Origin of the sequence: Pseudomonas reidholzensis, assembly GCF_900536025.1 — a bacterium.
Classification (GTDB): domain Bacteria; phylum Pseudomonadota; class Gammaproteobacteria; order Pseudomonadales; family Pseudomonadaceae; genus Aquipseudomonas; species Aquipseudomonas reidholzensis.
This window is the reverse complement of the sequence record NZ_UNOZ01000002.1, coordinates 223119-279475: the sequence shown is the minus strand read 5'-3', so window position 1 is coordinate 279475 and position 56357 is coordinate 223119. Positions and strand designations below refer to the sequence as shown.

At 64.7% G+C, this 56357-nt stretch carries 50 protein-coding genes and 2 pseudogenes (2 of these 52 cut by a window edge); 25 read left to right on the top strand and 27 right to left on the bottom strand.

Going from position 1 to position 56357, the window contains the following annotated elements; all coding sequences use genetic code 11:
• Positions 1–561, bottom strand: partial view of an isochorismate family cysteine hydrolase YcaC gene (gene ycaC / locus CCOS865_RS01420; protein WP_119137207.1) — the 5' portion only. It extends 69 nt beyond the left edge of the window; the window shows 561 of its 630 coding nt (coding positions 1–561); the start codon lies at positions 559–561; its stop codon lies off the left edge, out of view.
• 170 nt (positions 562–731) lie between these two features.
• Between ycaC (CCOS865_RS01420) and CCOS865_RS01415 the strand changes: the two genes are divergently transcribed.
• The 3 genes from CCOS865_RS01415 to CCOS865_RS01405 all read left to right on the top strand — a co-directional run bounded on the left by CCOS865_RS01415 (position 732) and on the right by CCOS865_RS01405 (position 4673).
• Positions 732–1643, top strand: coding sequence for a LysR substrate-binding domain-containing protein (locus CCOS865_RS01415; protein ID WP_119137206.1), 912 nt, complete (start codon positions 732–734; stop codon positions 1641–1643).
• Between the two features lie 188 nt (positions 1644–1831).
• A complete protein-coding gene (locus tag CCOS865_RS01410; RefSeq protein ID WP_119137205.1) occupies positions 1832–3088 on the top strand; it encodes an OprD family porin in 1257 nt (418 codons plus the stop codon).
• A 1-nt stretch (position 3089) separates the two neighbouring features.
• Complete coding sequence (locus CCOS865_RS01405; protein WP_119137204.1) at positions 3090–4673, top strand: MFS transporter; 1584 nt, start codon at positions 3090–3092, stop codon at positions 4671–4673.
• Positions 4674–4809: 136 nt separating this feature from the next.
• Here CCOS865_RS01405 and CCOS865_RS01400 read toward each other — a convergent pair whose 3' ends face one another.
• From CCOS865_RS01400 to ycaC (CCOS865_RS01385), 4 genes are all read right to left on the bottom strand, one after another.
• On the bottom strand, positions 4810–6651 hold the full coding sequence (locus CCOS865_RS01400) for an amidohydrolase (protein ID WP_167469000.1): 1842 nt from the start codon (positions 6649–6651) through the stop codon (positions 4810–4812).
• A 293-nt stretch (positions 6652–6944) separates the two neighbouring features.
• Complete coding sequence (locus CCOS865_RS01395) at positions 6945–7763, bottom strand: alpha/beta fold hydrolase (RefSeq protein ID WP_119137202.1); 819 nt, start codon at positions 7761–7763, stop codon at positions 6945–6947.
• 53 nt (positions 7764–7816) lie between these two features.
• Complete coding sequence (locus CCOS865_RS01390; RefSeq protein WP_119137201.1) at positions 7817–8383, bottom strand: antibiotic biosynthesis monooxygenase; 567 nt, start codon at positions 8381–8383, stop codon at positions 7817–7819.
• Between the two features lie 90 nt (positions 8384–8473).
• A complete protein-coding gene (gene ycaC, locus CCOS865_RS01385; RefSeq protein WP_119137200.1) occupies positions 8474–9103 on the bottom strand; it encodes an isochorismate family cysteine hydrolase YcaC in 630 nt (209 codons plus the stop codon).
• Positions 9104–9413: 310 nt separating this feature from the next.
• On the opposite strand from ycaC (CCOS865_RS01385), the gene CCOS865_RS28360 reads away from it, so the two are divergent.
• Both CCOS865_RS28360 and CCOS865_RS01380 read left to right on the top strand, forming a co-directional pair.
• The gene (locus CCOS865_RS28360) at positions 9414–9923 is read left to right on the top strand and encodes a PAAR domain-containing protein (protein WP_341868348.1); all 510 of its coding nucleotides are present in this window, start codon (positions 9414–9416) and stop codon (positions 9921–9923) included.
• Positions 9815–10801, top strand: a complete 987-nt coding sequence (locus CCOS865_RS01380; RefSeq protein ID WP_244216053.1) for a hypothetical protein — start codon at positions 9815–9817, stop codon at positions 10799–10801. Before CCOS865_RS28360 ends, CCOS865_RS01380 begins: the two co-directional genes overlap by 109 nt.
• A gap of 477 nt (positions 10802–11278) precedes the next feature.
• On the opposite strand, the gene ycaC (CCOS865_RS01375) is transcribed toward CCOS865_RS01380, so the two are convergent.
• Together ycaC (CCOS865_RS01375) and CCOS865_RS01370 are read right to left on the bottom strand one after the other, a co-directional pair.
• Entirely contained in the window at positions 11279–11908 is a 630-nt protein-coding gene (ycaC, locus tag CCOS865_RS01375) for an isochorismate family cysteine hydrolase YcaC (protein ID WP_119137199.1), read from the bottom strand.
• Positions 11909–12183: 275 nt separating this feature from the next.
• Positions 12184–13758 (bottom strand): methyl-accepting chemotaxis protein, encoded by a 1575-nt coding sequence (locus CCOS865_RS01370; protein WP_119137198.1) that lies wholly within the window; start codon positions 13756–13758, stop codon positions 12184–12186.
• Positions 13759–14039: 281 nt separating this feature from the next.
• Here CCOS865_RS01370 and CCOS865_RS01365 point away from each other — a divergent pair, with 281 nt between their 5' ends.
• On the top strand, positions 14040–15467 hold the full coding sequence (locus CCOS865_RS01365; RefSeq protein ID WP_119137197.1) for a mechanosensitive ion channel family protein: 1428 nt from the start codon (positions 14040–14042) through the stop codon (positions 15465–15467).
• A 113-nt stretch (positions 15468–15580) separates the two neighbouring features.
• Here CCOS865_RS01365 and amaA read toward each other — a convergent pair whose 3' ends face one another.
• Both amaA and amaB read right to left on the bottom strand, forming a co-directional pair.
• Complete coding sequence (amaA, locus tag CCOS865_RS01360) at positions 15581–16867, bottom strand: L-pipecolate oxidase (RefSeq protein ID WP_119137196.1); 1287 nt, start codon at positions 16865–16867, stop codon at positions 15581–15583.
• A 69-nt stretch (positions 16868–16936) separates the two neighbouring features.
• Complete coding sequence (amaB, locus tag CCOS865_RS01355) at positions 16937–18427, bottom strand: L-piperidine-6-carboxylate dehydrogenase (RefSeq protein WP_119137195.1); 1491 nt, start codon at positions 18425–18427, stop codon at positions 16937–16939.
• Between the two features lie 137 nt (positions 18428–18564).
• Here amaB and CCOS865_RS01350 point away from each other — a divergent pair, with 137 nt between their 5' ends.
• Both CCOS865_RS01350 and hglS read left to right on the top strand, forming a co-directional pair.
• On the top strand, positions 18565–19455 hold the full coding sequence (locus tag CCOS865_RS01350; RefSeq protein WP_119137194.1) for a LysR family transcriptional regulator: 891 nt from the start codon (positions 18565–18567) through the stop codon (positions 19453–19455).
• A gap of 242 nt (positions 19456–19697) precedes the next feature.
• Entirely contained in the window at positions 19698–21092 is a 1395-nt protein-coding gene (hglS, locus tag CCOS865_RS01345) for a 2-oxoadipate dioxygenase/decarboxylase HglS (protein ID WP_119137193.1), read from the top strand.
• Positions 21093–21182: 90 nt separating this feature from the next.
• Here the strand turns inward: hglS and CCOS865_RS28630 are convergent, their stop codons facing one another.
• The 3 genes and pseudogenes from CCOS865_RS28630 to CCOS865_RS01335 all read right to left on the bottom strand — a co-directional run bounded on the left by CCOS865_RS28630 (position 21183) and on the right by CCOS865_RS01335 (position 24258).
• Entirely contained in the window at positions 21183–21914 is a 732-nt protein-coding gene (locus CCOS865_RS28630) for a methyl-accepting chemotaxis protein (RefSeq protein WP_425272946.1), read from the bottom strand.
• 132 nt (positions 21915–22046) lie between these two features.
• Positions 22047–23168: pseudogene (locus CCOS865_RS28625) on the bottom strand (Cache 3/Cache 2 fusion domain-containing protein); the annotation flags it as partial.
• A gap of 157 nt (positions 23169–23325) precedes the next feature.
• A complete protein-coding gene (locus CCOS865_RS01335) occupies positions 23326–24258 on the bottom strand; it encodes a LysR substrate-binding domain-containing protein (RefSeq protein WP_119137191.1) in 933 nt (310 codons plus the stop codon).
• Positions 24259–24414: 156 nt separating this feature from the next.
• On the opposite strand from CCOS865_RS01335, the gene CCOS865_RS01330 reads away from it, so the two are divergent.
• On the top strand, positions 24415–25803 hold the full coding sequence (locus CCOS865_RS01330) for a NorM family multidrug efflux MATE transporter (RefSeq protein WP_119137190.1): 1389 nt from the start codon (positions 24415–24417) through the stop codon (positions 25801–25803).
• Positions 25804–25911: 108 nt separating this feature from the next.
• Here CCOS865_RS01330 and CCOS865_RS01325 read toward each other — a convergent pair whose 3' ends face one another.
• Positions 25912–27498 carry a putative bifunctional diguanylate cyclase/phosphodiesterase gene (locus tag CCOS865_RS01325; RefSeq protein WP_415842580.1) on the bottom strand — a complete coding sequence of 529 codons (1587 nt, stop codon included), beginning with the start codon at positions 27496–27498 and terminating at the stop codon, positions 25912–25914.
• Between the two features lie 416 nt (positions 27499–27914).
• On the opposite strand from CCOS865_RS01325, the gene rep reads away from it, so the two are divergent.
• A complete protein-coding gene (gene rep, locus CCOS865_RS01320; protein WP_119137807.1) occupies positions 27915–29924 on the top strand; it encodes a DNA helicase Rep in 2010 nt (669 codons plus the stop codon).
• Between the two features lie 64 nt (positions 29925–29988).
• A complete protein-coding gene (locus CCOS865_RS01315) occupies positions 29989–30561 on the top strand; it encodes a xanthine phosphoribosyltransferase (RefSeq protein ID WP_119137188.1) in 573 nt (190 codons plus the stop codon).
• Positions 30562–30595: 34 nt separating this feature from the next.
• On the opposite strand, the gene CCOS865_RS01310 is transcribed toward CCOS865_RS01315, so the two are convergent.
• The 6 genes from CCOS865_RS01310 to dadA form a co-directional block, all read right to left on the bottom strand.
• The gene (locus CCOS865_RS01310) at positions 30596–32458 is read right to left on the bottom strand and encodes an acetyl-CoA hydrolase/transferase C-terminal domain-containing protein (RefSeq protein ID WP_119137187.1); all 1863 of its coding nucleotides are present in this window, start codon (positions 32456–32458) and stop codon (positions 30596–30598) included.
• Positions 32459–32676: 218 nt separating this feature from the next.
• A complete protein-coding gene (locus CCOS865_RS01305) occupies positions 32677–33099 on the bottom strand; it encodes a c-type cytochrome (RefSeq protein ID WP_208644487.1) in 423 nt (140 codons plus the stop codon).
• Between the two features lie 135 nt (positions 33100–33234).
• A complete protein-coding gene (locus CCOS865_RS01300) occupies positions 33235–33783 on the bottom strand; it encodes a cupin domain-containing protein (RefSeq protein ID WP_119137186.1) in 549 nt (182 codons plus the stop codon).
• A 109-nt stretch (positions 33784–33892) separates the two neighbouring features.
• Complete coding sequence (alr, locus tag CCOS865_RS01295) at positions 33893–34966, bottom strand: alanine racemase (protein WP_119137185.1); 1074 nt, start codon at positions 34964–34966, stop codon at positions 33893–33895.
• An 87-nt stretch (positions 34967–35053) separates the two neighbouring features.
• Positions 35054–35407 carry a RidA family protein gene (locus CCOS865_RS01290; RefSeq protein ID WP_119137184.1) on the bottom strand — a complete coding sequence of 118 codons (354 nt, stop codon included), beginning with the start codon at positions 35405–35407 and terminating at the stop codon, positions 35054–35056.
• A complete protein-coding gene (dadA, locus tag CCOS865_RS01285) occupies positions 35379–36680 on the bottom strand; it encodes a D-amino acid dehydrogenase (RefSeq protein ID WP_119137183.1) in 1302 nt (433 codons plus the stop codon). The genes CCOS865_RS01290 and dadA overlap by 29 nt, the downstream gene beginning before the upstream one ends.
• A gap of 155 nt (positions 36681–36835) precedes the next feature.
• Between dadA and dadR the strand changes: the two genes are divergently transcribed.
• Positions 36836–37324 (top strand): transcriptional regulator DadR, encoded by a 489-nt coding sequence (gene dadR / locus CCOS865_RS01280; RefSeq protein ID WP_003258963.1) that lies wholly within the window; start codon positions 36836–36838, stop codon positions 37322–37324.
• A 3-nt stretch (positions 37325–37327) separates the two neighbouring features.
• On the opposite strand, the gene CCOS865_RS01275 is transcribed toward dadR, so the two are convergent.
• A complete protein-coding gene (locus CCOS865_RS01275) occupies positions 37328–37681 on the bottom strand; it encodes a YkgJ family cysteine cluster protein (protein ID WP_119137182.1) in 354 nt (117 codons plus the stop codon).
• A 206-nt stretch (positions 37682–37887) separates the two neighbouring features.
• On the opposite strand from CCOS865_RS01275, the gene CCOS865_RS01270 reads away from it, so the two are divergent.
• Positions 37888–39180, top strand: a complete 1293-nt coding sequence (locus CCOS865_RS01270; protein WP_119137803.1) for an NAD(P)/FAD-dependent oxidoreductase — start codon at positions 37888–37890, stop codon at positions 39178–39180.
• On the opposite strand, the gene CCOS865_RS01265 is transcribed toward CCOS865_RS01270, so the two are convergent.
• Positions 39181–39411: a DUF1127 domain-containing protein gene (locus CCOS865_RS01265; RefSeq protein ID WP_119137181.1), complete on the bottom strand. Its 231-nt coding sequence runs from the start codon at positions 39409–39411 to the stop codon at positions 39181–39183.
• Positions 39412–39589: 178 nt separating this feature from the next.
• Here CCOS865_RS01265 and CCOS865_RS01260 point away from each other — a divergent pair, with 178 nt between their 5' ends.
• Together CCOS865_RS01260 and CCOS865_RS01255 are read left to right on the top strand one after the other, a co-directional pair.
• The gene (locus CCOS865_RS01260; protein WP_167468995.1) at positions 39590–41020 is read left to right on the top strand and encodes an aminotransferase-like domain-containing protein; all 1431 of its coding nucleotides are present in this window, start codon (positions 39590–39592) and stop codon (positions 41018–41020) included.
• A gap of 60 nt (positions 41021–41080) precedes the next feature.
• A complete protein-coding gene (locus CCOS865_RS01255; RefSeq protein WP_119137179.1) occupies positions 41081–42637 on the top strand; it encodes a phospholipase D family protein in 1557 nt (518 codons plus the stop codon).
• Between the two features lie 145 nt (positions 42638–42782).
• Here CCOS865_RS01255 and CCOS865_RS01250 read toward each other — a convergent pair whose 3' ends face one another.
• Together CCOS865_RS01250 and CCOS865_RS01245 are read right to left on the bottom strand one after the other, a co-directional pair.
• Entirely contained in the window at positions 42783–43922 is a 1140-nt protein-coding gene (locus tag CCOS865_RS01250; protein ID WP_119137178.1) for an MFS transporter, read from the bottom strand.
• Positions 43923–44039: 117 nt separating this feature from the next.
• The gene (locus tag CCOS865_RS01245; RefSeq protein WP_119137177.1) at positions 44040–45533 is read right to left on the bottom strand and encodes an aldehyde dehydrogenase; all 1494 of its coding nucleotides are present in this window, start codon (positions 45531–45533) and stop codon (positions 44040–44042) included.
• Positions 45534–45728: 195 nt separating this feature from the next.
• On the opposite strand from CCOS865_RS01245, the gene CCOS865_RS01240 reads away from it, so the two are divergent.
• Positions 45729–46088 (top strand): cupin domain-containing protein, encoded by a 360-nt coding sequence (locus CCOS865_RS01240; RefSeq protein WP_119137176.1) that lies wholly within the window; start codon positions 45729–45731, stop codon positions 46086–46088.
• A gap of 86 nt (positions 46089–46174) precedes the next feature.
• On the opposite strand, the gene rpmG is transcribed toward CCOS865_RS01240, so the two are convergent.
• Positions 46175–46330 (bottom strand): 50S ribosomal protein L33, encoded by a 156-nt coding sequence (rpmG, locus tag CCOS865_RS01235; protein WP_021702025.1) that lies wholly within the window; start codon positions 46328–46330, stop codon positions 46175–46177.
• 11 nt (positions 46331–46341) lie between these two features.
• Positions 46342–46578, bottom strand: a complete 237-nt coding sequence (rpmB, locus tag CCOS865_RS01230; protein ID WP_023629974.1) for a 50S ribosomal protein L28 — start codon at positions 46576–46578, stop codon at positions 46342–46344.
• 361 nt (positions 46579–46939) lie between these two features.
• Here rpmB and CCOS865_RS01225 point away from each other — a divergent pair, with 361 nt between their 5' ends.
• Entirely contained in the window at positions 46940–48532 is a 1593-nt protein-coding gene (locus CCOS865_RS01225; RefSeq protein ID WP_119137175.1) for an ABC transporter substrate-binding protein, read from the top strand.
• Between the two features lie 125 nt (positions 48533–48657).
• Here the strand turns inward: CCOS865_RS01225 and radC are convergent, their stop codons facing one another.
• Entirely contained in the window at positions 48658–49338 is a 681-nt protein-coding gene (gene radC, locus CCOS865_RS01220; protein WP_119137174.1) for a RadC family protein, read from the bottom strand.
• Positions 49339–49458: 120 nt separating this feature from the next.
• On the opposite strand from radC, the gene coaBC reads away from it, so the two are divergent.
• The 7 genes and pseudogenes from coaBC to CCOS865_RS01185 all read left to right on the top strand — a co-directional run bounded on the left by coaBC (position 49459) and on the right by CCOS865_RS01185 (position 55472).
• On the top strand, positions 49459–50670 hold the full coding sequence (coaBC, locus tag CCOS865_RS01215; RefSeq protein WP_119137173.1) for a bifunctional phosphopantothenoylcysteine decarboxylase/phosphopantothenate--cysteine ligase CoaBC: 1212 nt from the start codon (positions 49459–49461) through the stop codon (positions 50668–50670).
• Positions 50671–50675: 5 nt separating this feature from the next.
• The gene (gene dut, locus CCOS865_RS01210; protein ID WP_119137172.1) at positions 50676–51131 is read left to right on the top strand and encodes a dUTP diphosphatase; all 456 of its coding nucleotides are present in this window, start codon (positions 50676–50678) and stop codon (positions 51129–51131) included.
• Positions 51132–51261: 130 nt separating this feature from the next.
• A pseudogene (locus CCOS865_RS01205) lies at positions 51262–52638 on the top strand (phosphomannomutase/phosphoglucomutase); the annotation flags it as partial.
• Between the two features lie 30 nt (positions 52639–52668).
• Positions 52669–53577 (top strand): acetylglutamate kinase, encoded by a 909-nt coding sequence (argB, locus tag CCOS865_RS01200; protein ID WP_119137170.1) that lies wholly within the window; start codon positions 52669–52671, stop codon positions 53575–53577.
• A 156-nt stretch (positions 53578–53733) separates the two neighbouring features.
• On the top strand, positions 53734–54417 hold the full coding sequence (locus CCOS865_RS01195) for a CsgG/HfaB family protein (protein ID WP_244216052.1): 684 nt from the start codon (positions 53734–53736) through the stop codon (positions 54415–54417).
• A 30-nt stretch (positions 54418–54447) separates the two neighbouring features.
• Positions 54448–54816, top strand: a complete 369-nt coding sequence (locus CCOS865_RS01190) for a DUF4810 domain-containing protein (protein ID WP_119137168.1) — start codon at positions 54448–54450, stop codon at positions 54814–54816.
• A gap of 17 nt (positions 54817–54833) precedes the next feature.
• Positions 54834–55472 (top strand): DUF799 domain-containing protein, encoded by a 639-nt coding sequence (locus CCOS865_RS01185; RefSeq protein ID WP_244216058.1) that lies wholly within the window; start codon positions 54834–54836, stop codon positions 55470–55472.
• Positions 55473–55632: 160 nt separating this feature from the next.
• Here the strand turns inward: CCOS865_RS01185 and pyrE are convergent, their stop codons facing one another.
• Positions 55633–56274, bottom strand: a complete 642-nt coding sequence (pyrE, locus tag CCOS865_RS01180) for an orotate phosphoribosyltransferase (RefSeq protein ID WP_119137166.1) — start codon at positions 56272–56274, stop codon at positions 55633–55635.
• Between the two features lie 80 nt (positions 56275–56354).
• On the opposite strand from pyrE, the gene CCOS865_RS01175 reads away from it, so the two are divergent.
• Positions 56355–56357, top strand: partial view of an exodeoxyribonuclease III gene (locus tag CCOS865_RS01175; protein WP_119137165.1) — the start only. 777 nt of this gene lie beyond the right edge of the window; only the first 3 of its 780 coding nucleotides appear in the window; it begins with the start codon at positions 56355–56357; its stop codon lies off the right edge, out of view.

Here is a 56357-nt window from a genome sequence, read left to right as displayed (position 1 = left end):
CAGCGCCGCCAGGCCTTCGATGTCGTTCCTCCAGTCGCGGTGCAGCTCGCAGGCCACGCCGAACCAGGTCATCAGCTGTGCACCCGCACGGCTCATGCGGTCGTGAGCGGCGTCGCGGGTCATCTCGTTGAAGGTGCCCGACGCATCGGTAACCACGAACACATCGAACTCTTCTTCCAGAGCTGCCAGCGCTGGGAAGGCCACGCACACTTCAGTCACCACACCCGCGATGATCAGCTGTTTCTTGCCGGTTGCCTTCACTGCCTTGACGAAGTCTTCGTTGTCCCAGGCGTTGATCTGGCCTGGGCGGGCGATGTACGGGGCGTCCGGGAACAGCGCTTTCAGCTCAGGTACCAGTGGGCCGTTGGGGCCTTGCTCGAAGCTGGTGGTGAGGATGGTCGGCAGGTTGAAGAACTTGGCCAGGTCAGCCAGGGCCATCACGTTGTTCTTGAAGCGGTCCGGCTCGATGTCACGGACCAGGGACAGCAGACCCGCCTGGTGATCAACCAGCAGCACGGCAGCGTCGTCTTTGTTCAGGCGGTTGTATTGGAAGTTGGCCATGGTAGAGCTCCTAAAGGTGGTTTTGATTTCGAGTAAGTTGGGTGTTTCGCGTTGATGGGCAAAGATTAAAACCAACACCTTTGGAGCGGTAGATAGCGAAATTCGCCTTTAGCGTTCTATTATGCGAACGATCAATTGGCACGCAGAACAAGATCCCTGGAGAACAACGCGTGGAAGACCTCAACTCCCTCTACTTCTTCACCCAGGTGGTAGAGCACGGCGGCTTCGCCCCCGCCGGGCGAGCGCTGGACATGCCCAAGTCCAAGCTCAGCCGGCGCATCGCCGACCTCGAGGACCGCCTCGGCGTGCGCCTGTTGCACCGCACCAGCCGGCACTGCTCGCTGACCGAGATCGGCCAGGAGTACTACCGCCGCTGCCTGGCCATGCGGGTGGAGGCCGAAAGCGCCGCCGAGGTCATTGAACGCAACCGCTGCGAGCCACGCGGCCTGGTACGCCTCAGTTGCCCGACCACCCTGCTCAACTCGCTGGTGGCGCCGATGCTCACCCGCTACATGGTCAAGTACCCGCTGGTGGAGCTGTTCATCGAAAGCACCAACCGCCGCGTCGACCTGCTCCACGAGGGCTTCGACATGGCCCTGCGGGTGCGCTTCCCGCCGCTGGAAAACACCGACATGGTGATGAAGGTGCTGAGCAACAGCACCCAGTGCCTGGTCGGCCGGCCTTCGTTCCTCGAGCAACTGCCACCCGGTTTCGAGCCGCAGGCGCTCAGCGCACTGCCAAGCCTGCACTGGGGCGGCGCGCAGCGTGAGTACCAGTGGGCGCTGTTCCAGGGCGAGGACATGAGCCGCAGCATCGTCATCCCGCACACGCCGCGGATGGTCACCGATGACCTGTTCGCCTTGCGCCATTTCGTCCTGGCGGGCGTGGGCATCGCCCACCTGCCGCGGGTCGCGGTGCGCGACGACCTGGCCAGCGGCCGCCTGGTGGAACTGCTGCCGGAGTGGCACCCACGCTGCGGCATCGTTCATGCGATCTTCCCCTCGCGGCGCGGGCTGCTGCCATCGGTGCGCTCGCTGATCGATCACCTGGCCGAAGAGTTCGCCGCCAGCGACATGGCGTAAGCGCCAGCACACCCATACAAGAAGTACGCAGGCGCATGCGGCACAGTTCAGTCTGAAGAGGGGCCGCTCCCACCAGTACCGCGCAAGGCACCCGGCCGACGCTGACCCTGTAGGAGCGGCCTGGTGTCGCGAAAGGGCTGCGCAGCAGCCCCGGCTCTCTGAAGCCTACAACCAGAACCGGACTCACCATGCCCCGTGCCTCCAGCAGGATCGCCCTCACCCTGCTCACCGCCCTCGCCGTTTCTCAGGCGCAGGCCGACGACCCCGGCTGGTCGCTGCTCAGCCGCAACTACCTGCTGCACAACGACTACCGCTCGCCCACCGGCAGCGGCCAGAGCTACCGCCAGGAATGGGCCCAGGGCTTCATTGGCGAACTGCGCTCGGGCTTCACCGCAGGCACCGTCGGCGTCGGCATCGACGCTCACGCCTTTCTCGGCCTCAAGCTCGACGGTGGCCGTGGCCACGCCGGCACCGGCCTGCTGCCGCGCGACAGCGATGGCCGCGCCGAGTCGGACTATTCCAGTGCCGGCGCCGCGCTCAAGCTGCGCCTGGGCAACACCCTGCTGCGCTACGGCGAGATGACCGTCGAAACGCCGGTGTTCGACACCGGCGACAAACGCCTGCACCCCGAATACGCCACCGGCTGGCTGCTGGAAAACACCGACCTGGCCGACTGGCGCCTGCAGGCCGGGCGCTTCACCGCGTTCAACAACCAGGACAACAGCTCGAGCCACGATGACTTCAGCGGTGTTGGCGCGACCACCCACGGCCATGCCATCAGCCTGGCCGGCGCCACCTACGCGCCCGACGGCCCGTTCGGCGGTGCGCTGTACGCCTCGCAGCTGGAGGACACCTGGCGCCAGGGCTACCTCAACCTCAACCTGGCCGAGGGCAACTGGCGCCTGGACGGCAACCTCTATCACACCCGCGACAGCGGCCAGGCCAGCGCCGGGGCGATCGACACCCGCGCCTACAGCCTCGCCGCCAAGTACCGCCGTGGCGCCCAGGCACTGACACTGGCCTACCAGAAAATCGACGGTGACACGCCGTTCGACTTCGTCGGTGGCGACTCGATCTACCTCGCCAACTCGATCAAGTACGCCGACTTCAATGGCCCCAACGAGCGCTCCTGGCAACTGCGCTACGACCTCGATATGGCCACCCTCGGCGTGCCCGGCTTGAGCCTGATGGGCCGCTACGTCACCGGCCGCGGCATCGACGGCACGCATGCGCCTGCAGGCGGCGCCTACGTCGCCCAGCAAGGCCACGGCGGGCGCCACTGGGAACGCGACCTCGACCTCAAGTACGTGGTGCAGAGCGGCACCGCCAAGGACCTCAGCCTGTCGCTGTCGCACGTCAGCCACCGGGCCAACAGCGCCCAGGCCGGCGACGACATCGACCGCCTGTACCTGATCATCGAATACCCTCTCAAAGGCAGCTTCTGACATGAGCACTCCCTCCTCCAGCGCCTGGAGCCCCCTGCGCAACAGCACCTTTCGCATGCTGTGGATCGCCACCATCGCCTCCAACATCGGCACCTGGATGCACGAAGTGGGCGCCGGCTGGCTGATGACCACGCTGTCGGCCAGCCCCTTGCACGTGGCGCTGATCCAGGTCGCCGGCTCGCTGCCGATGTTCTTCCTGGCCCTGCCGGCGGGCGCGGCGGCGGACATCGTCGACAAGCGCCGCTACCTGTTGCTGGTGCAGCTGTGGATGTCGGCCGTGGCCCTGAGCCTGGCGGTGCTGACCCTGCTCGGCTTGATGAACGTCACGCTGCTGCTGGCCCTGACGTTGGCCCTGGGCATCGGCACTGCGCTGATGATGCCGGCCTGGAGCGCCTTGACCCCCGAGCTGGTGGGCAAGGACGAATTGTCGGCCGCCGTGGCGATTTCCAGCGTCGGTATCAACGTCTCGCGCGCCGTTGGCCCGGCGTTGGCGGGGGTGCTGGTGAGCCTGGTCGGGCCGTGGCTGACCTTTGCCCTGAATGCCGTGTCGTTTGCCGGGGTGATCCTGGTGTTGCTGCTGTGGAAGCGCCAGGTGCAGACGCCGCTGCTGCCGGCCGAGCGCTTCATCGGCGCGATGCGCACCGGGCTGCGCTTTGCCCGCAGCTCCAAGCCCTTGCAGGCGGTGCTGGTGCGCGCACTGGCGTTCTTCTTCTGCGCCAGTGCTGGCATGTCGTTGCTGCCACTGATCGTGCGCGGCGAGATGCACGGCAGCGCGGCGGACTTCGGCATGCTGCTGGCCGCCATCGGCATCGGTGCGGTAGCCGGCGCGACCCTGCTGCCAACGCTGCGCGAGCGCATCAGCCGCGACCGCCTGGTGGCGATTGCCGCGCTGCTGTATGCGGTGTTCTTGCTGACCTTGGCGCTGGTGCGCAACTTCTACGTGCTGCTGCCGGCGATGCTGCTCAGCGGCGCGGCGTGGATCGCGGTGCTGTCCAACCTGCAGGTGGCGGCGCAAACCTCGGTGCCGGCCTGGGTACGGGCGCGGGCGCTGTCGGTGTACATCCTGATCTTCTTTGGCGCGATGGCGGCGGGCAGCCTGCTGTGGGGCAGCCTGGCCAGCCATGTGTCGATCACCCAGAGCCTGCTGCTGGCGGCCGCGGGTTTGGCGTTGGGCACCTTGCTGACGCTCAAGGTGGCCTTGCCCACGACTGAAATCGAAGCGCTGACGCCGTCGCTGCACTGGCCAGTGCCGGTGCTCGATGACGAGGTGGATAAAGAAAGCGGGCCGGTGATGGTGACGGTCGAGTACCACATCGACGCGGCCAAGGCCGAGGCGTTTCAGGTCGCCGCGCGGGAGCTGGAGGCCATGCGCAAGCGCAACGGCGCGCTGTCGTGGGGGCTGATGCGAGACAGTGCGGATCCGTTGGTGTGGATGGAGTTCTTCTTCGAGGAGTCGTGGCTGGAGCACTTGCGCCATCACCACCGCGTGACGCGTGGCGAACTGAAGATCGAGGCGCGGGTGCGGCAGTTGCAGAGCGAGGGCGTGCCGGTGCGGATTCGGCATCTGTTGGCGGGTAAAGCCTAGAGGGTCATCGCTGGCCTCTTCGCGGGTAAACCCGCTCCCACAGGGTCAGCGGTGAACCCTGTGGGAGCGGGTTTACCCGCGAAGGGGCCAGTGCAGACGACACAAAAAAGGGGGCCTTCAAGGCCCCCGATTTACATCAGAAGGCGAAGCAGGAACAACCCAACGCACCCCAGAAGCCCTGGAAGTCGTTGACCGGCACGCTCGAATGACGCGCCTTCTCATGGCTGTGCGCATGCACGCCACACGGCCCGACACACTGGTGCACCGCGGCGGCCAGCGAAGGCGTACCGACGCGCCAGTGCCCCGGCACCTTGGCCACCGGCGACCACTCAGGCAGCACCGGCACTTGCGGTGGGCCGAGCTTGTCGAACTCGCCGGCGCCATACACGACCTTGCCATCGACGATCGTCAGCACCGACTCGATGCCCTTGATCGCCTCTTCCTCGACACTGAAGAAGTCCAGCGACAGCGCCGCCAGGTCCGCCAGCTGGCCGACCTTGATCTGGCCCTTCTTGCCCTGCTCGCTGGAGAACCATGCGCTGCCCTGGGTGAACAACTGCAGGGCGGTGTCGCGGCTCAGTCCCTCGGGGTACAGCTCCATGCCGCCGACGGTCTTGCCGCTGACCAGCCAGTACAGCGAAGTCCACGGGTTGTAGCTGGACACGCGGGTGGCGTCGGTACCGGCCCCGACCGGCACGCCCATGTCGAGCATGCGCTTGATCGGCGGGGTCTGCTCGGCCGCCTTGGCGCCGTAGCGATCGACGAAGTATTCACCCTGGAAGGCCATCCGGTCCTGGATCGCGATACCACCGCCGAGGGCACGCACGCGCTCGATGTTTTCCGGGGTGATGGTCTCGGCATGGTCGAAGAACCACGGCAGGCCATTGAACGGAATGTCACGGTTGACCTTCTCGAACACATTCAGCATGCGCGTGATGGATTCGTTGTAGGTGGCGTGCAGGCGGAACGGCCAGCGCTGCTCGACCAGGTGGCGCACCACCGGCTCGAGTTCTTCTTCCATGGTTTGCGGCAGGTCCGGGCGCGGCTCGAGGAAGTCCTCGAAGTCGGCGGCCGAGAACACCAGCATCTCGCCCGCGCCGTTGTGGCGGAGGAAGTCGGTGCCGCTGTGCAGCTTCACGCTGGAGGTCCACTTCCTGAAGTCGTCCAGCTCTTCCTTGGGCTTCTGGGTGAACAGGTTGTAGGCGATGCGCACGGTCAACTGGCCGTTGTCGGCCAGCTCCTGGATCACCGAATAGTCGTCCGGGAAGTTCTGGTAGCCGCCGCCGGCATCGATGGCGCTGGTCAGGCCCAGGCGGTTGAGTTCACGCATGAACTGGCGGGTCGAGTTGACCTGGTACTCCAGCGGCAGCTTCGGCCCCTTGGCCAGGGTCGCGTAGAGGATCATCGCGTTGGGGCGGGCAATGAGCATGCCGGTCGGCTCGCCGAACTTGTTGCGCTGGATCTCGCCACCCGGCGGGTTGGGCGTGTCCTTGGTGTAGCCCACGGCCTTGAGTGCGGCGCGGTTGAGCAGCGCACGGTCGTACAGGTGGAGCAGGAACACCGGCGTGTCGGGCGCGGCCTGGTTGATTTCTTCCAGGGTCGGCATGCGTTTTTCAGCGAACTGGAATTCGTTCCAGCCACCGACCACGCGGACCCACTGCGGGGTAGGCGTGCGCTCGGCCTGGTCCTTGAGCATGCGCAGGGCGTCAGCCACCGAGGGGACGCCTTCCCAGCGCAGCTCGAGGTTGTAGTTGAGGCCACCGCGGATCAGGTGCAGGTGGGAGTCGTTCAAGCCCGGGATGACGGTGCGCTGCTTGAGGTCGATGATCTGCGTGGCAGCGCTTTTGTGCGCCATGGCTTCGGCGTCACTGCCAACGGCAACGAAACGGCCGTCCTTGATGGCAACGGCGGTGGCGGTGGGCTTTTCGCGGTCGACGGTGTGCAGTTTACCGTTGAACAGAATGAGGTCGGCGGTCATGGGGCCTCCTTGAGTGGATGCATGGGCGGAACCGGCTGAACCGGTAAAGGGCAGCGCAGACCAGAGCGCACCGGCGGCACCGAGCACGGTGCTGGTGGCGAGGAACTGGCGACGGCTCTTGTCGTTGGGGTCCTGGGTCATGAGGGTCTCCGTCTGGATGCGGCATGGGCAGGCGCAACTGCGGAGCATGCCGGTTCATGCGTGGCGACGATTGGATGGATGTGCTGCCTGGCGCGGTTGAGGCTAGCAACGAAGTGCCTGGGGCGCCGCGATGGCGGTCGCCCCCGCACTGCTTACCTGGACAGGAACGCCAACAGGTCTTCGTTCAACTGCTGCGCATGCGTTACCGCAAAGCCATGCGGCGCACCGCTGTAGACCTTGAGCTCAGCCCCACGAATCAACTCGGCAGCGCGCTTGCCGGTGGTCTCGAACGGCACGATCTGGTCGCCATCGCCATGGATCACCAAGGTCGGCACATTGATCTTGGCCATGTCCGGGCGGAAGTCGGTCTCGGAGAACGCGGTCACGCAATCCAGGGTCGCTTTCAACGAGGCCAGCAGCGCGATATTGAGGGTTTGCGTCTGCACACCCTGAGAGACCGTCTGCCCCTGGTTCAGCCCATAGAACGGCGTGGCGAAATCGGCGATGAACTGCGCCCGATCAGCGCGCAAGCCTGCCGCGATGCCTTCGAACACCGACAGATCAACCCCCTCCGGGTTGCTCTCGGACTTGCCGAACACCGGCGTCACCGCGCCCAGCAGCACCAGCCCGGCGACCCGCTCGCTGCCGTGGCGAGCGATGTAGCGGCTGACGTCGCCGCCGCCCATCGAGAAGCCGACCAGGGTCACGTCGCGCAGGTCGAGGTGTTCGATCAGCTGGGCGATGTCGTCGGCGAAGGTGTCATAGTCGTACCCGGTCCACGGCTGGTCCGACCGGCCGAAGCCACGGCGGTCGAAGGCGATGGCGCGGTAGCCGCGGCTGGCCAGGTATTCCATCTGCGTGTCCCACATGTCGGCATCCAGCGGCCAGCCGTGGCTGAACAGCACGGGCTTGCCGCTGCCCCAGTCCTTGTAATAGATCGCAGTGCCATCGCGGGTAACGAGTGTGCTCATGTCGGTATCTCCTGAAAAATGGGAAGTTGCTTGAACAAGGCAGGTACGAAGTTTCAGCCGCGCAGCCAGTTGGCACAGCGCCGGGTTACCCACGGCATGATGTAGAACACCACGGGCAGGATGACGAACAGGTTGACGATCAGGTTGCCGATGACAGGCCCGCCCAGCTGCGGGAAGCGCGCGAACAGCGGCGCCAGCAGTTGCGGGATGACCATGGTCATCGGGCAGATCACCAGGTAGGTCAGCAGCGCCTGCTTCCAGCGCGGCGGTTGCGCCGTGGTGGTGCTTGGCGGGGTGAACCAGAATTCCGGGTCGTCATGCACCTGGGTGTGGTCGCCGTCCTCCAGCAAGGGCAGCACCTCGTTGACCAGCGCCAGGCGCTCGGCCGAGTTGACCCAACCCTGCAACAAATCCGCATCGGCAAAGCGCACCACGGTGGTGAAGTGGCAGCCGCCGCCGTCCGGGCGGATCACGTTGACGTCCAGGTGGCCTGGCTGCTGGCGAGCGGTAGACACCGCGCGCTTGAGCCATGCCTCATAGAGCGCGAGCGATTCGGCGCGGGCTTTGTGCTGGATGACCAGGGTCACCACGTTGCGGTTGTCTTGGGTTGCAGTGTTCATCGGCGTTCCCTGGGGATGAGCGGCGGGCCAGGCCCACTGTGCGGCAGTGGGCGGGCGCTGGATTGGATGGGTGTGCTGTGACGGGGCGGCTTACTTAGCGGCGGTCAGGGCGTTGTAGCTGGTCATCAGGTTGCGGTAGTCCGGGATGTGGTTGGAGCACAGCGCGGCCAGGCCTTCGATGTCGTTCCTCCAGTCGCGGTGCAGCTCACAGGCCACGCCGAACCAGGTCATCAGCTGGGCGCCGGCTTGGCTCATGCGGTCATGAGCGGCGTCGCGGGTCAATTCGTTGAAGGTGCCGGAGGCGTCGGTGACCACGAACACGTCGAACTCTTCTTCCAGCGCTGCGAGGGCTGGGAAGGCCACGCACACTTCAGTCACTACACCCGCGATGATCAGTTGCTTCTTGCCAGTTGCCTTGACCGCTTTGACGAAGTCTTCGTTGTCCCAAGCGTTGATCTGGCCTGGGCGGGCGATGTACGGGGCATCCGGGAACAGCGCTTTCAGTTCCGGTACCAGCGGGCCGTTGGGGCCTTGCTCGAAGCTGGTGGTGAGGATGGTCGGCAGGTTGAAGAACTTAGCCAGGTCAGCCAGGGCCAGCACGTTGTTCTTGAAGCGGTCCGGCTCGATGTCACGGACCAGGGACAGCAGGCCCGCCTGGTGGTCGACCAGCAGCACGGCAGCGTCGTCTTTGTTCAGGCGGTTGTATTTGAAGTTAGCCATGGTGAAGCTCCTAAAGGTGGTTTTGATTTCGAGTAAGTTGGGTGTTTCGCGTTGATGGGTAAAGATTAAAACCAACACCTTTGGAGCGGTAGATAGCGAAATTTGGCTTTAGCGTTCCATTTTGTGAACGATGGATTGGCAGTGGATTTGCGGGTGCTCTTCGCACGCCGACCAGCTCTCGCAGGCCTGTCCCGATGCCGAAATAGGAGGTTCTTCGCGAGTTGATGTAGGACATTTCCGAAAGCACCTCCAAGGGACCTAATTGCCCATTGCAGGGTGCTAGCGTCCAGGTTTTCCAAGGAGCCTGGATATGAATCGCATCAACATGAAAGGCAGAGGCCAAGCGCTGGATGGCGACTTCACCACCACCGGCGCAATCTGCATCGCCAGTACGTCGATATTCAAGGTCAATGGGCGTCGCGTACTGCGCGAAGGCGACGTCACGACGCCCTGCCCTCGATGCAACAAGAGCGGCACAGTGGTCGAGGGGATGGCAGGGTTCATGGTTGATGGCCGAAGGGCCGCCATGGATGGGGCGCGGGTAGCCTGCGGATGTGATGACGGATGTCGGGTGATCGCGCCTCTAGGTGCCCTTACGCCACCCCGAGCTCAACCGGTAGCAACACCCAGCAGCGCTGCGCCATCACCGAAAAGTCCTGAACTGTCTCTGCCCGCTACCAACAGAGCTTCACCGCTGCTGCGCAGGACATCATGGAGCCGGGGTTCTACATCGTTCCGCGCAGTATGTCGTACGAGCAGGTCCTGGCTAACCTCAGTGACCCGCAAACGAGCCTGCCGCATTCGATGCTGCAACGGCTGAATCCGACGTATCAGCAAGGGTTCAAGGCCGGTGAGATTTTCATCATCGGCGATCCCGGCAATGGGCATACCTGCACCCGCCAAGAGTTGCAGGCGATGAGTGCTGCGCAGGTTGCCCGGGAGGCGTTGGCTGATCTTACGAACGAGGAGGCCAACTTCATGATGCGCCATCAGGCGGACATCGCGGGGTTGCTCAGTGATGTGAGCCTGTCGATGGGGGTAGCCCAGACGATGATGGCAAGGTCACTTGATGACTTGAAGAACACGCTGCGTCAGATTGAGCTAGTGCATCAGCAGCAGTTTTCGAAATACGGCCATTTGAAAAGCCCCGAGTTCTTCGCCTCTCGTCAGGAGCTTTTCAAGCGGATGGATACCCAGTTGCGAATGAGCTTCCTCAACAAGCACATGAATCTTGGTAGCCATGACACCCTGCGAAGAGGCCTGGGTATATCCAGCAAAAGTTTGGTTCACCATTGGAGCAAAGCCGGTGCACCAGGGGCGATTCCGGGCTATGCGACGCATGTGGAAAAGTTGGGGAGGATGTCGAAATATCTCCAAAAGGGCGGACAACTAGGAATAGTGATCGGTGCAGGCTCCTCCGTCTTCAAGATCCATGACGCCTGTACTGCAGGCAATACAGAAGCCTGTCGCAAGATCAAGTTTACAGAAGCCGGGAGTTTTGCAGGGGGATTGGCGGGAGGTTCTGTTTCCGGCCTCGCTGCCAGCAGACTCGCAGCGGTAGCGTGTCTGGGGGCAGGCCCCGGCGCTCTCGTCTGTAATATCGTAGTAGCAGGAGCCGTTGCGTTAGTAGGGAGCACGGCAGGGATGTCAGGTGGAGAGTATTTAGGCGAAGTTCTATTTGAAGCGGCTGGCCCATGATCGGGTTATGGAAAAGTGGTTGGGGGATAGCGCTATTAGTGTCCCCCTTCATCATAGGACTCACGGGTGTCGCCATAGACCTGCAGATCGCAGGTTCCCGACACTTCAGGGTCATGATTACTGCACTGCGGCGAAGCAGCTCCCTCCACATGTACTTGTGCCTTTGGGGAACGAACAGCCTGCTATCCCGGGCCATGGTAGTCAGTGCCATGAGTGGTTTGCTGTGTTTCCCTGATTACTCAGTAAAAAAACGGGGGCTTGATGCCGAAGATAGTCGAGACTTTCCCACTTACCTTCGACGCAGAATGCGACTAGCGTCCTGGCTTACCGCCATCGGCGCACTATGGCTGTTAATGGCCGTCGCACTGCTTGAGCTCACAAAGGGGTGAAGGCTTGCGTACCCTGTGCACTCAGCTGAAGTGAAAAAGGCCGGCCCCCTTTCAGGGATGCCGGCCTTTTCGATTTGAGTGTGTGTATTTACTTACCCGCAGTCAGCGCGTTGTAGCTGGTCATCAGGTTGCGGTAGTCCGGGATGTGGTTCGAGCACAGCGCGGCCAGGCCTTCGATGTCGTTCCTCCAGTCGCGGTGCAGCTCGCAGGCCACGCCGAACCAAGTCATCAGCTGGGCGCCGGCTTGGCTCATGCGGTCATGAGCGGCGTCGCGGGTCATTTCGTTGAAGGTCCCGGAGGCGTCGGTGACCACGAACACGTCGAACTCTTCTTCCAGCGCTGCGAGGGCTGGGAAGGCCACGCACACTTCAGTCACTACGCCAGCGATGATCAGCTGCTTCTTGCCAGTTGCCTTGACCGCTTTGACGAAATCTTCGTTGTCCCAGGCGTTGATCTGGCCTGGACGGGCGATGTACGGGGCATCCGGGAACAGCGCTTTCAGTTCCGGTACCAGCGGGCCGTTGGGGCCTTGCTCGAAGCTGGTGGTGAGGATGGTCGGCAGGTTGAAGAACTTGGCCAGGTCAGCCAGGGCCAGCACGTTGTTCTTGAAGCGGTCCGGCTCGATGTCGCGGACCAGGGACAGCAGGCCTGCCTGGTGGTCGACCAGCAGCACGGCAGCGTCGTCTTTGTTCAGGCGGTTGTATTTGAAGTTAGCCATGGTGAAGCTCCTAAAGGTGGTTTTGATTTCGAGTAAGTTGGGTGTTTCGCGTTGATGGGTAAAGATTAAAACCAACACCTTTGGAGCGGTAGATAGCGAAATTTGGCTTTAGCGTTCTGTTTTGTGAACGATGGGAGTGCATCGCCGGGCCAGGCCTTCTTCGCCGGGCCGCCAGAATGAAAAAAGGCCGGCATCCTCATAGGGATGTCGGCCTTTTTCGATTTGAGTGGGTGATGACTTGTCAGCAGTCAGCGCGTTGCGGCTGCCCATTACCCTCAGGTGCGGAAATGCACCACCAGACTCTGCAGATCAGTCCCCAGGCGCGCGAGCTCGATACTCGATGCCGCAATCTCGCTGCTGGCCAAGGCCGATTGGTCCGCGGTGTCGCGCACATTCAGGACGCTGCGGTTGATGGCGGCAACCACCGACGTCTGCTCTTCGGCAGCGCTGGCGATCAGCAGGCTCATCTGCTGGATCTCTGACACTTGGCGGGTGATGGCGCCGAGCGCCTCGCCGGTGTTGCGCACGCCGGACACGGTCGATTGGGTCTGCTCGACACTGGAGGTCATGATCTGCGTGCTTTCGTCGGCGATGCGCTGCAATTCGCCGATCAGTTGCTCGATCTCTTCGGAGGACTGCTGAGTGCGTTTTGCCAGGTTTCGCACCTCGTCGGCCACCACCGCGAAGCCACGTCCGGCGTCGCCGGCACGCGCGGCTTCGATGGCGGCGTTGAGCGCCAGGAGGTTGGTCTGCCCGGCCACGGACTTGATTACCCCGAGGACGCTGGCGATCCGCTCGATTTCCTCGTGCAGGCGGCTCATCGACTCCGCCGAGCCACCCACTTCATCCGCCAACGCCTCGATCTGCTGGATGGCGTTGTGCGAAATGTGCGAAGCGCCGCTGGCTTCCTGATCCGCTTGGCGCGCAGCGAGGGCGGCATCTTCGGAGTTGCGCGCAACCGCCTGGACCATCGTGGTCATCTCGTTCATGGCGGTCGCAACGTGCTCGGCATCGTTCTTCTGGCTCTGGGTGCCCGCTTGAGTCTGGGTGGTGATGGTCGCCAACTGGCTGGCCGAAACAGCCAGTTGCGAGGAGCCCTTGCCGATCTGGGTGATCACCTCGCGCAAACGCAGGCTCATGTTGCCCATCGCACGCAGCAGTTGCCCCAGCTCGTCGCGGCGCGCGCTGTGCAGTTCCACCGTGAGGTCGCCCTGAGCAATGCGCTCAGCGGCCACCAAGGTCTGGCGCAAGGGCTGGATGATCTGCCGGGCAATCACCCAGGCAATCAACGCACCCAACAGGAGTGCGGTCGCCGTGACGCCAAACAGGATCGACACGACCGTACTGACGCTGGCCGCCGCACGCTCCTCTTCTTTCTTGTAGAGCACATTGATGTTGGCCTGCAGGGCAGACAACAGCTCGTTGGCCCGCAAGACGGCGTCCGGACTGACCGGCTGGGCTGTCTGTGCCGCTCGATGCGCAAGGCTGTAAGCCTGAAGCCCGGCGTTGAGCTGTTCTACGGTCTGCAGGTCGGCCATCGGCCATTGCCCCTGCTGCACGTCGCCGAGCAACTCGGTGAGTGCCTGTTGGAGGTTGTGTTCGTGCTCGGCGTGGCCGCTCAAGTGGGCCTTGTCAGTGCTCAGGGCGAACTTGAAATTGGCCTCCCGGGCATACACGGTCTCATCGAACACCGAGCCCAGTCGGCTGATCCGCTGAAGCGACTGCTCGTCATTGCGCAATCCCTGCAACCCCGTGCCAGCGAGCATCACCGCCAATGCCAGGAGGAGTCCAAAACCGAGCCCCAGCTTGCGCGTGACAGTGAGGTTTTCCAATGACAGTGCCCGCAACATGAACGCTCCTTGAAGTGCGTGACGATCTTATGGCCTCGCTATCGGACCATTTCCCCGGAGCTTTAGGGCAAAGTGCCATTAATGAGCTGCAAATGTTTACCGCACCATTTTGGGTCGCTGATCAGGGTCAACGCCGCTGATTGCCAGGCGAGGTACGCCCCTTCGCCGCGCCGTGAAAATGGGCGTGCGACTCGCCAGATCCGGCACCACCACAACCCTGTTGCTTGTTCACAACGCCTGCTCTTTACTACGCCTCAACCCTCCCCTGCCCCGAGACCGTCATGCTGGCGTTCATCCAGTCTTACCCGCTGTTGCTCGGCACCTGTCTGATCCTGCTCGACCTGCTGCTCTGGCAACTGATCCCGCTGCACCGCCAACCCTGGCGCATCGCTGCGCGGCTGGTGATCTTCCTGCTGTTCAGCTGGGTGCTGCTGGCCGCCGGGATGAGCCCGCTGCAGCCGCCACCCTGGGTCGACGATGTGTCGCGCAACCTGATGGCCACGGTGCTGGCGATCGGCTGGTGGCTGTTCGGCGCCCGGACGGTGACGGTGGTCTTCGGCCTGTTGCTGGTGGCCCGCGGCAGCCACGGCGGGCGGCTGTTGCAGGACGTGCTGGGGGCGCTGATCTTCCTGGTGGCGGTGGTCGCCGCGGCGGCCTATGTGATGCAGCTGCCGGTGAAGGGCCTGCTGGCGACCTCCGGGGTGATGGCCATCGTCATCGGCCTGGCCTTGCAGAGCACCCTCAGCGATGTGTTCTCGGGGATCGTGCTGAACACCACGCGGCCCTACCAGATCGGCGATTCGATCTCGATCGACGGCACCGAAGGCAAGGTGGTCGACATCGACTGGCGCGCCACCCGGATGATCACCGGCAGCGGCAGCCTGGCGGTGATCCCCAACTCGGTGGCGGCCAAGGCCAAGCTGCTCAACCACAGTCGCCCGGCTGATCGGCACGGGGTTTCGATCAGCGTGGTGGTGCCGGCCAAGATGCGCCCCAAACGCGTGTTCGATGCGCTGGAGAAGGCGCTGCAGGGCACCTCCGCGCTGCTCGCCACACCGGCGCCGAAGGTCACGGTCAAGGCGTCGACGCTGGAGTCGGTGGAGTACGAGGCGAGTGGCTTCGTCGCCGACGCGGGGAGCAAGACCGAGGTGCGCAACCAGCTGTTCGACCTCGCCCACCGGCACCTGGAGGCCAGCGGGGTGATGTGGAACGTCGACCTGGCGCTGGCCCCGCGCAGCCGCCAGCGTGAGCTGCTGGACGAGGTGCGGGTGTTCCGCTCGCTGAGCAGCGAAGAGCGCGACAGCCTGAGCCAGCACATGACGACCCTGGAGTACCTGGTCGATCAGGTGATCCTCGGCGTTGGCGAGCGCTCGGAGCATGTGCTGGTGATCGGCAGCGGCGTGGTCTCGGCCTCGGTGCGCGATGGCGAGCGGCTGGTCGAGGCTGGGCGCATGGGGCCTGGCGAGGTGCTGGCGATCGAAGGGCTGGTGGATGACGAGGACTCGTCGGTGGAGTTCCGCACCCTTACCGGCTGCGTGCTCTATCGCATCGACAAGGCGCAGGTGCGCAGTTGCCTGGAGCAGCGCGGCGATGTGCAATTGGCGCTGAGCAAGCTGCAGCGGTTCCGGCGGCAGAGCCGGGAATCGCTGTTGATGCAGAAGCCTGCCGTGGTGAAGAAAGGTGGCTTCCTGAGCTGGCTGCACAAATAGCCGTTGGGCCCCATCGCGGGCAAGCCCGCTCCTACAGGGATTTGCGCAGATATTGAAAGCTGCCAGGTACCTGTAGGAGTGGGCTTGCCCGCGATGAGGCCGGTACAGGCAAGCTACAAGACGACCCGCAAACACTGCCCGGCGTGGTACAGCGAGAAGCCCGACTCGTAGAAGGCGGTGCGCAACGACGGCGCGCTCACGGCTTTCATCGGCGAGAACGGCACCGGCAGGCGCTCCGGATCATCCTTGAGCAAGAACTCGGCAAACGCCCGGCCAATCACCGTGCCGGTGGTATTGCCGCGCCCGTTGTAGCCGGTCACCGCGACCAGGCCCGGTGCAGGCTCGAACAGGCGCATCAGGTGATCCGGGGTGAAGTCGATGCAGCCGGTCCAGTGCATTTCCCACTCGACCTTGCCCAGCTCCGGGTAGTAATGGCTCTGGATCCGGTCGGCCCAGCTGCGCACGAACCACGCCGGCTTGTTGTCGACCCGGCCCAGGCTGCCGAGCAGCAGGCGGCCCTGGTCGTCGCGACGGATGCTGCTGAGCACGGTGCGGGTGTCCCACGAGCCCTGGCCATGCGGCAGGACCTTGTCGGCCGCAGCGCCGTGCAGCGGGGTCGAGGCGACCTGGTAGTAGTAGCCGCGGAAGTAGTGCTTCTGCAGGTTGCTCCAGTCGCCCTCGGTGTAGGCACCGGTGGAGATCACCACTTTTTCGGCCCGCACGCTGCCGCGGGCGGTGTTCACTTGCCAGCCATCACCCGCGCGCTCAAGGCCTTCGACCGCGGAGTGCTGGAACAGCTTGCCACCCAGCCGCGCAACGGCAGCGGCCAGGCCTTGGGTGTAGGCCATCGGGTTGATGGTGCCCGCGCGGCGGTCGAGCAGCGCGGCGGAAATCTTGTCGGTACCGCAGTATTCCTGGCACAGCGCGCCGGTCAGCAGCTCGACATCGGCGCCACGTCGGCTCCATTGCTGGTGACGGGCCTCCAGGTCGGCGATGCCGGTGGCGTTGTGCGCCATGTGCAAGGTGCCTTTGTGCTGGGCCTGGCAGTCGATGCCCAGACGCTCGATCATGGCGAATACCTCGCCAGGTGCTTCACCGAGTGCCTTGTTGAGGCGGCTGCCCTGCTGCTTGCCGAGGGTCGCCTCGACGTCGTCGGGACGGATCCAGGTGCCGGCGTTGACCAGGCCGACGTTGCGCCCCGAGCCGCCGTGGCCGACCTTCCAGGCTTCGAGGAGAATCACCGACTTGCCCTGTTCGAGCAGGTGGATGGCGGCGGACAGGCCGGTGATACCGGCGCCGATCACGCAGACATCCGCCGTGTGCTCACCGGCCAGGGCCTGGGCGGCAACGGTCGGTTTGGTGACGTGTTCCCACAGACATTCTTGACGCAATTCGGGCATGACCGGCTCCAGCTTTTATTCTTTTTGCGCTGCATCAAAAAGGGCCGCCAGGCGGCCCTTGAACGATCATCAGTCGAACACGATACCCTGCGCCAGCGGAAGCTCGCGCGAGTAGTTGACGGTGTTGGTCTGACGACGCATGTAGCCCTTCCAGGCATCCGAGCCGGACTCACGACCACCGCCGGTCTCTTTCTCGCCACCGAACGCGCCGCCGATCTCAGCGCCGCTGGTGCCGATGTTGACGTTGGCGATGCCGCAGTCGCTGCCCGAGGCGCTCTGGAAGCGTTCAGCTTCACGCACGTCGGTGGTGAAGATGCACGACGACAGGCCTTGTGGCACTTCGTTGTTCAGGCGCAGTGCTTCTTCGAACTCGTCGTAGGCCAGCACGTAGAGGATCGGCGCGAAGGTCTCGTGGCGGACCACCTCGCTTTGCGCAGGCATCTCGGCGATGGCCGGCGAAACGTAGTAGGCGTTCGGGTAGTCACCGGCCAGCTGGCGCTCACCGCCAAACACCTGACCGCCTTCGTCACGGGCCTTGGCCAGTGCACCTTGCATGGCGTCGAACGACAGCTTGTCGATCAGCGGGCCAACCAGGTTGTTTTCACGCGGGTCACCGATGCGCACCTTGGCGTAGGCGGCTTTGACGCGGGCAACCACTTCGTCCTTGATCGAACGGTGGACGATCAGACGGCGCAGGGTGGTGCAGCGCTGGCCGGCGGTGCCGACAGCGGAGAACAGGATGCCGCGCACGGCCAGGTCCAGATCAGCGCTTGGCGCGAGGATCATGGCGTTGTTGCCACCCAGCTCGAGGATGCTGCGGCCGAAGCGTGCGGCAACCCGTGGGCCGACTTCGCGACCCATGCGGGTGCTGCCGGTGGCGCTGACCAGCGGTACGCGTGGGTCGTCGACCAGCGCTTCGCCGGCTTCACGGCCGCCGATCACCAGCTGGGCCAGGCCTGCTGGGGCATCGCCGAAGACTTTCAGGGCTTTTTCGAACAGCGCCTGGCAGGCCAGTGCGGTCAGTGGGGTCTTCTCGGACGGTTTCCAGACCACGGCGTTACCGGCGACCAGCGCCAGCGCGGTGTTCCACGCCCAGACGGCGACCGGGAAGTTGAAGGCGCTGATCACGCCGACCACGCCCAGTGGGTGCCAGGATTCACGCATGTGGTGGCCTGGGCGCTCGGAGGCGATGGTCAGGCCGTACAGCTGACGCGACAGGCCGACGGCGAAGTCGCAGATATCGATCATTTCCTGCACTTCGCCCAGGCCTTCCTGGGTGATCTTGCCAGCTTCGACCGAGACCAGCTCGCCGAGGTCGGCTTTGTGTTCGCGCAGGACTTCGCCAAAGATACGCACCAGCTCGCCGCGACGCGGGGCCGGTACCGTACGCCAGGCGTCGAAAGCGGCATGGGCCTGGTCGATGCGCGCGGTGGTCTCGGCCTTGCCGAGCAGCTTCACCGTGGCGATCTGGCTACCGTCGATCGGGGTGTGAACAGGGTAGTCGCCCTGGGTGTAAGCCTCGGTGGCAACGCCAAGGCGCTCGAGCAGTGCAGCAACCATTATGCTTCTCCTACATGGGGTGAAGGGTGGTAAAGGTGATGTGGATCAGTATTAATCCGATCACACAGGTGCAACAAACGACCTTTATTCCGCATATCATTCCGTCAGGTCATGATCCCCTAGCCATAGAGACTGCTATGTCCAAACGTCTGGTGCCGTCGATGACGGCCCTGCAGTGCTTTGAAGCCGCAGCCCGTCACTTGAGCTTTACCCGCGCCGCCGAAGAGCTGCACCTGACCCAGAGTGCGGTCAGCAAGCAGGTCGCGCAGCTCGAAGAGATGCTGCGCCACCACCTGTTCCTGCGCATCCGCCGGCGCCTGCAACTGACGCCGGCCGGCAGCCTGTACCTGGCCGAGGTCAACAAGATCCTCACCCAGGTGGACATTTCCAGCCGCTACGTACTCACCTACGGCGAGCAGACGGAGATATTGAAGGTAGCCACTCAACCGAGTTTTGGCGTGCGCTGGTTGATCCCGCACTTGAAGGGCTTTGGCAAGCGCCACCCGAACATCCACCTGGATATCCGCAACGAGCAGGAGCCGTTCTCGCTGTTGCAGGGCTCTGCCGACGTGGTGTTCTTCTTCGGCCAGGGCACCTGGCCGGGGGCGACCTGCGTCGAGCTGTTCCGTGAAGAGGTGGTGCCGGTGTGCGCGCCTGAGTTGCTGCAGGGGGCTGAACTGGCGGATGCCGGGGCGCTGGCCGAGCTGGTGCTGATGCAGAGCACCTCACGGCCGGAGGCCTGGCACGAATGGTTCCTCGAGCAAGGGCTGCATACCGACAACAGTTATCACGGGCCGCGCTTCGATACGTTCTATATGGCGCTGAGTGCGGCGCAGGCGGGGTGTGGGGTGGCGTTGGTGCCGCGTTACCTGGTCGAGAAGGAGCTGGCCGACGGCAGCCTGGTGATCGCCTGGAATCACGCGATGCGCAGCAATGGCGCGCATTACCTGGCGTTTGCCGAGCATGCGGCCGAGGTGCCCAAGGTGCGGGCGTTGCTGGAGTGGACCCGGGAGCAGCTGGGCGGCTGAGATTGCCGGGGCCGCTGCGCGCCCCTTCGCGGCGGTCCGGCGTCCCGGTGAACCCGCTCCCACAGGGTTTTGCAGCGCCGCAGAAACCTGTGGGAGCGGGTTTACCCGCGAAGGGGCGCGCAGCGGCCCCAAACAGGCGACATCGATCTAAAAGGGAATGACACCTCTACTTTTTTTCGCTTGTGGCCCAAGTGCATTCCCCGCTTTCATGTACTGGCCCACTCACCACCAGGAAGCTAGCGATGCCCGCCCACGATTTCGTCAGCCCAGACAGCATCCGCGCGCAGTTTTCTGCCGCCATGTCGCTCATGTACAAACAGGAAGTGCCCCTCTACGGCACGCTGCTGGCGCTGGTGAGCGAGATCAACCAGCAGGTCATGGATACCCAGCCCAAAGTCGCCGAAGCCCTGCGCTGGACCGGCGAAGTCGAGCGCCTCGACCAGGAGCGCCACGGCGCCATCCGCGTCGGCACCGCAGACGAGCTGGCGACCATCGCCCGCCTGTTCGCGGTCATGGGCATGGCCCCGGTCGGCTACTACGACCTCAGCTCGGCCGGCGTGCCGGTGCACTCGACGGCGTTCCGCGCGGTGCACGAGCAGTCGCTGCATGTCAGCCCGTTCCGCGTGTTCACCTCGCTGCTGCGCCTGGAGCTGATCGACAACCCGCAACTGCGCGCCCTCGCCGAAAGCATCCTGGCCAAGCGGCAGATCTTCACCCCTCGGGTACTCGAGCTGATCGCCCAGTGCGAGCGCGACAACGGCCTGAATGCCGCCGACGCCGAGACCTTCGTCAACGAGGCCCTGCACACCTTCCGCTGGCACCATGACGCGACGGTCACCCCTGAGGAGTACCAGCAGTTGCACGACCAGCACCGGCTGATTGCCGACGTGGTGGCGTTCAAGGGCCCGCACATCAATCACCTGACCCCGCGCACCCTGGACATCGACGCGATCCAGCGGGGCATGCCGGCCAAGGGCATTCCGCCCAAGGCCGTGGTCGAAGGCCCGCCGACCCGCCGGCACCCGATCCTGCTGCGCCAGACCAGCTTCAAGGCCCTGCAGGAGAAGGTCGCGTTCAAGGGTCAGGCAGGCCACGAAGGCAGCCACACCGCGCGCTTCGGCGAGATCGAACAGCGTGGCGCAGCGCTGACGCCGAAGGGTCGCCAGCTGTATGACACGCTGCTCGATGCCACCCGTGCCGCGCTCGGCGGGGTGCCGGCGGAGGCCAATGCAGATGCCTATCGGGCATTGCTCGAAACGCAGTTTGCCGCGTTCCCGGATGACCTGGCGCAGATGCGTGAGCAGGGCTTGGCGTACTTCCGCTACTTTGCCACCGAGAAAGGCCTGGCGGCGCGCGAGCAGGCAGGGCGTCCAACCAGCCTGCAAGGGCTGATCGATGCCGGGCATGTGCACTTCGAGGCGTTGGTCTATGAAGACTTCCTGCCGGTCAGTGCGGCGGGCATCTTCCAGTCCAACCTGGGCGACGATGCCCAGGCGGAATACGGCAGCAACGCCAACCGCGAAGCCTTCGAGGCAGCGCTGAAATTGCCGGTGCAGGATGAGTTGGCGCTGTATGCGCAAAGCGAGCGGCGCTCGCTGCAGGCCTGTGCGCAGGCGCTGAACCTGGGCACGTTGTAAGGCTCAGGATCGCCATCGCGGGCAAGCCCGCTCCTACAAGGACCGCACAACCTTGTAGGCGCGGGCTTGCCCGCGATGGCGTCTGCTCAGTCAGCCATTGACCCGAAACCGATCCACTTCCTGACGCAACTGCGCCGCCAGCCCTTCCAGCTCACGCGCCGTAGTCGCCAGCTCATTGGCCACATCGCGCTGCTCGCTGTTGGCCTGGGCGATGCTCTGCAGGTTGCGGCTGAGCACGGTCGCCGTGCTGCTCTGCTCCTGGGTCGCCGTGCTGATCGCGGCAAACTGCTCACCGGCAGTGCGGCTCTGCTCGTCGATACGCGCCAGCGCATCGGCCACCTTGACGTTGCGCTCCAGCCCCTCCTGCATCAAGCGGTTGCCCTGCTCCAGGGTGCTGATGGCGTGCCCGGTCTGCTGTTGAATGCTGCCGATCATCCCGGAGATTTCATCGGTCGCCGAACGGGTCCGCGCCGCCAACCCGCGCACTTCGTCCGCCACCACGGCAAACCCACGGCCCTGCTCACCGGCGCGCGCCGCCTCGATGGCCGCGTTGAGCGCCAACAGGTTGGTCTGCTCGGCAATCGCGGTGATCACCCCGACGATGCCGCCGATCTCCTGCGAGCGGGCACCCAGGGTGTCCATCACTTCGGCGGTACCGCCCAAGGCATCGGCGATCTGGCGCAGCGAGGCCGAGGCTTCGTCCATCGCGGTGCGGCCAATGCGGGTGTGCTGGGCATTGTCGCGGGCCATGCGCTCGGTGCCGGCCATATTGTCGGCGATGTTCATCGAGGTGGCGCTGAACTCTTCCACCGCGCCGGCCATGCTGGTGATCTCGCCGGACTGCTGGTCCATGCCTTCGCAGGCACCTGACGACAACCCCGCCAGCGAGCGGGCGCGGCCGCTGACCTGCTCCGAGGCGCTGCGGATGTGCTCGACCATGGTCGACAGGGCGTCGCCCATCTGGTTGAAGCTGCGCGCCAGCTGGCCGATTTCATCCTGGCTGCTGACCACCAGCCGCGCGCTCAGGTCACCGGCGCCAAGGGCTTCGGCCTGGCGCACGAGGTCGCCGAGCGGGCGCAGTTTGCGCCGCAGCAGGAACAACGTGGCGGCGACCGCCAGCAGCATCGCCAGCAGGCTGCCGATGGCCAGGCGCAGGCCGACGTTCCAGGTCACGTCGCGGATCTCCGCCTCCGGCATGCTCGCGACCACCGTCCACGGGCCTTCGGCAAACGGCATGGCGACGCTGAACAGCTGCTGATCGGCGCTGGCCCAGAAGCCGCCGGTCCCGGGCTGCAATGCCAGGTCCTTGGCGGCCTGCGCTGAAGCGTCGGCATCGCGTACAGCCGCCGGCGGCACCAACCATTTGCCCTGCTCGTCGAGCAGCGCCAGGGAGCCGGTGTGGCCGATGCGGAAGCGCTTGAGGTTGGCGAACTGGGCGTTCTGCGCATCGGTGTAGTCGAAGCCGACGAACAACACCGCGATCACCTGGCCGCTGGCGTCGCGCACCGGCACGTAGCGGGTCATGTAGTTGCGTTCGAACAGCGTGGCACGGCCGACGTAGGTCTGCCCGGCCATCAGCTTGGCGTAGGCCGGGTGCTGGCGGTCGAGCTGGGTGCCGATGGCGCGGCTGCCGTCCTGCTTGGTCAGCGAGGTGCTGATGCGGATGAAGTCATCGCCGCTGCGCACGAACAGGGTGGCGACGCCGGCGGTCATCTGCTGGAACTCGTCGACCTGGCGGAAATCGTTGTTCAGCAGGTGCTCACCCAGGTACAGCGCCGGGGTGGGCTGGCCCGCGACGGTGGCGGTCTCGCCTGGGCGCAACGTCAGGCCCGAGGCGAAGCGCCGCTCGAACAGGCCGCTCAGGCGTTGGGTGTTGTCCTTGAGCGAACCGTGAAAGGTATCCAGCTGGTCAGCCAGCAGCCGCGCTTCACTGGCCAGGTGTTCCTGGCGGGTGGCGAGGTTGGCGTTGTCCAGCGAACGCAGGGCGAACAGGGTGCTGCCGGTGATCACCAAGGCCAGCACGATGGCGAGGGCAATACCGAGCTGCGAAGCAATTCGGGCACGGGGTTGAGACATGGGCAAGCTCCTGGCAAGAGGCCGGGATCGTCCTGATCACGCTGACCACCCGCTACGATCTACGGGAAATCGCGCCCTCTATGCGGGACGCTGGTGCCAGTAGATCGGCGTCGCGCACGAATACTTGAGTGTCGGACCGGGGTATTCGCAAACGTTTTTATTGGGTCGGCGCCGGCAGTATCTGCACATCGGGGAGCAGCATCGTGCTCGCCTCTTCCTGCAAGAAGGCACTCAGCCTGCGCAAGCGCTCACCGCCCGGGCGGGTGCGCGGCCACACCAGGTAATAGTCCATGCCACTGGCCACCGCCGTCGGCCACGGCAGGCTCAAGCGGCCTTGGGCCACGTCTTCGGCGACCATCAGCAGGTCGCCCATGGAGATGCCGTAGCCACGGGCCGCGGCGATCATGCCCAGCTCGAGGGTATCGAACACCTGCCCGCCCTTCAGCGACACTTTGTCGGCCAGGCCCATGCGCGCCAGCCAGCTGCGCCAGTCGCGTTTGTCCGGGGTCGGGTGCAGCAGCTCGATAGCGGCCAGGCGCCGCTCATCCCACGGCGCATCGTCCAGCAGCTCCGGGGCGCCGACCGGGATCAGCAGCTCCGAGAACAACCGGCGCACCTCCCAATCCACCGGGAACACGCCATCGCTGAGCAACACCGCGCAGTCGAACGGCTCGTGGTTGAAGTCGACATGGTCGACATCCATCCAGGCGCTGGTCAGCTGCACTTCGTTGCCCGGCTGCAGGTGGCGAAAACGGCTCAAACGCGCCAGCAGCCAACGCATGGTCAGGGTCGACGGCGCCTTCATGCGCAAGATGTCATCTTCGCCGCGCAAGGTATCGCAGGCCCGCTCCAGCGAGGCGAAGCCGTCGCGTACTCCTGGCAGCAGCATGCGCGCCGCTTCGGTGAGTTGCAGGCTGCGCCCGCTGCGCACGAACAGCCGACAGGCGAAGTGCTCCTCAAGGGTGCGGATATGCCGGCTGACCGCGCTCTGGGTGATCGACAGCTCCTCGCCCGCCCGGGTGAACGAACTGTGCCGGGCAGCGGCCTCGAATGCGCGCAACGCATACAACGGTGGAAGCTGACGGGACATGTCGTGCCTATTATCTGGGGCCATCGAAGCGTTGAGTGAAATCATACCGGCATGAGTTCAACTCATGCCAACGATCGCTTTTATCCTTTTGTGCAATGTTGACCAAAGCCTCAGAATCGTCCCCTTGCCCACCGCCCGAGAAAAGGACCCCCGCCCATGCACGTCGCGCCCACCACTGAACTCAAGGCTTTGCTGCGCCTGGCCGGGCCGCTGATCGCCTCGCAGTTGGCGCACATGCTGATGGTCCTCACCGATACCCTGATGATGGCCCGCATCAGCCCGCAGGCCCTGGCCGGTGGCGGCCTGGGTGCGGCGAGCTACTCGTTCGTGTCGATCTTTTGCCTGGGGGTGATCGCCGCCGTCGGTACCCTGGTGGCGATCCGCAAGGGCGCCGGTGACATCGCCGGTGCGACGCGCCTGGCCCAGGCTGGGATCTGGCTGGCCTGGGGCCTGGCGCTGGGGGCGGCGCTGGCCTTGTGGAACCTCGGGCCGGTGCTGTTGATGTTCGGCCAGCAGCCCGACAACGTCGAGGCGGCCATGGCCTTTCTCACCCTGCTGCCACTGGCCCTGCCCGGCTACCTGACCTTCATGGCGCTGCGCGGGTTTACCAGTGCGCTGGGCCATTCGACGCCGGTGATGGTCATCAGCCTGGTGGGCACGGTGCTCAACTACCTGTTCAACCATGCGCTGATCGAAGGCATGTTCGGCCTGCCCAAGCTGGGCCTGATGGGTATCGGCATGGTGACCGCGGTGGTCTCGCTGGGCATGGCCGTGGCGCTCGCGCTGTACATCCGCTGGCACCGGTTCTATGCCGACTACCCGCTGCGCAAGGGCCTGTCGCGGCCGTCGTTGCCGGCGCTGCGTGAGCTGTGGCGGCTGGGGCTGCCGATTGGCGGCACGTATATGGTCGAGGTCGGGCTGTTCGCCTTTGCCGCGCTGTGCATGGGTGTGCTCGGCAGCACCGAGCTGGCGGCGCACCAGATCGCCCTGCAGATCGTCTCTACCGCGTTCATGGTGCCGACCGGGCTGTCGTATGCGGTGACCATGCGCGTGGGGCTGTATTACGGCGGTGGCAACCTGTTGGCCGCGCGCAGTGCCGGGCGCGTCGGGATCAGCTTTGGCGCGCTGCTGATGTTCGCCTTTGCCGCGCTGTTCCTGCTGTTGCCGCATGAACTGGTGGGGCTGTTCATCAATCGCGATGACCCGGCGTTTGCCGGGATCTACCAGTTGGCGGTGAGCCTGGTGATGGTGGCGGCGTGGTTCGAATTGTTCGATGGCGTGCAGGCCATTGCGATGGGCTCGATCCGGGGCTTGAAGGATGCCAAGACCACCTTCTTGATCGGCCTGTGCTGTTACTGGCTGGTGGGCGCGCCCGCGGCCTGGCTGTTTGCCTTCAACCTGGGTGGCGGCGCGGTGGGGATCTGGTGGGGGCTGGCGTTGGGGCTGGCCTGTGCCTCGGTGGCGCTGACCTTTGGCTTCGAATGGCGGATGCGGCGGTTGTTGGGCAAGGCGGCGGCGCGTGGCAAGGCGACCGTCTCGGCCTGACTGGAGATCGCTGGGGCCGCTCTGCGGCCCTTTCCGACCGGTCCGGCGCCCCGGCAAGGCCGCTCCCACAATAGACAGCGCCGTGCAGGCCCTCATGATGGGCTCGGATCAGACGGCGCGAATGCCAGTTCCCGGCACTTGGGTCAGGTAAGCAATCAGCTCGGCCACCGGCAGTGGGCGGCTGACCAGGAAGCCCTGCACCTGATCGCAACCGAACGTGCGCAGCAAGGCCATCTGCTCTTCGCTCTCGACGCCTTCGGCCACCACCTCCAGGTTGAGGTTGTGCGCCAGGTTGATCATGGCGTGCACCAGCTTGCGGTTCTCTTCGCGCATTTCCATGCCGCCGACAAAGCTGCGGTCGACCTTGAGCAAGGTGATCGGCAGGCTGTTGAGGTGGACGAACGACGAGAACCCGGTGCCGAAGTCGTCCAGCGAGAACCGCACGCCCAGCCGCCCCAGTGCGTCCATGGTCTGACGCACCACCTCGTTGCGGCGCATCACCGCCGTCTCCGTCAGCTCGAACTCCAGCCAGCGCGCGTCGACGCCGTGCTCGATGATCAGGCGGCTGAGGGTCGCCAATAGCTGGCTGTCCTGGAACTGCCGAAAACTCAGGTTGACTGCCATGTGCAGCGGCTGCAGGCCTTGTTCACGCAGCGCCTGCATGTCGCGCAACGCGCGGGAAATGACCCAGTAGCCAAGCGGTACGATCAACCCGCTCTGCTCGGCCAGCGGCACGAATTCGCTCGGCGCCAGCAAGCCGCGCTCGGGGTGGTTCCAGCGCACCAGGGCTTCCAGGCCGACGATGCTGCCATCGGCGAGGTTCAGCCGGGGCTGGTAATGCAGCTCCAGCTCGTCACGGCGCAAGGCCCGGCGCAGTTCACCTTCGAGGTCGGCGAGGCTGCGGGCGTTGCGGTTGATCCGCTCGTTGAACACATGAAAGGTGCAGCCCTGGATGGCCTTGGCCTGGCGCATGGCAATGTGTGCATGCCACATCAACGGGTCGGCGCCGCCTTGCGCGCGGGCATGGGCCAGGCCCAGGCTGCAACCGACCAGCAGGCTCTCGCCGTCGATCCAGTACGGCTCGGCCAGGGCTTCGACGATCCGGTCGGCCAGCCACTCGGCGCGGTGGGTGTCGCGCCGGGTGTCGATCAGCAGGGCGAACTCGTCGCTGCCCAGCCGGGCCAGCTGATCGCCGGCTTCGAGCTGCTGCTTGAGGCGCGTGACCACCTGCAGGATCAGGCGGTCGCCGCCCTGGTGGCCGAGGGCATCGTTGACGTGACGGAAGTTGTCCAGGTCGAGATGGCCTAGGGCCACGCCGCGGCCGTCGTTTTCCGCCAGGCGTGCGGTCAGCAGGGCCTGAAAGCCCTGGCGGTTGGCGATGCCGGTCAGCGGGTCCTGTTCAGCCAGGCGCTGCAAGGTGTCCACCAGCACGCCGCGCTCACGCACATGGCGCAGCGAGCGGCGCAAGGTGTCGCTGGTCAGTTGCGCCTGCACCAGCCAGTCACTGACACCGGCAGGCGCGGCGTCGGGCTCGTCCTCGAGCAACAGGATGGTCGGCAGCTCGCAGCGGCCCGGAGTTGGCAGCAACGCCGGCGTGGCGAGCACCACCGCCTGGCGGTCGCGGGCGAACAGGCTGTCGACCGCCTCCCAGTTCGGCGCGGTCAGCAGCACGGCGCTGCCAGCCAATGGCTGCAGGCAGTCGCGCAAACGGGCGGCCCATTCCGGCTCATCAGCCAACAGCAGCAAACGCAAGGGTTCGACAGGCGTGGACAAGCGGGCTCCTCAGGGCGGGGTCGGTGACACGGTGAACGCGCGGTATCCTACCGCATGAGTGAAAATGATTTTCACTTTAATACATACCCTTCCGTGGGGCGCTTCCGACGTATTTTGTCGTGCATCCTGCGCGAAAGTTGGCGAACCGGCAAATCCGATTTCGCCAGCCTCCTGATCTTGTCAGTAACGCCCTGGCCCGGCCGCTGGCAGCGGCTCGAACGGTGACCGGGCGAGCGCCGGCCGAGCAAAAGTCTGACTCCGGCGTCAGACGGTCGCGCCATAACCGCCACAGGCCTGTTAGAATGCGCGGCTATTTTCTGGCGACCCCGGTTCCTAGCATGTCCCGACTCAATCCCCGGCAACAAGAAGCCTGTGACTATGTCGGCGGCCCTCTTTTGGTGCTCGCCGGTGCCGGCTCCGGCAAGACCAGCGTGATCACGCGCAAGATTGCCCACCTCATCCAGAACTGCGGCATCCGTGCCCAGTACATCGTCGCCATGACCTTTACCAACAAGGCCGCGCGCGAGATGAAGGAGCGGGTCGGTACCCTGCTGCGCGCGGGCGAAGGCCGGGGCCTGACGGTGTGCACCTTCCACAACCTGGGCTTGAACATCATCCGCAAGGAGCATCAGCACCTGGGCTACAAGCCGGGGTTCTCGATCTTCGACGAGACCGACATCAAGGCCTTGCTGTCGGACATCATGCAGAAGGAATACTCCGGCGACGACGGCATCGACGAGATCAAGAACATGATCGGTGCCTGGAAAAACGACCTGATCATGCCCGCCGAGGCCCTGGAAAAAGCCCGCAACCCCCGCGAGCAGACCGCCGCCATCGTCTACACCCACTACCAGCGCACGCTCAAGGCGTTCAATGCGGTGGACTTCGACGACCTGATCCTGATGCCGGTCAAGCTGTTCCAGGAAAACCCCGAGGTGCTCGAGCGCTGGCAGAACAAGGTGCGCTACCTGCTGGTCGACGAATACCAGGACACCAACGCCAGCCAGTACCTGCTGGTGAAGATGCTGATCGGCATGCGCAACCAGTTCACCGTGGTCGGCGACGACGACCAGTCGATCTACGCCTGGCGCGGCGCCCGCCCCGAAAACCTGATGCTGCTCAAGGACGACTACCCGTCCTTGAAAGTGGTCATGCTCGAGCAGAACTACCGCTCCACCAGCCGCATCCTGCGCTGCGCCAACGTGCTGATCGCCAACAACCCGCACGATTTCGAGAAGCAGCTGTGGAGCGAGATGGGCCACGGCGACGAGATCCGCGTGATCCGCTGCAAGAACGAGGAAACCGAGGCCGAGCGCGTGGCCATGGAAATCCTCACCTTGCACCTGCGCACCGACCGCCCGTACAGCGACTTCGCCATCCTCTACCGGGGCAACTACCAGGCCAAGCTGATCGAGCTCAAGCTGCAGCACCACCAGGTGCCGTATCGCCTGTCGGGCGGCAACAGCTTCTTCGGCCGCCAGGAGGTCAAGGACCTGATGGCCTACCTGCGCCTGCTGGTCAACCCGGACGACGACAACGCCTACCTGCGGGTGATCAACGTGCCGCGCCGGGAAATCGGCTCGACCACCCTCGAGAAGCTCGGCAACTATTCCACCGAGCGCGGCGTGTCGATGTATGCCGCCAGCGACGAGATGGGCCTGGGCGAGCACCTCGACGCGCGCTACACCGAGCGCCTGCAGCGCTTCAAGCACTGGCTCGACGGGGTCCGTCACAAGGTCGCGCTGGACGACCCGATCGCCGCGCTGCACGAGATGGTCCGCGACATCGACTACGAGAACTGGATCCGCCAGAACACCGCCAGCGACAAGGCGGCGGACTTCCGGATCAGCAACGTCTGGTTCCTGATCGATGCGCTGAAGAACACCCTCGAGAAAGACGAAGAGGGTGACATGACCATCGAGGACGCCATCGGCAAGCTGGTGTTGCGCGACATGCTCGAGCGCCAGCAGGAAGAAGAAGACAACGCCGAAGGTGTGCAGATGATGACCCTGCACGCCTCCAAGGGCCTGGAATTCCCTTACGTGTTCATCATGGGCATGGAAGAAGAGATCCTCCCGCACCGCTCCAGCATCGAGGCCGACACCATCGAAGAGGAGCGCCGGCTGGCTTACGTGGGCATCACCCGCGCGCGCCAGACACTGGCCTTCACCTTTGCCGCCAAGCGCAAGCAGTACGGCGAGATCATCGACTGCACGCCCAGCCGGTTCCTCGACGAACTGCCGCCGGACGATCTGTGCTGGGAAGGCCTGGATGATGCGCCGGTGGAAGTCAAAGCCGCGCGTGGCAACAACGCATTGGCCGATATACGGGCCATGCTCAAGCGCTAATCACCTTTAAACTTTGCTGCGGCACACAGCCGTGGCCACTTTTGCTACATCGAGGATTACACCAGTGGAAGCACTGCAGCAGAAGATTCGCGAAGAAGGCATCGTGCTTTCCGACCAGGTTCTCAAAGTCGACGCGTTTCTCAATCACCAGATCGACCCTGCCCTGATGCAGCTGATCGGTGACGAATTCGCCCGTCTGTATGCCGACAGCGGCGTGACCAAGATCGTCACCATCGAAGCGTCGGGCATCGCGCCGGCGGTGATGACCGGTCTGAAACTGGGTGTGCCGGTGATCTTCGCCCGCAAGCACCAGTCGCTGACCCTGACCGAGAACCTGCTGAGCGCCTCGGTGTACTCCTTCACCAAGCAGACCGAGAACACCGTGGCGATCTCGCCGCGTCACCTCAACAGCAGCGACCGTGTACTGGTGATCGACGACTTCCTGGCCAACGGCAAGGCGTCGCAGGCACTGATCTCGATCATCAAGCAGGCTGGCGCTACCGTTGCCGGCCTGGGCATCGTCATCGAGAAGTCGTTCCAGGGCGGCCGTGCCGAGCTGGACAGCCAGGGTTACCGCGTTGAGTCGCTGGCCCGGGTGAAGTCGCTGGAAGGCGGCGTGGTCAGCTTCATCGAGTAACGGCGTTTGGTTGGGGCTGCTCGCAGCCCCAATGTCACCGGGTTGCCTGCAATCCCGCCAGCAGCAATCGCTGGTACAGCTCCTCTTTCAGCCCCTGCGGCTGCTCCAGCCCCATCCGCGCCAGCTGTGCCGGATAGGCTTCAGGCGCCGGCGCATCGAGTGCCGCCCGACCCAGCTCGAGCACTTCGCTCAGCTTGAACTTGCTCTTCAACCAGTTCAGCGCCCTGAACAGATCACGCTCTTCAGCCGTGAAATCACTCCCCAACGGATACTCCGGGAACAACCGCGGATGCCGCTCACGCACGCCTTCAAGCCGCTCCGGCGTGTTGTTGCAGAAGCGCTGGTCCAGCTCGAAACCCTTAGCCAGCTTGCCCGCCGCCTTGGCTTGCTCCATCAACTCGCCCTGAAAACGTGAATCACTGATCGCCAGCAAGCGGGCGATGACCTCACTGTCGGTCTGCCCGCGCAGGTCGGCAATGCCGTACTCGGTCACCACGATGTCGCGCAGGTGGCGGGGGATGGTGCAGTGGCCGTAGGTCCAGAACAGGTTCGAGGTCACCTCGCCGCCGGCCTCGCGCCAGCTGCGCAACAGCAGGATCGAGCGCCCGCCTTCCAGCGCATGGCCCTGGGCGACGAAGTTGTACTGGCCGCCGACGCCGCTGAGCACCCGGCCGTCTTCCAGCTGATCAGCGACCCCGGCGCCCATCAGGGTCATGCCGAACACCGTGTTGATGAAACGCGCATCACGCCGCTGGCGACGCTTGAGCGCCTCATCGCCATACAGCTCGTTGATGAAGCTGATGGCGGTCATGGCGTACTGCTTGCGCTGCGCCAACGGCATCTCGCGCAGGCGCTGGTAGAACGCCCGTGGGCCGAGGAAAAAGCCGCCGTGCACCAATACCCCGTGCTCATCGGCTGGCCGGCGCACCACGCCCGCCTCGGCCAGCGCCAAGAGGCCGTTGACGAACATCTCGCTGCAGCCGTACAGGCCTTGGGCAAAGGCGTCCAGGCCCCCTTCCCGCTCGATCAGGTGCTGCCAGGGCTGCACATCGAGTTCGGCCAGCAGCGCCCGATAACCCTCGTTGTCACCCTGCCGCGCCAGCAAGGCCGCGGCCACCGCGTCGCCCATCGCACCGATGCCGATCTGCAGGGTGCCGCCATCGCGCACCAGGCTGCTGGCGTGCAGACCGATGCAGTGGTCCTGGGTGGCGACCGGCATGTTCGGCGTGGAGAACAGCCGGCGGCGTTCAGGCTCATCGATCAGCAGGTCGAAGGCATCGCGGCTCAGCTCTGAAGCGCCAGGCATGTAGGGCAGCTCGGCATGCACCTGGCCGAGCAGCAGGACGGTCTCGCCCGCGGCGCGGCGCTTGGCGATCATCGGCAGCAGGTCGAGGGTGATGTCCGGGTTGCAGGCGAGGCTCAGCTGGTCGGGGCACTCGGGCGTCTCGGCCACCAGCTGGGCGACCAGGTTGAGGCCCTTGGCGTTGATGTCGCGGGCCGCATGGCTGTAGTTGCTGCTGACGTAGTCCTGCTGGGCCATGGCGCTGTGCAGCAGGCTGCCGGGCTGCATGAAGAACTGCTCGACGCGGATGTTTGGCGGCAGCCGGTCGCTGCGCAGGTCGGCCAGATAGTCGAGCTCTTGATAGTCGGCGAAGACCCGCTCGATGAAAGGCTCGAGAAAGCGCCGCTGGAGGCCGTCGCCCAGCGGTGGGCGGCCGAGGGTCAGGGCGGTGTAGATCGTCAGGCGGCGCTCGGGCAGCGCGCGAACGCGGGCGTAGAGCGCGTTGACGAAGGCGTTGGGTTTGCCCAGGCCCAAGGGCAGGCCCATGTGGATATGGGCGGGCAGGTGGTCCAGGACATGCTCTACGGCCTGGTCGATGGAACAGCTGTGGGCCATCTGTGCCTCCTGTGACATCCGTGCGGTCAGGGGTTGGACCGTGAGCGGCCTGGCATTACTGCATCGCCTTCATCGCGGGCAAGCCCGCCCCCACAGGGTTTTGCAGCGCCGCCGAAACCTGTAGGAGCGGGTTTACCCGCGAAAAGGACACAGAAAAATATGCGCCCAGAAACAACCAAGCCCGCCATACAGGCGGGCTTGGTAAAATCAGTCACGGCTCAAAGACCAGACATCTTCTGGATCGCACCCTTGAGCTCTTCATCCGAGCAATCCGCGCAGGTGCCTTTGGGCGGCATCGCGTTCAGCCCGGTAATCGCCTTGGCGAGAATGCCGTCCAGGCCACCCTGGTGATCGGCGCGCTCCTTCCAGGCGGCCGTGTCGCCGATCTTCGGCGCATTCAACAGGCCGGTGCCATGGCAGGCATTGCAGTGCTTGGCGATGATCTCGTCAGGGGTCTTGGCGCCCCCACCGCTGGCCACCGCGGCCACTTCCATGCCCTTGCATTCCTGGCCCTGGACACACACCTGGCCGACCGGCTCCAGGCGCTTGGCAATATCGTCATTGGTTGCTGCGTGTGCATTGAGTGCCCAGAGGGCGAAAACGGCTGCTGGTACGGCCAGCATCTTCTTGATTTGGTTCACGCGTACACCCTCATGGTGGCTAATCACGCCAGCAGTCACGAATTGCAGGCGTTGAAAAGTATAGCGGGATCCCAACAGCCGTGAAACGACCACACACAGGAAAGGGGTATTAGCGAATCAATACGCTGCGCTGGATCAAAAATTCGACGGTGTAGCCGCGCTGATCAGCCGTGCAGGCTCGTCGAACGGGTTGCGAAACCGGTGCGGGCGGGTGCTTTCGAAGTAGTAGCTGTCACCGGCTTCGAGCAGAAAGGTCTCGCTGCCGACCACCAGCTCCAGGCGGCCTTCGAGGAGGATGCCGGTCTCTTCGCCATCGTGGGTGAGCATCTCTTCACCGGTATCGGCGCCCGGCGGATAGACCTCGTTGAGAAAGGCGATCGCACGGTTGGGGTGCGACTTGCCGACCAGCTTCATGGTCACCGCGCCGTCGGAAATGTCGATCAGCTCGTGGGCCTTGTAGACGATCTGGGTCGGGCTCTCGGCGGCCAGTTCGACCGAGAAGAATTCGACCATGGACATGGGAATGCCGCTGAGCACCTTGCGCAGCGAGCTGATCGAGGGGCTCACGCTGTTTTTCTCGATCATCGAGATGGTGCTGTTGGTCACCCCCGCGCGCTTGGCGAGTTCCCGCTGGGACAGGCCCTTGAGCTTGCGGATGGCTTGCAGTCGTTCGCCGACGTCCAAAGCTGGAGCCTCCTGAAACAGTGGGATGGGGGTCGAGTGTGAACGATATCATGGCAATGCCGTTCAGTATTTACAACACTCGAAGCCCCAGCCTGTCCGCTTCAGCGCCTTATTCGCCGATATAGTCCAGCGGTACGCGCTTGAGGTTGCAGAAGATCTGGTACGGGATGGTGCCCGCCTGCTGCGCCACGTCGCTGGCCAGCACCTGCTTGCCCCACAGTTCCACCGGGCTGCCCAGGGTCGCTTCGGGGATGTCGGTAAGGTCGACGCAGAGCATGTCCATCGACACCCGGCCGATCAGCTGGGTGCGTTTGCCCGCGACCATCACCGGGGTGCCGGTGGGCGCCAGGCGCGGGTAGCCGTCGGCGTAGCCCATGGCGACCACGCCGACCCGGGTCGGTCGCGGGCTGATGAACTTCGCCCCGTAGCCGACCGGCTCACCGGCTGGCAGCTCTCGCACGCTGATGATCCGCGATTGCAGGGTCATCACCGGCTGCAGGCGATTGGCCTCGGCCTGCGCCACCTCGAACGGCGTGGCGCCGTACAGCATGATGCCGGGGCGCACCCAGTCGCTCGGCACCTGCGGCCAGCCGAGCAGCGCCGGCGAGTTGCGCAGGCTGCATTCGGCGCTCAGGCCCTGGCGAGCCGCCTCGAACACCGCGACCTGCTGGGCGGTGGCGTCGGCGTCCAGCTCATCGGCACGGGCAAAGTGGGTCATCAGCACGATGCGCGCGACCTTGCCGCTGGCCAGCAGGCGCTGGTAGGCGTTGTGGTAGTCCTTGGGGTGCAGGCCGACGCGGTGCATGCCGCTGTCGAGCTTGAGCCAGACCTTCAGCGGTTTGGCCAGCGGGGTCTGCTCGATCGCGTCGAGCTGCCACAGCGAGTGCACCACGCACCACAGTTCATGCTCGGCGATCAGCGCCAGTTCGCTGGCCTCGAAAAAGCCCTCAAGCAACAGAATCGGGCTTTTGATGCCTGCCGCACGCAGCTCCAGCGCCTCCTCGATGCAGGCGACGGCAAAGCCATCGGCCTCGGCTTCCAGGGCCAGGGCACACCGCACCGCGCCGTGGCCATAGGCATCGGCCTTGATCACGGCGAGGGCCTTGGCGCCGGATAATTCACGGGCCAGGCGATAGTTGTGACGCAGGGCTTGGAGGTCGATCAGGGCACGGGCGGGACGCATGGCGGCAGCCTTCTGGCAATTCGGGTGGGCAATGAGTCCCCGGCACGCCAGCGGGGTCAGGTGCCAGCGTGCCGGGGTGAGGAACGGTTACGGCAGCGCGGCGACCACCGACAGTTCGACGAGGATTTCTGGCTCGCACAGCTTGGCTTCGACGGTGGCACGGGCCGGGGCGACGCCAGCAGGCAGCCACTGGTCCCAGACGGCGTTCATGCCGGCGAAGTGCGCATCGATGTCTTTCAGGTAGATGGTCACGGAAAGCAGATTGCGCTTGTCGGTACCGGCCTGGTCGAGCAGCTTCTCGATGCTGGCCAAGGTCTCGCGGGTCTGCTGCTCGATGCCGGCGTTCAGGTCATCACCGACCTGGCCCGCCAGGTACACGGTGCCGTTGTGGGTGACGATCTGACTCATGCGCTCATTGGTGAGCTGGCGCTGGATTGCCATGCTTGGCGATCTCCTTGTGGTTGCCATAGCGGGAAATATCGAGGCCTTCGGCGCTGATCTGCGGCTTGCGCTTGGCGATCAGGTCAGCCAGCAGGCGACCGGAGCCACAGGCCATGGTCCACCCCAGGGTGCCGTGACCGGTGTTGAGGAACAGGTTACGGAACGAGGTCGCACCGACGATCGGCGTGCCGTCCGGGGTGGCCGGACGCAGGCCGGTCCAGAAGCTCGCCTGGCTCAGGTCGCCGCCGCGAGGATAAAGGTCGTTGACGATCATCTCCAGCGTTTCGCGTCGACGTGGGTTCAGCGACAGGTCAAAACCGGCGATTTCAGCCATGCCGCCAACCCGGATGCGGTTGTCGAACCGGGTGATCGCGACCTTGTAGGTTTCGTCGAGAATGGTCGAGGTCGGGGCCATGGCCGGGTCGGTGATCGGCACGGTCAGCGAATAGCCCTTGAGCGGGTAGACTGGAGCCTTGATGCCCAGCGGCTTGAGCAGCTGCGGCGAGTAGCTGCCCAGCGCCAGCACGTAGCGGTCGGCGGTTTCCAGCTTGCCGTCGATCCACACGCCGTTGATCCGGTCCCCGGCGTAGTCCAGGCGCTGGATGTCCTGGCCAAAGCGGAACTCGACGCCCAGCTTGATCGCCATCTCGGCCAGCTTGGTGGTGAACAGCTGGCAGTCGCCGGTCTGGTCATTGGGCAGGCGCAGGGCGCCAGCGAGGATATCCTTGACCCCGGCCAGGGCCGGTTCGACGCGGGCAATGCCGTCACGGTCGAGCAGCTCATAGGGCACGCCAGACTGCTCGAGCACGGCGATGTCCTTGGCCGCGGCATCGACCTGGGCCTGGGTGCGGAACAGCTGGGTGGTGCCCAGGGCGCGGTTCTCGTAGGCCAGGCCGGTTTCGGCGCGCAGCTCGTCGAGGCAGTCGCGGCTGTACTCGGACAACCGCACCATGCGCTCCTTGTTCACCGCATAACGATTGGCAGTGCAGTTGCGCAGCATCTGCGCCATCCACAGGTACTGGTCGACATCGCCGGTGAGCTTGATGGCGAGCGGGGCGTGGCGTTCGAGCAGCCACTTGATGGCCTTGAGCGGCACGCCGGGGGCGGCCCACGGCGAGGCATAACCTGGCGAGATCTGGCCAGCGTTGGCGAAGCTGGTTTCCATGGCGACCGCTGGCTGGCGGTCGACCACGGTCACTTCAAAACCCTGCCGGGCCAGGTAATAGGCGCTGGCGGTTCCGATCACACCGCTACCAAGTACCAGAACTCGCATCGTTCATCCCTCGCGCGCGGCGCACCGCACTGTTTTGTTTGAATGGCATGGATGCGCGCAGTATAAAAAGGACAGGCCAGTGCATTTCACTATATAAAAGCCTATATTTGGCGACAATTCTCGGCATAGTGGCCTTTAACGGAGGGGCATCCCCTATGAGAACCCAGCATCAGAGCAAGCGTGAACTGGACAAGATCGACCGCAATATCCTGCGGATCCTGCAGAATGACGGGCGTATCTCGTTCACTGAACTGGGCGAAAAAGTAGGCCTCTCCACGACCCCGTGCACCGAGCGCGTACGCCGCCTGGAGCGCGAGGGGATCATCATGGGCTACAACGCCCGGCTCAATCCGCAGCACCTCAAGGGCAGCCTGCTGGTGTTCGTCGAGATCAGCCTGGACTACAAGTCCGGGGACACCTTCGAGGAGTTCCGCCGCGCGGTGCTGAAGCTGCCGCACGTGCTCGAGTGCCACCTGGTGTCGGGCGATTTCGACTACCTGGTGAAGGCGCGGATTTCCGAGATGGCCTCCTACCGCAAGCTGCTGGGCGACATCCTGCTGAAGCTGCCGCACGTGCGCGAGTCGAAGAGCTACATCGTCATGGAAGAAGTCAAAGAGAGCCTGTGCCTGCCGATTCCGGACTGATTCTCAGACCAGTACCTGGCGGGTCGTGGCGATGAACTGGTGGACCAGGTGTTCGGCCTGGGCGTCGATCGGCTGCGCCGGGCCGCGGCCACGCGGGCAGGCCATGCGCGGGGTGGTGCCGAACAGGCGGCAGATCATTGGCCGGTCCTCATAGACGGTGCAGCCTTGCGGGCCGAGGTGCACGCAGTCGAGGCGCTCGAGGGCGGCGTCCTGCTCGGCCTGGGACTTGCGCGGCAGCTGGGCCATTTCTTCCGTCGAGGTGGTGACCGGGCCGCAACAGTCGTGGCAGCCGGGCTCGCATTCGAAGGCAGGAATGAGCTCACGCAGGAAGTGGATCTTGTGGCGGTTGCAGGACATGGATGCGGTACAGATCTGAAAGGTGTGGGGGATTATAAGCCGCTTTCGCGGGGCAAGCCCGCTCCCACAGGATCCCTGCAATGCCCAAATTCCGGGGCCAGCACAAAACCTGTGGGAGCGGGCTTGCCCCGCGAAAGGGGCAGTTGCCGCACCGCCCACCCCGGCTTATCCTCGCCCTCTTCACCCTGCTCACCAAGGCCAAGCCGATGATCCACAGCGCGCAGCACGCCGCCTCCTACTACGCCGCCAGCAGCGCGCCCCAACCTGAGTACCCTGCCCTGCAAGGCCAGCACAGCGCCGACGTGTGCATCGTCGGCGGCGGCTACTCGGGCCTGAACACGGCCATCGAACTGGCCGAACGCGGCCTCTCGGTGATCCTCCTCGAAGCCCACAAGGTCGGCTGGGGCGCCAGTGGCCGCAACGGCGGCCAACTGATCCGCGGCGTCGGCCATGGCCTCGACCAGTTCCTCCCCGTCCTCGGCGAACAAGGCGTGCGCAGCCTCAAGCTGATGGGCCTGGAAGCCGTCGATATCGTCCGCCAACGCATCGAGCGTCATGCCATTGCCTGCGACCTGACCTGGGGCTACTGCGACCTGGCCAACAAGCCTGGCGAGCTGCGAGGCTTCGCCGAAGACGCCGAAGAACTGCGCAGCCTGGGCTACGCGCACGAACTGCGCCTGGTAAGTGCCGAGCAGATCCATACCGTGGTCGACTCCGAGCGCTACGTCGGCGGCCTGATCGACATGGGCTCGGGCCACCTGCACCCGCTCAACCTGGCCCTCGGCGAAGCGGCGGTCGCCACCCAGCTGGGCGTGAAGCTGCACGAGCACTCGGCCGTCACCCGCATCGACTATGGCCCGCAGGTACAGGTCCACACCGCCAGCGGCGTGGTCCGCGCCAACACCCTGGTGCTGTGCTGCAACGCCTACCACAACGACCTCAACCGCGAGCTGGGCGGCAAGGTGCTGCCCGCCGGCAGCTACATCATCGCCACCGAGCCACTCGGTGAAGCCCGTGCGCGCGCCCTGCTGCCACAGAACATGGCGGTCTGCGACCAACGCGTGGCCCTCGACTACTACCGCCTCTCGGCGGATCACCGGCTGCTGTTCGGCGGCGCCTGCCACTACTCCGGGCGCGACCCGCAGGACATCGCCGGCTACATGCGACCCAAGCTGCTCAAGGTGTTCCCGCAGCTGGCCGACGTGCGCATCGACTACCAATGGGGCGGCATGATCGGCATCGGTGCCAACCGCCTGCCGCAGATCGGCCGGCTGGCCAGCCAACCCAACGTGTATTACGCCCAGGCCTATTCCGGTCACGGGCTGAACGCCACCCACCTGGCCGGGCGCCTGCTCGGCGAAGCCATCAGCGGCCAGCAGAGCGGGCGTTTCGACCTGTTCGCCCAGGTGCCGCACATCACCTTCCCGGGCGGCAAGCACCTGCGTTCGCCGTTGCTGGCGCTGGGCATGCTCTGGCATCGGCTGAAAGAGCTGGTCTAGTCAGCCCCGCCAGAACGGTTTACGGCCCTCTTCGCGGGCCTGCTCCCAGCTCAGGCCGACATCGCGCAGCTGCGCGTCATCCAGCTGCAGCAGCGTGCGGCGGGTCGTCCAACGGTGCAGCATCAGGCCGATCCGCCCCAGGCCGGCGGGGGCATTGTAGAGCCGGGGCTGCTGCCCCGCGTCGAGCTCCTTGGCCAACCGTTGCACGCCCACATCGCTGAAACTACCCATCACGGCATCCTCCTCATCTGATCGAACCGTGGGCACAGCATGCGCGTCGGCGACCTGGCCGATACAGATGCAAACATCTTTTATTATTTCGATACAGAATTGGCAGTTCTGCCCCTGAATGCTGTATTTTCGGCCCATCTGTACTGGTCGAAGACCGGGCTTTTTGCGGGAGTATGCCGTGACCCTCTACCTGAACCTCGCCGAACTGCTCGGCGCGCGCATCGAGCAAGGGCTCTACCGCCCGGGCCAGCGCCTGCCTTCGGTGCGCTCGCTGAGCCTGGAGCACGGGGTCAGCCTGAGCACCGTACAGCAGGCCTACCGCATGCTCGAAGACAACGGCCTGGTCTCGCCGCGGCCGAAATCCGGCTACTTCGTCACCGATCACCGCAGCCTGCCAGCGCTGCCGGCTGTGAGCCGACCGGCGCAACGGCCCGTGGACATCTCCCAGTGGGAGCAGGTGCTGGAGCTGGTCCGCAGCAACCCGCGCGCCGATGTGGTACAGCTCGGCCGGGGCATGCCCGACGTCACCAGCGCCACGCTCAAGCCGCTGCTGCGCAGCCTCGCCCAGCTCAGCCGGCGGCAGGACATGCCGGGGCTGTACTACGACAACATTCACGGCAACCTGGCCCTGCGCGAGCAGATCGCCCGGCTGATGCTCGACTCCGGCTGCCGCCTGGGCCCGGCCGAACTGGTGGTCACCACCGGCTGCCACGAGGCGCTGTCGACCAGCATTCGCGCGGTGTGCGCGCCCGGCGACATCGTCGCGGTGGACTCCCCCAGCTTCCACGGCGCCATGCAGACCCTCAAGGGCCTGGGCATGAAAGCGCTGGAAATCCCCACCGACCCGCTCACCGGGATCAGCCTCGAAGCCCTCGAACTGGCCCTTGAGCAGTGGCCGATCAAACTGATCCAGATCACCCCGAGCTGCAACAACCCGCTGGGCTACATCATGCCCGAGGCGCGCAAGAAGGCCCTGCTGACCCTGGCCCAGCGCTATGACGTGGCGATCCTCGAAGACGACGTGTATGGCGACCTGGCCTACACCTACCCGCGCCCGCGCACGGTCAAGTCGTTCGACGAAGACGGCCGCGTGCTGCTCTGCAGCTCGTTCTCCAAGACCCTCGCGCCCGGCCTGCGGATCGGCTGGGTCGCGCCGGGGCGCTACCTGGAGCGGGTGCTGCACATGAAGTACATCAGCACCGGCAGCACCGCCGCCCAACCGCAGCTGGCGATTGCCGACTTCATCGAGGCCGGCCATTACCACCCGCATGTGCGGCGCATGCGCAGCCAGTACCAGCGGGGTCGCGACCTGATGAGCGACTGGGTGGCGCGTTACTTCCCACCAGGCACCCGCGTCAGCCGGCCCCAGGGCGGCTTCATGCTGTGGGTCGAACTGCCGGAAAGTTTCGATACGCTGCGCCTGAACCGCGCTTTACTGGAACAAGGGGTGCAGATCGCCGTGGGCAGCATCTTCTCGGCGTCGGGCAAGTACCGGCACTGCCTGCGGATGAACTACGCGGCGCGGCCAACCGTCGAAATCGAGGCGGCGGTGCGCAAGGTTGGCGAAACCGCCCTTCGTCTACTGGTCGACGAGCACAGCGAGGCGTAACTTTGCGCCGCCTTCCAGGGTCCATAGCACTCAGGCCTTTGCGGTACAGGACGATCCGACTTGAGACTCCAGCGAATTCTGCCTTTCCTGCTGGCGCTAGTGCTTGGCCTCAGCGGCTGCGCCAGCGTCAGCCCACCGCGTGAAGTCAGCCAGGCGTTGCCCGCCAGCGAATCGCCGTTCGGCCGCTCGGTCCTGCGCCAGGCCGCACCGTACGAGGGTCGCTCGGGCTTTCGCCTGCTGCCCAACAGCAACGAAGCCTTCCGCGCCCGCGCCGAGCTGATCCGCAACGCCCAGGCGAGCATCGACGTGCAGTACTACATCGTGCATGACGGCCTCAGCACCCGGGCGCTGGTGCATGAGCTGCTGCGCGCCGCCGACCGCGGCGTGCGGGTGCGGATCCTGCTCGACGACACCACCAGCGATGGCCTCGACACCTTGATCGGCACCCTGGCCGCCCACCCGAACATCGACATCCGCGTGTTCAACCCGCTCAACCTGGGCCGCAGCACCGGCGTTACCCGGGCCATGGGGCGGCTGTTCAACCTGTCGCGCCAGCACCGGCGGATGCACAACAAGCTGTTCCTGGTCGACAACAGCATGGCCATCGTCGGTGGGCGCAACCTGGGCGACGAATACTTCGACGCCGAGCCCAACCTGAACTTCACCGACATCGACCTGCTCGGTGTCGGCCCGGTCGCCGAGCAGCTCGGCCACGGTTTCGACCAGTACTGGAACAGCGCCCTGAGCCGGCCGATCGGCGACTTCCTCTGGCGCCAGCCGGACCAAGCGGACCTGCGCGCCAGCCGCCAGCGCCTGGAAGTGTCGCTGGCCGAGGCGCGAATCAAGCGCAAGGCCTTGTATGACCGGTTGATGGCGTATCAGTCGCAGCCGCGCCTGGACGTCTGGCGCAACGAGCTGATCTGGGCGCACAGCCAGGCGCTGTGGGATGCGCCGAGCAAGGTCCTGGCGCGCGATGAGCCGGACCCGCAGCTGCTGATGAGCCAGCAGCTGGCGCCGGACCTGAACAACGTCCATCACGAACTGATCCTGGTGTCGGCGTATTTCGTCCCCGGCGAGTCGGGGCTGCTGTACCTGACCAGCCATGCCGACGCGGGCATCTCGGTCAAGCTGCTGACCAACGCCCTGGAGGCCACTGACGTGCCGGCCGTGCATGGCGGCTATGCGCCCTACCGGCGCGCGTTGCTCGAGCACGGTGTGCAGTTGTACGAGCTGCGGCGCCAGCCGGGCGACCCGAGCGCTCGGCGCGGGCTCAACTTCCATGGCGGTTCGGACTCCAGCCTGCACAGCAAGGCGATCGTGTTCGACCGACACAAGACGTTCATTGGCTCGTTCAACTTCGACCCGCGCTCGGTGCTGTGGAACACCGAGGTCGGCGTGCTGGTCGACAGCCCGGAGCTGGCCGAGTACACCCGCGAGCTGGCGCTGCAGGGCATGGCGCCGGCGCTGAGCTATCAGCCGACGCTGGTCGACGGCAAGATGGTCTGGGTGACCGAAGACAATGGCCAGCGGCATGTGCTGACCACCGAGCCCGGTGGCATGTGGCGGCGCTTCAATGCCTGGATCAGCAAGGCGGTGGGGCTGGAGAAGATGCTCTGAGCTGAAATCGCCGGGGGCGCTTTGCGCCCCTTTCCGACCGGTCCGGCGCCCCGGCAAGGCCGCTCCCACAGGGGTCTGCGCAACGCGGTCCAATGTGGGAGCGGCCTTGTGTCGCGATAGGGCTGCGCAGCAGCCCCAGGATCTATCAGACAGACGCGGGCTCGAAGGCACCCCGCCGCCGGGTCAGCACCACCAACCCCGCCGCCCCCACCGCCATCAGCAACGGCAGCGCATGGCCGCTGATCCACTGGCTCCCCGCCCCCGCCAACAACGGCCCGAGCAGGCAACCAATACCCCACAGCTGCGCCACATGGGCGTTCGCGCGCACCAGCGCATCATCCCGATAACGCTCGCCGATCAAGATCAGCGACAGCGTGAACAAGCCCCCGGCACTGGCCCCGAACAGCACCCACACCGGCCAGATCAGCGCGGTGTCCAGCAGCAGCGGAATCGCCAGGCTGGACACCATCAAGGTCACCGCGCAGCCGCTGAACAAGGTCTGCCGCGACATCTTGTCGGCCATTGCACCAATCGGCAGCTGCAGCACCGCATCGCCCACCACCACGGTGCTGACCATGAACAGCGCGATCTCCGCCGAAAACCCCTGCTGCAGGCAGTACACCGGCAACAGGGTCAGGATCATCGCCTCGAAGGCGGCGAACAAGGCAATGGCCCAGGCGATCACCGGCAACCGCCGGCAGAAGGCCAACAGGTCCCTGAACGTGACGCTGTAGGCTTCGGTGGTCGGCGCCCCGCCGCGGCCCAGCAGCACCAGCGGCGCGAGGACCAGCAGCCCGGTGGCGGCCCAGAAGCCGAAGTCGTCATCCGAGCCGAGAAAGCCCAGCACCAGCGGCCCGGCCAACTGGCTCAGCGCATAGCTGCTGCCGTACAGCGCCACCAGCCGGCCACGCCACTGTTCGACCACCAGTTGGTTGATCCAGCTTTCGCCAAGGATGAACACCACGGTCAGCGACATGCCGATCAACAGACGCAAGCCCAGCCACAGCGGATAGCTCGGCAGCACGGCCACCAGGCCGATCGACAGCGCCCCGCCCCACAGGCACAGGCGCATGGCGGCGGGGACGCCGAGCCAACCGGCCAGGCGACTGGCCAGGCTCGCGCCGAGCAACACGCCGATGGCCGGCATGGCGGCCATGACACCGATGGCGAACTCGCCGTAACCCCAGCTTTCCAGGCGCAAGGACACCAGCGGCATGCTCACGCCAAGCGCCAGGCCGACGCTGAGTACCGATGCCAGCACGGCAAAGTAGGTAGCCCACCGCATGACAGCCTCCCAGGCAGATCTTGAATGGCAGAGACAGAACAGCCGGGACGGCGTGGGCCGACCCGGCTGTTCTCTTGAGGCCCCATCGCGGGGCAAGCCCGCGATGCAGCGCTGGCCTTACAGCTTGATCCAGGTCGCCTTCAGCTCGGTGTACTTCTCCAGCGCATGCAGCGACTTGTCACGGCCGTTGCCCGACTGCTTGAAGCCACCGAACGGCGCGGTCATGTCGCCGCCGTCGTACTGGTTGACCCAGACACTGCCAGCGCGCACGGCGCGGGCGGTTTTATGCGCCTTGGAGATGTCCGAGGTCCAGATGCCCGCGGCCAGGCCATACGGCGTGTCGTTGGCAATGGCGATGGCTTCTTCGGCGGTGTCGAAGGTGATCACCGACAGTACCGGGCCGAAGATTTCTTCCTGGGCGATCTTCATGGCATTGGTCACGCCGTCGAAGATGGTCGGCTCGACATAGGTGCCGCCCGTCTCTTCGAGGATGCGCTTGCCACCGGCCAGCAGCGTGGCGCCGTCCTGGTGCCCGGCGTCGATGTACGACAGCACGGTGTTCATCTGCTGAGCATCCACCAGCGCGCCGACGGTGGTCGCCGGGTCCAGCGGGTTGCCCGGTTTCCAGGCCTTGAGGGCCTCGACCACCAGCGGCAGGAACTGGTCCTTGATCGAACGCTCGACCAGCAGACGGGAACCGGCGGTGCACACTTCGCCCTGGTTGAAGGCGATGGCGCTGGCAGCCGATTCGGCGGCGGCCTGCAGGTCCGGTGCGTCGGCGAAGACGATGTTCGGGCTCTTGCCACCGGCCTCCAGCCAGATGCGCTTCATGTTCGATTCGCCAGCGTAGATCATCAGCTGCTTGGCGATCTTGGTCGAACCGGTGAACACCAGGGTGTCGACGTCCATGTGCAGGGCCAGGGCCTTGCCAACGGTGTGGCCGTAGCCTGGCAGCACGTTGAGCACGCCGGCCGGGATCCCGGCTTCGATCGCCAGCTGGGCGATGCGGATGGCGGTCAGCGGCGATTTTTCGGACGGCTTGAGCACCACCGAGTTACCGGTGGCCAGGGCCGGGCCGAGCTTCCAGCAGGCCATCAGCAGGGGGAAGTTCCACGGCACGATGGCACCGACCACGCCCACGGGCTCGCGGGTCACCAGGCCGAGCTGGTCGTGCGGGGTCGGTGCGACCTCGTCGTAGACCTTGTCGATGGCTTCGGCATTCCAGTGCAGGGCTTGCGCCGCGCCGGGTACGTCGATGCTCGAGGAGTCGCCGATCGGCTTGCCCATGTCCAGGGTTTCGAGCAGCGCCAGCTCTTCGACGTGGGTGCGCAGCAGCTCGGCAAAGCGGATCAGCTTGGCCTTGCGCTTGGCCGGGGCCAGGCGCGACCAGACGCCGGAGTCAAAGGTGGCACGGGCGTTTTCGACGGCGCGGTTGGCGTCGGCCAGGTCGCAGCTGGCAACCTTGGCCAGGAAGCGCCCGTCCACCGGGCTCAGGCAATCGAAGGTTTCAGCCGAGACGGCGTCGGTGTATTCGCCATTGATGAAGGCGCGGCCTTCGATCTTCAGTTGCTGGGCACGCTGTTCCCAGTCCGCACGAGTCAGGGTGGTCATACGAATCTGCTCCTCTTGTTAAGGTCCGGCGCCGCACTGGAGACTCACAGGCGCTGTCATGAATTCTGGCCGGGCGACGAGCGCACACTGGCAGCTGTAACCCTAAACCAGCCCGGGTAAACTATCAATATATTTGACACTGAAGGCCCAAAAGCCTACTGATGTGCATTTTATTAAACAACAAGAGGCGCAACCATGAGCATCAATAGCATCGTCGACTTCGCCCAGGTCCTGACTGAAGCCGAGCGCTATCGCCCTGCGGCAGAGAAAATTCTCAAGGGCGAACCGGACCAGGCTGTCTACAACCACTACTCCAGCCCCTGCGGCCAGTTCGCGGCCGGCGTCTGGGAAGGTGCAGTCGGTCAATGGACGGTGAGCTACACCGAGCATGAATACTGCGAGATCGTCCACGGCGTGTCGGTGCTGCGCGACGAGGCGGGTGAGGCCAAGACTTTGCGTGCCGGCGATCGGTTCGTGATCCCGGCGGGCTTCAAGGGCACCTGGGAGGTGCTGGAGCCGTGCCGCAAGATCTACGTGATGTTCGAACAGCAGTAAGCCGGGCTGGCGCCACCGCGCCAGGCCACAGGCATAAAAAAACCCGCGTCCGTGAGGAAGCGGGTTTTTTTCAGGTTGCCGATCAATTACTTGATCTTGGCTTCCTTGTAGGTCACGTGCTTACGGACGACCGGATCGTATTTCTTGATCTCGATCTTGTCCGGGGTGGTGCGCTTGTTCTTGTCGGTGGTGTAGAAGTGGCCAGTGCCAGCACTCGATACCAGACGGATCAATTCACGCATGATGCTCTCCCTTAAACCTTGGCGCCGGCACGGCGGATGTCAACCAGAACGGCATCGATGCCGCGCTTGTCGATGATACGCATGCCCTTGGCGGAAACGCGCAGACGCACGAAACGCTTCTCGGATTCAACCCAGAAACGGTGGTGCTGCAGGTTTGGCAGGAAACGACGACGGGTTTTGTTGTTTGCGTGGGAAATGTTATTCCCAGTCACCGGACCCTTACCGGTAACTTGACAGACTCTCGACATGCCTCAGCCCTCTAAAACCACATGCCCAACCCGGCATGGGTTGGCCGCTTAATCTCTCAGTCTATGGCGCCAGGCGCCGTGTTTCCGGGGGTCTTATCGACCGGATCCGCTTTCGCGACAGAGCGAGCCCCTAGAAAAGAGCGCTGCTTTATACCAGAAAGACTCGGCCACAACAACAAAAGATAAGTCTCTGCGCACGGCCAAGCGAGTGCGGCCAGCATAGCGACAAGGCCCGCGCACTGTCGACCGCTCGTCGCAGGGTTTGTAAAAAAGGGTGTGGTCATTTGCCAACGCCCGCACTAGGGTAGGACGTTTCCAGACTGCACTGGCAGATGGGCCACTGACCAGCCAAGGAGCTTTGATGCGCGCCGCCGCCCTTTCCCTGTTGTTTTCTTCCAGCCTGTTGCTCAGCGGGCTCGCCCAGGCGGCGCCGCTCGTCGTCTGCACCGAGGCCAGCCCGGAAGGCTTCGACGTGGTCCAGTACAACTCGCTGACCACCACCAACGCCTCGGCCGACGTGCTGATGAACCGCCTGGTGGAGTTCGATGCGGCAGCCGGCAAGGTGGTGCCGAGCCTGGCGCTGAGCTGGACGGTCTCGGCCGACGGCCTGGTGTACGACTTCAAGCTGCGCGACGACGTCAAGTTCCACACCACCGCGTACTTCAAACCCGGCCGCGCGCTGAACGCCGACGACGTGCTGTTCAGCTTCCAGCGCATGCTCTACCCGGCCCACGCCTGGCACAAGACCGCCCCGAGCGGCTACCCGCACGCCCAGTCGCTGCAACTGGGCAGCCTGATCAAGTCGATCGACGCGCCCGACCCGCACAGCGTGCGCTTTACCCTGAGCCACCCGGACGCGACCTTCCTGGCCACCCTGAGCATGGGCTTTGCCTCGATCTACTCGGCCGAGTATGCCGACCTGCTGCTCAAGGCGGGCACCCCTGAGAAGCTCAACAGCCAACCGGTAGGTACGGGACCGTTCGTGTTCAAACGCTTCCAGAAGGACGCCCAGGTGCGCTACGAGGCCAACGCCGAGTACTTCGCCGGCAAACCGGCTGTCGGCCCGTTGGTCTACGCGATCACCCCGGACGCCAACGTGCGCCTGCAGAAGCTCAAGCGCGGGGAGTGCCAGGTGGCCCTGTCGCCCAAGCCGCTGGACGTCGCCGAGGCGGGCAAGGACGCCAACCTCTCGGTCGCCAGCACCCCGGCCTTCATGACCGCCTTCGTCGCCATCAACAGCCAGCACCCGCCGCTGGACAAGCCCGAGGTGCGCCAGGCGATCAACCTCGCGTTCGACAAGGCGAGCTACCTCAAGGCGGTGTTCGAAGACACCGGCACTGCGGCCGACGGCCCCTACCCGTCCACCACCTGGAGCTACGCCAAGGGCCTGCCGGGCTACCCGACCGACCTGAAAAAAGCCCAGGCGCTGCTGACCAAGGCCGGCCTGGCGGACGGTTTCAGCACCACCATCTGGACCCGCCCTTCCGGCAGCCTGCTCAACCCCAACCCCAACCTGGGCGCGCAGATGCTGCAGGCCGACCTGGCCAAGATCGGCATCAAGAGCGAGATCCGCGTGATCGAATGGGGCGAGCTGATCCGCCGTGCCAAGGCCGGCGAGCATGACCTGCTGTTCATGGGCTGGGCGGGCGACAACGGCGACCCGGACAACTTCCTCACCCCGCAGTTTTCCTGCGCGGCGGTCAAGTCCGGGACCAACTTCGCGCGCTTCTGCGACACCCGCCTGGACCAGCTGATCAGCGCTGGGCGCACCACCAACGACCAGAGCGTGCGCAGCCGCCTGTACGAGCAGGCGCAGGCGCTGATCCAGCAGCAGGCGTTGTGGCTGCCACTGGCGCACCCGACGGCGGCGACGCTGCTGCGCAAGGGCGTCGAGGGGTATCAGGTGAGCCCGTTCGGGCGGCTGGACTTCAGCAAGGTGTCGGTGACGCGCTAAGGCCAGGCCAGCCGGGGTTTCAGCCCTGGCCTCTTCGCGGGTAAACCCGCTCCCACAGGGTTCGGCGCGATCCCACCCTGTGGGAGCGGGTTCACCCGCGAAGAGGCCGGCAAGGACACTACGAATCAGCCCGCCATCCACCCATGCTCGACCATCGACAGCGGCTCGCCGTCACCAATGATCACGTGATCCAGCACGCGCACATCGATCAGCGCCAACCCGCGCTTGAGCGACAGGGTCATGTGCACGTCATCCTGGCTCGGCTCACAGCTCCCTGAAGGGTGGTTGTGACAGAGGATCAGCGCCGCTGCGTTGTGCAGCAGCGAGCGCCGCACCACCTCGCGGGGATAGATATTGGCGCGGTCGATGGTGCCGCGAAACAGAATCTCGAACGCCAGCGGCCGGTGCTTGGAGTCCAGGAACAGGCAGCCGAACACCTCGCTGGGCTCATGACGGAGCATCGACTTCAGGTACCTGCGGACCGCCGCTGGATTCTCCATGGCGGCCTCGCGATCAATCGACGTTTCAAGGTTCCTGCGGCCGATCTCCAGCAGCGCTTGCAGCTGGCTGTACCTGACCGGCCCGAGTCCGAGCTCGGCTAAAAAAGACTCCCTGTCGGCATCCAGCAACTGGCGCAACCCTCCAAATTTGGCCAGCAGCCCCCGTGCGAGCTCCAGCACGTTGCAACCTCGCACACCTGAACCAAGGAATACCGCAAGCAACTCGGCATCCGACAGGCTCCCCGCGCCCTTGTGCAGCAGTTTCTCTCTTGGCCGTTCGTTTACCGGCCACTCCCTGATGTTCATCGCTGCTCCTTGGCTGCGGCGCGTTTGGGCCCTGTGGTAATCTATTTCGCTTCGTAAATGCGACGATCTGCCGCAGGCCTTGTTTGTCGTCGCCCGCTTTCACTGGAAAAAGGCAAGCTTATGCAGCGGCTGTATCGCAAGCGCATCGTTCTCGGCGTGGGTGGCGGCATTGCCGCCTACAAGAGCGCCGAGCTGATCCGCCGACTCCTGGAACACGGCGCGCAGGTGCGCGTCGTCATGACCCGCGGCGGTGCCGAGTTCATCACCCCACTGACCCTGCAGGCGCTGTCCGGGCACCCGGTGCACATGGACTTGCTCGACCCTGCCGCCGAAGCGGCCATGGGCCACATCGAACTGGCCAAATGGGCCGACCTGGTGCTGATCGCCCCGGCCACCGCCGACGTCATGGCGCGCATGGCCCAGGGCATGGCCAATGACCTGCTGACCACCCTGGTGCTGGCCACCGACGCCACGGTCGCCGTGGCCCCGGCGATGAACCAGGCCATGTGGCGCGACCCGGCCACCCAGGCCAACCTCGAGCTCCTGCAAAGCCGCGGCATCCAGGTGTTCGGCCCGGCCTCCGGCAGCCAGGCCTGTGGCGACGTCGGCCTCGGCCGCATGCTCGAAGCCGCCGACCTGGCCTGGTGCGCCGCCGAAAGCTTCAAGCGCCAGGCGCTGACCGGCAAACACGTGCTGATCACCGCCGGGCCGACCCAGGAAAACATCGACCCGGTGCGCTACATCACCAATCATAGCTCCGGCAAGATGGGCTTCGCCCTGGCCGAAGCGGCCGCTGAAGCCGGGGCTCGGGTGACCCTGGTCACGGGCCCGGTGCACCTGCAGACGCCAGATCGGGTCAACCGGATCGACGTGGTCAGCGCCCGAGACATGCTCGCAGCCTGTGAAGCGGCCATGCCCTGCGACCTGTTCATCGCCTCGGCAGCGGTGGCGGACTACCGCCCGGAAGTCGTCGCCACACAGAAACTCAAGAAGGATCCTACGACCGGCGACGGCATGCTGCTGCAGATGGTGCGTAATCCGGATATCCTTGCGACCCTGGCTGGGCGTGCCGACCGGCCGTTCAGCGTCGGCTTTGCCGCCGAGACCGAACACTTGCTCGATTACGCCACGCGCAAGCTCAAGGACAAGAACCTCGACCTGATCGTCGCCAATGATGTGGCCAACCCCAGCATCGGCTTCAACAGCGAGGAGAACGCCTTGACCGTGATCGATCGCCAGCAGCACCAGACCCTCTTCGCGCAGACCAGCAAGGGCAAGATCGCCCGCCAGCTGGTTGCTTTCATCGCCGAACGACTCAATCAGGTTCAATAAGTTACATGCACGCTCTTCAAGCCAAGATTCTCGACCCGCGCATTGGCGCCGAATTCCCCCTGCCGCAGTACGCCACCCCCGGCTCCGCCGGCCTGGACCTGCGCGCCATGCTCAAGGAGGACACCGTCCTCGAGCCGGGCCAGACCCTGCTGATCCCGACCGGCCTGTCGATCTACGTCGGCGACCCGGGCCTGGCGGCGCTGATCCTGCCGCGCTCGGGCCTGGGCCACAAGCACGGCATCGTGCTCGGTAACCTGGTCGGTTTGATCGACTCGGACTACCAGGGCGAGCTGATGGTGTCGTGCTGGAACCGCGGCAACACCCCGTTCACCATCGCCATTGGCGAGCGCATCGCGCAGCTGGTGCTGGTGCCCGTGGTGCAGACGCATTTCGACATCGTCGAGGCCTTCGACGAGAGCCAGCGCGGCGCTGGCGGCTTCGGCCACTCCGGCAGCCACTGAGACCGTAACCCGACCGTTCACGCCAAGGATGGCGAACTCTCTGGCAAAAGTGCCGTCCAAGCGTTCAGTTTGCGCCTACCCAGAGCCTTTGACAGTGGAGCACCCAGAGATGAACGACATGGCCCAGCTGGTACCCGCCTTGCCCGACAGCATTTTCCGCGCCTATGACATCCGCGGCGTCGTCGGCAAGACCCTGCACGCCGAGACCGCCTACTGGATCGGCCGCGCCATCGGTGCCCAGACCCTGGCCCAGGGCGAACCCAACATCTCGGTCGGCCGTGACGGTCGCCTGTCCGGCCCGCTGCTGGTCGAGCAACTGATCCAGGGCCTGGTCGACGCCGGTTGCCAGGTCAGCGACGTCGGCCTGGTGCCGACCCCGGCGCTGTACTACGCCGCCAACGTGCTCGCTGGCACCTCCGGGGTGATGCTCACCGGCAGCCACAACCCGTCCGACTACAACGGTTTCAAGATCGTCATTGCCGGCGACACCCTGGCCAATGAACAGATCCAGGCACTGCTGACGCGCCTGAAGACCAACGACCTGAGCCGCGGCGAAGGCCGTGTGGAAAAAGTCGAGATCCTCGGCCGCTACTTCGACCAGGTCACCGCCGACATCCAGCTGAAGAAAAAGCTCAAGGTGGTGGTCGACTGCGGCAACGGCGCTGCCGGGGTGATCGCCCCACAGCTGATCGAAGCCCTTGGCTGCGAGGTGATCCCGCTGTTCTGCGAGGTGGACGGCAACTTCCCCAACCACCACCCGGACCCGGGCAAGCCTGAGAACCTGGTGGACCTGATCGCCAAGGTCAAGGAAGTCGGCGCCGATATCGGCCTGGCCTTCGACGGTGACGGCGACCGCGTCGGCGTGGTCAGCAACACCGGCACCATCGTCTATCCCGACCGCCTGCTGATGCTGTTCGCCCAGGACGTGCTGTCGCGCAACCCGGGCGCCGAGATCATCTTCGACGTCAAGTGCACCCGCCGCCTGACCCCGTTGATCGAACAGCACGGTGGCCGCGCGCTAATGTGGAAGACCGGTCACTCGTTGATCAAGAAGAAGATGAAGCTGACCGGCTCGTTGCTCGCGGGCGAGATGAGCGGGCACATCTTCATCAAGGAACGCTGGTACGGTTTCGACGACGGTATCTACAGCGCCGCGCGCCTGCTGGAGATCCTCAGCAACGCCGGGCAGGACGCCGAAAGCCTGTTTGCCGCCTTCCCGAACGATATTTCCACGCCGGAAATCAATATTGATGTGACCGACGAGGGTAAATTCAGCATCATTGATGCACTGCAACGCGACGCCGACTGGGGCGACGCCAACCTGACCACCATCGACGGTGTGCGGGTCGACTACGCCCAGGGCTGGGGCCTGGTGCGCGCCTCCAACACCACACCGGTGCTGGTGCTGCGCTTCGAGGCCGACAGCGACGCCGAATTGCAACGTATCAAGGATGTTTTCCGCGCCCAGTTGCTGCGGGTTGCCCCTGAGCTGCAACTGCCGTTCTGACCGACTATCTGTTCCTTACAGGAGCCCTGCATGACCCTCGATCGCGATGCCGCTTCCCATGTAGCCGAGGTTTTGTCCGAAGCGCTGCCCTACATTCGCCGCTTTGTCGGCAAGACCCTGGTGATCAAGTACGGCGGCAACGCGATGGAGAGCGAAGAGCTCAAAACCGGTTTCGCCCGTGACATCGTGCTGATGAAGGCCGTGGGTATCAACCCGGTGGTCGTGCACGGCGGTGGCCCGCAGATCGGCGACCTGCTCAAGCGCCTGTCGATCGAAAGCCACTTCATCGACGGCATGCGCGTCACCGACTCGGCGACCATGGACGTGGTCGAGATGGTCCTCGGTGGCCAGGTCAACAAGGACATCGTCAACCTGATCAACCGCCACGGCGGCAGCGCCATCGGCCTGACCGGCAAGGACGCCGAGCTGATCCGCGCCAAGAAGCTGACCGTGTCGCGCCAGACCCCGGAGATGACCACCCCGGAAATCATCGACATCGGCCACGTCGGCGAAGTCGTCGGGGTCAACACCGACCTGCTCAACATGCTGGTAAAAGGCGACTTCATCCCGGTGATCGCGCCGATCGGCGTCGGTGCCAACGGTGAGTCGTACAACATCAACGCCGACCTGGTCGCAGGCAAGGTCGCCGAGGCGCTGAAGGCCGAGAAGCTGATGCTGCTGACCAACATCGCCGGCCTGATGGACAAGCAGGGCCAGGTCCTGACCGGCCTGACCACCGAGCAGGTCAATGAACTGATCGCCGACGGCACGATCTACGGCGGCATGCTGCCGAAGATCAAATGCGCCCTGGAAGCGGTACAGGGTGGCGTGCAGAGTTCGCACATCATCGACGGGCGCGTGCCTAACGCAGTGCTGCTGGAGATCTTCACCGACAGCGGCGTGGGCACCCTGATTACCAATCGCAAGCAACGCATCTGATATTACCGGGGCCGCCTTGCGGCCCATCGCGGGCAAGCCCGCTCCTACAGGCACCGCGTCGTCATCAACAGCGACGCGGTGCCTGTAGGAGCGGGCTTGCCCGCGATGGGTCCAAAGCCGCCCCAGCAGCAGTTCCTATTTACCTGGAGAAAGCGCGTGAAATACGCATCACATGGACTCGTGCTGGCAGCCGCCCTGGCTGTCGGGTCCCTGGCTGGCTGTGCCGCCACCGAAACATCCACCGCCGTTGCCGTGCAACAGGTCGAGAGCGTCAACCGCCCGTACAGCGGCCTGCGCACCCCGATCGCCGTCGGCAAGTTCGACAACCGCTCCAGCTACATGCGCGGGATCTTCTCGGACGGCGTCGACCGTCTGGGCGGCCAGGCCAAGACCATCCTGATCACCCACCTGCAGCAGACCAACCGCTTCAACGTGCTCGACCGCGACAACATGGGCGAGATCCAGCAGGAAGCGGCCATCAAGCGTCAGGTGCAGCAGCTCAAGGGCGCTGACTTCGTCGTCACCGGCGATGTCACCGAGTTTGGCCGCAAGGAAGTCGGTGACCATCAGCTGTTCGGCATTCTTGGCCGCGGCAAGACCCAGATCGCCTACGCCAAGGTCGCGCTGAACATCGTCAACATCAGTACCTCCGAAGTGGTCTATTCGAGCCAGGGCGCCGGCGAATACGCCCTGTCCAACCGCGAGATCATCGGCTTCGGTGGCACGGCCAGCTACGATTCCACCCTCAATGGCAAGGTCCTCGACCTGGCCATGCGTGAAGCGGTGAACAAGCTGGTGGGCGCCGTTGAAAGCGGCCAATGGAAGCCTCAGGCCCAGTAATCGGGCGGGCACGACAAGGAAGACACTCTCATGCGTATCACCCAACCCGCCTGGCGCACCGTCGCCGGGCTGCTGCTGGGCAGCGTCCTGCTGGTCGGCTGCAACTCGCACAAGACCCTGTACCAGTGGGAAAGCTACCAGCCGCAGGTCTACGAGTACTTCAAGGGCCAGTCCAAGGAAGAACAGGCGATCGCCCTGGAGCGCGACCTGGAGAAGATCAAGGCCAAGAACGGCGCGGTACCGCCCGGTTATCACGCGCAGCTGGGGCTGATCTACTCGAGCCTGGGCAAGGATGACCAGATGATCCAGCAGTTCCAGACCGAGAAGGCCCTGTTCCCTGAGTCCACGGCCTACATGGACTTCCTCATGAGCAACGCCCGGCAAGGAGCCAAACAGTGATCAAGCGCCTCTCCCAACTGATTGTCGGCGCCTGCGTGCTGGCCTTGTTCGCCGGCTGCGCCGAGCGCAAGACCATCGACTACTCGGCCTACAAGCAGAGCCGGCCGAAGTCGATCCTGATCCTGCCGCCGCTGAACGAGTCGCCGGACGTGAAGGCCACCTACAGCATGCTCTCGCAGGTGACCTACCCGCTGGCGGAAGCCGGCTACTACGTGATGCCGGTCGCCCTGGTGGATGAAACCTTCCGCCAGAACGGCATGACCACCCCGGCCGACATCCACCAGTTGCCGACCACCAAGCTGCACGAGATCTTCGGCGCCGATGCCGGCCTGTACGTGACGGTCAGCGACTATGGCACCCGCTACATGGTGATCAGCAGCGCGACCATAGTCACCGCCAACGCCAAGCTGGTCGACCTGAAGACCGGCGCCACCTTGTGGACCGGCAGCGCCACGGCCTCCAGCGAAGAAGGCCGGCAGAACCAGGGCGGCCTGATCGGCATGCTGGTGGCGGCGGCGATCAACCAGATCATCAGCAGCGTGCAGGACGACGCCGGCTACCCGATCGCAGCGATGACCAGCGCACGGCTGCTGTCGCCGTACCCGAATGGCGGCATCCTCTACGGGCCGCGTTCGCCCAAGTACGGCACTGACTAAGCGGCGCCTTCTTCGCGGGTAAACCCGCTCCCACAGAGACCCCGCCGTAACCCAGTGCGGCGCTATCCCTGTGGGAGCGGGTTTACCCGCGAAGAGGCCTGTGAAGGCAAAGCAAAAAAAAGGCGACCCACAAAGGTCGCCTTTTTTATGGCCAGGATCCTCAGATCCCGTACTGCGCCCGATACGCCTCGACCGCAGGCAGGTGCTGCTTGAGCTGCGGGTCGTCGGCGAGGAACTCCAGCACCTGGGTCAGCGAAACGATGCTGACCACCGGGATACCGAAGTCGCGTTCCACTTCCTGGATCGCCGACAGCTCGCCGTTGCCGCGCTCTTCGCGGTTCAGCGCGATCAACACGCCAGCGGCCTTGGCCTGCTGGGCGCTGATGATCTGCATGACCTCACGGATGGCGGTACCGGCAGTGATCACGTCATCGATGATCAGCACGTTGCCTTCCAGCGGCGCGCCCACCAGGCTGCCGCCTTCGCCATGGGCCTTGGCTTCCTTGCGGTTGAAGCACCACGGCACGTCGAGCTGATGCTGGTCGGCCAAGGCCACCGCGGTGGCCGAAGCCAGCGGAATGCCCTTGTACGCAGGGCCGAACAGCACATCGAAGGGGATCTTGCTGTCGACGATGGCCGCCGCATAGCAACGCCCCAGCTCGGCAAGCGCCGAGCCGCTGTTGAACAGGCCGGCATTGAAGAAGTACGGGCTGGTACGCCCCGATTTCAGGGTGAACTCACCGAAGCGCAGTACGCCGCGATCGATGGCAAAACGGATGAAGTCGCGCTGATACGGCTGCATGAAGAGTCCCAGACACCACGGATTTAGCTAAATGAGTTGAGCTCGGGTATCATACACGCACGAGATTTTTGGGGCCATTTATG

What these genes read in the sequence shown, in the direction of transcription:
- CCOS865_RS01410 (WP_119137205.1), top strand. Translation starts at nt 1,832, where the DNA reads ATGCCCCGTGCCTCCAGCAGGATCGCCCTCACCCTGCTCACCGCCCTC.
- CCOS865_RS01405 (WP_119137204.1), top strand. Translation starts at nt 3,090, where the DNA reads ATGAGCACTCCCTCCTCCAGCGCCTGGAGCCCCCTGCGCAACAGCACC.
- CCOS865_RS01400 (WP_167469000.1), bottom strand. Translation starts at nt 6,651, where the DNA reads ATGACCGCCGACCTCATTCTGTTCAACGGTAAACTGCACACCGTCGAC.
- CCOS865_RS01395 (WP_119137202.1), bottom strand. Translation starts at nt 7,763, where the DNA reads ATGAGCACACTCGTTACCCGCGATGGCACTGCGATCTATTACAAGGAC.
- CCOS865_RS01390 (WP_119137201.1), bottom strand. Translation starts at nt 8,383, where the DNA reads ATGAACACTGCAACCCAAGACAACCGCAACGTGGTGACCCTGGTCATC.
- ycaC (WP_119137200.1), bottom strand. Translation starts at nt 9,103, where the DNA reads ATGGCTAACTTCAAATACAACCGCCTGAACAAAGACGACGCTGCCGTG.
- CCOS865_RS28360 (WP_341868348.1), top strand. Translation starts at nt 9,414, where the DNA reads ATGAATCGCATCAACATGAAAGGCAGAGGCCAAGCGCTGGATGGCGAC.
- CCOS865_RS01380 (WP_244216053.1), top strand. Translation starts at nt 9,815, where the DNA reads ATGGAGCCGGGGTTCTACATCGTTCCGCGCAGTATGTCGTACGAGCAG.
- ycaC (WP_119137199.1), bottom strand. Translation starts at nt 11,908, where the DNA reads ATGGCTAACTTCAAATACAACCGCCTGAACAAAGACGACGCTGCCGTG.
- CCOS865_RS01370 (WP_119137198.1), bottom strand. Translation starts at nt 13,758, where the DNA reads ATGTTGCGGGCACTGTCATTGGAAAACCTCACTGTCACGCGCAAGCTG.
- CCOS865_RS01365 (WP_119137197.1), top strand. Translation starts at nt 14,040, where the DNA reads ATGCTGGCGTTCATCCAGTCTTACCCGCTGTTGCTCGGCACCTGTCTG.
- amaA (WP_119137196.1), bottom strand. Translation starts at nt 16,867, where the DNA reads ATGCCCGAATTGCGTCAAGAATGTCTGTGGGAACACGTCACCAAACCG.
- amaB (WP_119137195.1), bottom strand. Translation starts at nt 18,427, where the DNA reads ATGGTTGCTGCACTGCTCGAGCGCCTTGGCGTTGCCACCGAGGCTTAC.
- CCOS865_RS01350 (WP_119137194.1), top strand. Translation starts at nt 18,565, where the DNA reads ATGTCCAAACGTCTGGTGCCGTCGATGACGGCCCTGCAGTGCTTTGAA.
- hglS (WP_119137193.1), top strand. Translation starts at nt 19,698, where the DNA reads ATGCCCGCCCACGATTTCGTCAGCCCAGACAGCATCCGCGCGCAGTTT.
- CCOS865_RS28630 (WP_425272946.1), bottom strand. Translation starts at nt 21,914, where the DNA reads ATGGCCGGCGCGGTGGAAGAGTTCAGCGCCACCTCGATGAACATCGCC.
- CCOS865_RS01335 (WP_119137191.1), bottom strand. Translation starts at nt 24,258, where the DNA reads ATGTCCCGTCAGCTTCCACCGTTGTATGCGTTGCGCGCATTCGAGGCC.
- CCOS865_RS01330 (WP_119137190.1), top strand. Translation starts at nt 24,415, where the DNA reads ATGCACGTCGCGCCCACCACTGAACTCAAGGCTTTGCTGCGCCTGGCC.
- rep (WP_119137807.1), top strand. Translation starts at nt 27,915, where the DNA reads ATGTCCCGACTCAATCCCCGGCAACAAGAAGCCTGTGACTATGTCGGC.
- CCOS865_RS01310 (WP_119137187.1), bottom strand. Translation starts at nt 32,458, where the DNA reads ATGGCCCACAGCTGTTCCATCGACCAGGCCGTAGAGCATGTCCTGGAC.
- alr (WP_119137185.1), bottom strand. Translation starts at nt 34,966, where the DNA reads ATGCGTCCCGCCCGTGCCCTGATCGACCTCCAAGCCCTGCGTCACAAC.
- CCOS865_RS01290 (WP_119137184.1), bottom strand. Translation starts at nt 35,407, where the DNA reads ATGGCAATCCAGCGCCAGCTCACCAATGAGCGCATGAGTCAGATCGTC.
- dadA (WP_119137183.1), bottom strand. Translation starts at nt 36,680, where the DNA reads ATGCGAGTTCTGGTACTTGGTAGCGGTGTGATCGGAACCGCCAGCGCC.
- dadR (WP_003258963.1), top strand. Translation starts at nt 36,836, where the DNA reads ATGAGAACCCAGCATCAGAGCAAGCGTGAACTGGACAAGATCGACCGC.
- CCOS865_RS01275 (WP_119137182.1), bottom strand. Translation starts at nt 37,681, where the DNA reads ATGTCCTGCAACCGCCACAAGATCCACTTCCTGCGTGAGCTCATTCCT.
- CCOS865_RS01270 (WP_119137803.1), top strand. Translation starts at nt 37,888, where the DNA reads ATGATCCACAGCGCGCAGCACGCCGCCTCCTACTACGCCGCCAGCAGC.
- CCOS865_RS01265 (WP_119137181.1), bottom strand. Translation starts at nt 39,411, where the DNA reads ATGGGTAGTTTCAGCGATGTGGGCGTGCAACGGTTGGCCAAGGAGCTC.
- CCOS865_RS01250 (WP_119137178.1), bottom strand. Translation starts at nt 43,922, where the DNA reads ATGCGGTGGGCTACCTACTTTGCCGTGCTGGCATCGGTACTCAGCGTC.
- CCOS865_RS01245 (WP_119137177.1), bottom strand. Translation starts at nt 45,533, where the DNA reads ATGACCACCCTGACTCGTGCGGACTGGGAACAGCGTGCCCAGCAACTG.
- CCOS865_RS01240 (WP_119137176.1), top strand. Translation starts at nt 45,729, where the DNA reads ATGAGCATCAATAGCATCGTCGACTTCGCCCAGGTCCTGACTGAAGCC.
- rpmG (WP_021702025.1), bottom strand. Translation starts at nt 46,330, where the DNA reads ATGCGTGAATTGATCCGTCTGGTATCGAGTGCTGGCACTGGCCACTTC.
- rpmB (WP_023629974.1), bottom strand. Translation starts at nt 46,578, where the DNA reads ATGTCGAGAGTCTGTCAAGTTACCGGTAAGGGTCCGGTGACTGGGAAT.
- CCOS865_RS01225 (WP_119137175.1), top strand. Translation starts at nt 46,940, where the DNA reads ATGCGCGCCGCCGCCCTTTCCCTGTTGTTTTCTTCCAGCCTGTTGCTC.
- radC (WP_119137174.1), bottom strand. Translation starts at nt 49,338, where the DNA reads ATGAACATCAGGGAGTGGCCGGTAAACGAACGGCCAAGAGAGAAACTG.
- coaBC (WP_119137173.1), top strand. Translation starts at nt 49,459, where the DNA reads ATGCAGCGGCTGTATCGCAAGCGCATCGTTCTCGGCGTGGGTGGCGGC.
- dut (WP_119137172.1), top strand. Translation starts at nt 50,676, where the DNA reads ATGCACGCTCTTCAAGCCAAGATTCTCGACCCGCGCATTGGCGCCGAA.
- argB (WP_119137170.1), top strand. Translation starts at nt 52,669, where the DNA reads ATGACCCTCGATCGCGATGCCGCTTCCCATGTAGCCGAGGTTTTGTCC.
- CCOS865_RS01190 (WP_119137168.1), top strand. Translation starts at nt 54,448, where the DNA reads ATGCGTATCACCCAACCCGCCTGGCGCACCGTCGCCGGGCTGCTGCTG.
- pyrE (WP_119137166.1), bottom strand. Translation starts at nt 56,274, where the DNA reads ATGCAGCCGTATCAGCGCGACTTCATCCGTTTTGCCATCGATCGCGGC.